Below are 57,671 nucleotides of genomic sequence, written 5' to 3' on the forward strand. Positions count from 1 at the left end.
CCCAGGTCACCTACGACGGCGCGACCTACCGCGTCATCCAGCCGCACACGTCCGTCCCCGGATGGGAGCCGCCGAACACCCCTGCCCTCTGGCAACGGCTCTGACGGCGACACCCTCCCCCCGACGGCTGCCCCCGTCGGGGGGAGGGCTTCCGACGCCGGGGATTCAAGGCCGATTCATGCAGTCCACCCAGGACTCGGTGCTGACGATGATGTCGGTGGGGAGTTTTTCGGTCACGCTTCCGTCCGACACCCAGATGTGTGCCTGGTAGGTCGCGATCGGAACGGACGTGGGTCCTTGCACGCCAACGAATCCGTTGACGGTGATCGAGCCGTCGGGCCTGTGGAAGTTGGAGCCCGGCGGGAGGTAGGACTCGGTGGCGGTCCAGCCGGGAGGCAGGTCGCGCATCCCGTACTTGAGGTCGGTGGTCCACTTCCCGCTCACCACGAAGATGAAGTAGGAGCCGTGGGTCCTGTCAGGGCCGTGGTAGACGCACATCCGACTGGTCCGGTCGAACTGCTCCAGGTGCCACGTCTGGGTCTGCGACGCCGTCTGCGCCGACGCGACGACGGTTGTGCCGACCACGGACAGCAGGAGCACCGAAGCCAGGACGAGCACCGATCTGGCGATCCGGAACATCACTTTCACCGAACCCCTCCTGAAACTGGCGTGAACACGTTTCGGGTCAAAGCTAGCGACCGGATCTCAGAGCGCTCTGAGAATCGTCGGAGCCAGATCAGACGTCGCGGCCCCGCAACGTGACGGCCGCGGCGAGGAGAGGCACCACCACCCACGCGGCGAACACGGCCGCACCAGTCCCGGCGCTGAGCAGTTCCGGACCTGGAGTGACCCTGGTGAACGCGTCGCTCGCGGTGGAGGGCAGGTACTTCAGGACGTTGTCGCGCCAGGACGCCGGCAGCACCAGGCCGCCGAGGCCCGGCACCAGGAACAGCAGGGCGACGAGAGTGGTGATCGCACCCGCCGTGTTGCGCAGCAGCGTGCCCAGCGCGACGCCCATGACGGCGACGCCGGCCATCGTGGCGGCCGTGCCGAGCAGCGCGGTGGTCACGCCGGGAGCGCCGATCGTCGTGGTCGGGAAACCGTTGGCGCCCATGATGATCTGGCCGCCGAAGAACACCGCGAGCACGGCGGCGATCATCACGGGGAAGACCACCGCGGTGACGACGCCGGCTTTCGCGGCGAGCACGGGCAACCGGGACGGCACGGCGGTCAGGGTCGATCTGATCATGCCGGTCGCGTACTCGCCGGTGATCACGAGCACGCCCAGCACCCCGATGACCAGTTGCGCGAACATCGCGCCGGTCAGGGTGATGCCGGCCGGTTCCGTGACGCCGTTGGCCCCGTCGCTGTCGGTGCCGGCGGTCGCCGCGAAGATCAGGCCCACACCGAGCAGGACGGCGGCCGCCGCCAGCACGGTGAACACGCTGGAGCGCAACGAACGGAGTTTGACCCATTCGCCGCGCACCACGCCTCGGAAGGTGATGCCGCCGGTCGTGGCACTCATCAGGCCGCCCCTTTGCCCTGGTACTCGACGGCGTCACGGGTCAGTGCCGTGTACGCCTCTTCCAACGACGCGCGCTGTGGTGTGAGTTCGTACAACGGGATCCCTGCCTTCAGCGCTCGCACGGCGATGTCCTCAGTGGACACACCGGTCACTTCGAGGACGTCTCGCTCGACGGTGGTGATCCGCGTGCCGTTGCCGCTGAGCAGGTGAACGAGATCGTCGGCTCTCGGCGTGCGCACGTGCACGCCGCTGCCGGTGGACTCGATCAGTTCGGCGACCGACGTGTCGGCGATGAGCCTGCCGCGGCCGACCACGACGAGGTGGTCCGCGGTCAGAGCCATCTCGCTCATCAGGTGCGAGGAGACGAAGACGGTCCGGCCTTCGTCGGCGAGGTCCTTGAGGAGATGGCGAATCCACTTGATGCCGTCGGGGTCGAGCCCGTTGACCGGCTCGTCCAGCATCACCGTGTGCGGATCGCCGAGCAACGCCGCCGCTATGCCGAGCCGCTGACCCATGCCGAGCGAGAACCTGCCCGCCCGGCGGCGCGCCACGCTGGTGAGACCGACCGCCTCGATCACCTCGTCGACTCGGCTCGCACCGATGCCGTGCGTGTGGCCGAGGGCCTGGAGGTGATGGCGGGCCGAGCGCCCGGGGTGCAACGCCCTGGCCTCCAGGAGCGCGCCGACCTCCCGCAGGGGAGCCCGGTGGCTGAGGTACGGCTTTCCGTTGATCCTCGTGGTTCCCGACGTCGGCTTGTCGAGGCCCAGCAGCACGCGCATGGTGGTGGACTTGCCGGCACCGTTCGGGCCGAGGAATCCGGTCACGACTCCGGGGTGGACGGTGAAGCTCAGTTCGTCGACCGCTGTCGTCGTGCCGTACCGCTTCGTGAGGTTCGCGACCTCGATCATCTTGTCTCCCAATGGCTGCGGCGAGTCATTTGCGGATCCGGCCCCACGGTTTGAACACGGAGAGCACCATCGCGAAGCTCAGCAACGCCATGGCCGTGGAGGCGAGGAAGGCGACGAACCAGATGTCCTGCAACGGTTGTTCGCCCGTGGAGAGTTCGGTGATCGGGCCGAGGAAGGCGAGCATCATCGCGCAGGCGAGAACGTTGAGGACCAGCTTGACCGCGACCCACCAGTACCGGACGAGGCCCCACTTGGTCGCGAGTCCCAGCAGAACGCCGGTGAGCAGGCAGACGACTCCGGCCGCGAGGGCCGCGTAGAGCATCGGGACCACGAACAGGTCCGCGAGCGCCTGGTACGTGGTGGTGCGGCCGTCGCCGGAGCGCGTCCAGCCGATCAGCACGAGCAGGGCCGAGACGACGTCGATCCCGATCCACGCCCCCGCCGACCCGACGTGGACCACCAGGACGGTTTTTCGCAGCCGGACCGGAAGTCGCCAGCGCACGTGGTTGTCCCGTGCCGCGGGCACGGGTCGAGACGCGGTGGAAGTGCTCATCTTTCTTCCTTCTTCCCGATAATGGCGTCGCCGAGGAATCGGCGGGATCTGCTAAAAACGAACGAGACCTGTTTGATAGGCCACCACGACGAGCTGAGCGCGGTCTCTCGCCTGGAGTTTCATCATCGCCCGGTTGACATGGGTCTTCACGGTGAGAGGTGAGACGACCAGCTTTTCGGCGATTTCGTGGTTGGACATTCCGCGGGCCGCCAAAGCGACCACTTCGCGTTCGCGCTGGGTCAGCACGGCCAACCGGCCGGGGTCGATCGGATCGCTGCCGCGCTGGGTGAGGAACCGGCCGATCAGGGCCCTGGTCGCCTTCGGGGACAGCAGCGCGTCCCCCTCGGCGACCGTGCGGATCGCGGCCTGCAGCTCGGAGGGCTCGACCCCCTTGCCGAGAAAGCCGCTGGCGCCTGCCTGGAGGGCCTGCGCCACGTACTCGTCGATCTCGAAGGTCGTCACCACGAGGACCTTCACCCCCGCGAAGTCCTCGTCGGAGGTGATCCGGCGGGTCGTCTCCAGCCCGTCCATCCGGGGCATCCGGATGTCCATGAGCACGACGTCGGCGCGGGTCGCGCGCAGCAGGTCGAGCGCCTCCACCCCGTCCGCGGCCTCGCCCACGACCTCCAGGTCGGGTGCGGAGTCGATGAGGACGTGGAAGCCGGCTCTGATGAGCGGCTGGTCGTCGGCCAGCAGGACGCGGATGGTCATGAGCTCTTCCCGGCGGGAAGGCTTACGTGGACGTGGAACAGGCGGTCGGCTTCGAGGCCTGTGCGCACCGACCCGCCGACCGCGTTCGCCCGTTCCCTCATGCCGACGAGGCCGAGTCCCGAACCGCCTGCGGACCCGCGGCCGGGGGAGTTCGCGACCTCGATCACGAGTTCGGTCTCCGTGTAGGTCACCGACAGGTCCGTGACGCCGGTCCCGTGCCGGTGGGCGTTGGTCAGCGCCTCCTGGACCACGCGATAGGCCACCAGGTCGACGGTCGCGGACAACGGCCGTTCCTCACCGGACGAGGTCCACCGGAGGTCGAGATCGGCCGTCCGGAACGACTCCACCAGCGGTCCCAGCCGCGCCATGCCGGGAGCGGGCTCGGTGGGCTCACCCGTCTCGCCGGACCCGCGCAGCACGCCGAGCAGGCCGTGCAACTCCTCCAGCACCGCGCGGCTGGACAGCCGGACGTGCCGCAACGCCTCCGCGGCGGCCTCGGGCCGGGTGGTGAGCAGGTGCCCGGCGACGCCGGCCTGAACGTTGATCACCGAGATGTGGTGGGCCACCACGTCGTGCAGTTCGCGGGCGATGTGCAGCCGCTCCTCGACGACCCGGCGCCGCGCCTCCTCCTCACGAGACAGCTCGAGGCGCGCCGCCCGTTCCTCGATCGCGGCGATGAAGGCCCGCCTGCTCCGCGTCGCCTCCCCGACCGCCGCGGCCATGCCGATCAGGGTGAACCGGCCGAGGTTCTCGCCGGTGAGACCGGACGACCCGATCAGCAGCGCGACAGCGGGAACAGCGCAGAGGACACCGGTCACCACCGCACGGCGCGATGTCCACCTCTCGGTGTGTGCGGCAACCGTGTAGATCGCCACGGCCAGCGGAACCAGGAACGGCTCCAGATCGGCCCCCGACGCCGTCGCCGGCGCTGTCCCCACGGCGGTGACGGCCAGCGCCCACAGCGGCCACGCGCGGCGGACCGCGAGACTCGCGCTGACCACCGCCAGCAGACCGACGACCGGGGGAGACCAGACGTCCAGCGCGGTGTCCGGGCCGTTCGCGACGATCACGGCGAAGTACCCCGCGGCACCGGTCGCGTCGAGCACGAACGGATGCTCCCGCGTCACCGCGCGGATTCTTCTCATCACCAGCACATCGCTCACCCGTCCGGCGCGGAACAACGAATTCTGTCCTCGCAAGAATTGCTGTCCGGGCGGGAGAGTGCGTCCTGCCGGCGCAGGTGTTTCGAATACCGCGACCGCAGTATATCCGCGAACGTCCCCTAAGGGGCGGCAAGCAGTTGCGTTCCGGTAAACCGCCGATTTACCGGAACGCAACTGGGTGTGCGAATTCATCCGAGACGAATTCAGAGCCGGCCTGGTCAGGCCTGACGCGGTCTGGTCGCCGGTGGGTGTCCAACGTGGACGGTAGGGTGCGCTTCCGTGCGAGTGCTTCTCGTCGAAGACGACCATGAGCTGGGCGACCAGGTGTCGCGGCGCTTGCGGACACGTGGGTTCGCGGTCGACCGCGCGTCCGACCTCGGCGAGGCGGACCTGAAGCAGTCCGTGCACCGCTACGACTGCGTGGTCCTGGACCGCGGTCTGCCCGACGGTGACGGACTCGACCTGCTCGCGGCGTGGCGCCGGGCCGGCGTGCGCGTGCCGGTGCTCGTGCTGACCGCGCTCGGTGCGGTGAACGAGAGGGTGGCGGGCTTCACCGTCGGCGCCGACGACTACCTCGGCAAGCCGTTCGCCGTGGAGGAGCTGGAGGTCCGGGTGGTCGCGTTGTGCCGCAGGGGAGAGGCGCCGCGGCACACCCTGCTGGGCGCGGGCGGTGTCGAGATGGACCTGCCGCGCAGGCGCGTCACCCGCGACGGCGTCGTGCTCACGCTGACCGGCAAGGAGTTCGCGGTGCTGGAGCTGTTGCTCGCGCGGGCAGGCCGGGTGGTGACGCGGACCGAGCTCATCGAGCACTGCTGGGACGAGATGGCCGAGCCCATGTCGAACGTGGTCGACGCGGTGGTCGCGCAGCTGCGCCGCAAGCTCGGCGATCCTCCCGTGGTCGTCACGGTGCGCGGTGCGGGCTTCGTGGTGGAGCCGTGACCCGGCTGCGCCGGTTGCGGTGGTGGCTCACCGTTCTGTTCACCATCACCACCTCCGCCTGCCTGGCGGTGCTCGCGCTGCTGGTGGCCACGATCGACCTGCGGTCGCGGGAGGCCGCGGTGGACGCCGAGGCGAACCGGCAGGCGACCGGTTTGTCGAGGGCCGTCTACTTCCTCGACGGCGTGCTGCACCTGGAGCCGCTCGCCGAGGACTACCTCTCGAGCGAGGCCCACGGGATCAGGGTGCTGGAGCGCGCGGACTCCGGCTGGCGGACGCGGTTCGAGCGCGGGAACGCCCCGTCGCCCGGCACCGGACTCGAGCCGGTGCTGCGGGATGAGGACACGGCGCTGCTCGCACCGCACCTCGTCGGCGCGCCGGTCTGGAACGGCGACGCCATCGGCGCGGTGGTGCTGGTCGTGGCGAGCGAGCGCCAGTCGCTGGCCGAGCACGACCTGCTCGTGCGCTGGCTGTGGATCGGCTGCGCGGCACTCGTGGCGGTGGCCGCGGTGGGTGGTCACCTGCTCGCCCACCTGAGCATGCGTCCCGCCGTGCGGGGACTCGCCGAACAGGAGCAGTTCCTGGCCGAGGCGGCACACGAGCTGCGCACCCCGCTGGCGACGTTGCGGCTGGTGTCGCGGGAGGAGGACGTCACCCGGCACGTCGACCGGCTCGGCCGGCTGGTCGACGGGTTGCTGACGCGAGCCCGCGTCCGCGGCGGAGCTCAGGAGGTCGAACAAGTCGAGCTGTTCCTCGACCAACTCGTCGAGCAGGTGGCCGCCGAGATCGACGACACCATTCCGGTGCGGGGCGAGCGGACGATCGTGCGCGGTGACCCGGACCTGCTGGGCCAGGCAGTGCGCAACCTCGTGGAGAACGCGGTGCGGCACGGCGGTGGCGCGCGCGTCGAGGTGACCGCGCACGCCGTGGTGGTCGACGACGACGGGCCGGGACTCGGACACAGCGGCAACGGCGGCAACGGCATCGGCCTCGCGATCGTGCGCTGGGTCGCCGGGCTGCACGGCGGCGAAGTGGAGATCGGCGAGCGCGAGACGGGCGGCGTTCGAGCCGTGCTGCGGCTGCCGCCGCCGTCCTCATGATTTCCTCACGATCGGCCACGCAGCCTGAGGCATGCGCAAAATCCTGATCGTGACGGCGGCGGTCGCCGTCCTGGCGGCGGTCGTGCCCATCGTGGTCAACGCGAGCAGCGAACCGTTCGCCGTCCTGCGGGTCGACCAGGTGGGTTTCGCCCCCGACGAGGCCAAACCGGTCTACCTGATGGCGTCCCGCGACGTCGCCGACGAGCGGTTCTCGGTGCTCGACGAGTCGGGCCGCACCGTGCTGAGCGGGATCCTGTCGGCCTCGTCCCGTCCGTGGAACGACAGGTACCGCGTGGTGCGGGTCGCCGACCTCTCCGCGCTCACCTCACCCGGCCGCTACCTCGTCGAGGCGGGTGGTGCGCGGTCGAACTGGTTTCGCGTCGCCCCGCGGCAGGAGCTGTTGCGGCCGTTGGTGTCGAGCACCACGTCGTTCTTTCGCTCCCAGCGCGACGGCACCGAGGTCGACCCGAACCTGTTGCGCCGCAAGCCGTCACACCTCGCGGACCGCGAGGCCGTGGTGTACGCGCCACCGCGCATCGACATGCAGCGCTACGAGCTGCTCGACAAGGCGCTGACCGAGATCGGCGGCCCGATCGACGTGGAAGGCGGCTGGTTCGACGCCGGTGACTTCCTGAAGTTCACCCACACGACCTCCTACGCCACCGCCCAGCTGCTGCTGGCCCAACGCGACGGCGCGACGGACGAACGACTCGCCGCCGAGGCCATGCACGGCATCAGGTGGCTCGGCAAGATGTGGACGGGCGACGTCCTGCACGCCCAGGTCGGCATCGGCGTCGGCAACGACGGCCTGCGCACCGACCACGACGTGTGGCGACTGCCGGAGGACGACGACGCGCTCGACGTGCGGCCCGGCGACCGCGACTTCCACATCAAGCACCGACCGGTGTTCCCGGCGAACAACCCCGGCGAACCCGTGAGCCCCAACCTCGCCGGCCGGGTCGCCGCCGCCTTCGCGCTGGCCGCCCAGGTGACCGGTGAACGCCACTACCTCGACCTCGCAGCGGCTGTGTACGCCCGCGCCGACCACAGTCCCCGTGCGCTCGTCACCGCCTATCCGCCCGAGTACTACCCGGAGACCGGATGGCGCGACGACATGGAGTTCGGCGCCACCGAGCTCGCGCTGGCGGCACAGCGGTTCGGAGACGACCGGGCGGCAGGCTGGTTCGCCGAGGCCGCCGACTGGGCCACGTCGTACCTCGACGGCGACGGGCGGGGCTCGCTCGGCATCGCCGACGTGAGCGCGATGGCGCACGCGGACCTCGCTCCGCACGTCGGCGGGGAGATCCGCGACCGCCTGGTGGAGGACGTGCGTGGTCATCTGCGCGATGCCGTCACCCTCGCCGGGAAGGACCCGTTCGGTTCCGGCGTCGCCTACTGGGAGTGGGACTCGGTGCCGAAGACGTTCGGCCTCGTGCTCACCGAGGCGTACTACCGCAGGCTCACCGGCGACCAGGAGTTCGCGGCCTTCGCCGGGCGCCAGCGGGGCTGGGCGCTGGGTGCCAACCCGTGGGGCAGGTCGTTCGTCATCGGGGCCGGCACCCGCTCACTGGACTGCCCGTCCCACGCGATCGCGAACCTCACCGGACAGTCGCCGGTCGGAGCCGTGGTCAACGGCCCCAACGCGGCCGAGCAGTTCAAGGAGCTCAACACCTTCCCGACGATGCGCGCCTGTCCTTCGGACGGGACCAACGCACTGGCGGAGTTCGACGGCGCCGGTGCGCGGTTCCTGGACCACGCGGGTGCGTGGGCGAGTGCCGAGGTGGCGATCGACTTCACCTCCACGGCCTTGCTGGCGTTCGCGCTGTCCGCACGCTAGGCGAGGCACTTCCAGCTGTACGGGTCGGAGATGGTGGTGGACCGGGAGAAGACGGCCTGCTCGTGCGGGTTCTGGCGCTGGCAGGCGTCGTCCAGGTTCATGGCCACCTGTGCGCCGGTGCCCGTGACGCAGCGCCAGTCGTGGGCGGTCGTCCCGGCGAGGACGACTCCGTTGACGGCGCCGATGGACGTGCAGTAGCCCTGCAGGTCGAGGCCGCCCTTCTCGGTGAAGACCGGCGGCTGCGCGAGCGTCACGGTGACCGAGTTGGTACCGGCCGGCAGCCGGACGGTCCCCTTGGCGCTGTCGACGGTGCCCGCGCTCGCCCTGGTGATGTTTCCGAGGAACGAGGGCACCTCGAAGCTCACGCCGCCCGCGGGGGTGGCGCCGGACAGGGTGAGGCTGATGTTCGCCCCGGCGGCGGTGATCGCCGCGCCCATGCGCCTGCCGCCCGCGATGGGGAAGTTGCCGACGCTGGTGGTGGCGCCGTCGCGAAGCCACTGCTTCGGCAGGCCGCGGCCGACGATCACCGTGCCGTCGAGCTTCTCGGCGAGCAGCGAGTCCAGCAGCACCTTGGAGGCGTTGGCCTGTCCCCACATGTGCGGACTCGAGCCGCTGCCCGCGGTGCTGTGGGTACCGGGGGACCAGTTGCTGGTTCCCACGGCCTGAATTCCCTCCCACCACGAGAAAGGAGCGCTCTGCGCGTTCTGGACGAGGTACTGGTAGCCGTAGATGCCCTCTGAGCGGTAACGGGAGGAGGCCAGTCCTGCCGACCCGTAGCCCGCGTTGTAGGAGCTGCTCACGCCGGGGTAGCCGCCGAAGGTGTGCTTGGGCAGGCCGGACAGGCGGCTGAAACCGTTGTCGTAGGTGGAGTCGATCAGGTCGATCATCGGGCCGGCCGGGCTGCTGCCCCAGAGCTGGCCGTCCCACGCCCAGCGTCCGAACAGGAACATCGAGGCCCAGTTGCCGTTGTTGGTCTGGCCGCAGACGTTCGCGCTGCTGTTGGGCACGTCCATGGCGCAGGGCAGATAGGACAGGCCGTTGGCCGAGATCGTGGTGTTCAGCCGCGCGTTGACCGCGCGCAGGAGGGTGTCGTACGTCCGGCCGGCCCACGAAGCCTCGGCTGTCTCGCCGAGGGTGGTGGCGATGTACCGGTAGGTGAGGAGGGCGAGCAACGCCGACTGGTTGTCGACGGTCCAGTACCCGGTGTGGTCCACCGCGATCGTGGCCTTCATGATGCCGCCGGGGCCGGTGGCGTCGGACTCGATCCTGTGGGCGGTCTGCCTGATCGTGGCGAAGTTCGCGCGGACGAAGGCGGTGTCGCCGGTCTTGCGCAGGTACACCGCCCAGGGCCAGTTGTACTTCCACGTCCCGTCCGGGTACATCCGGGTGATGTCGTTCGGGTCGTCCTGGGCGATCAGCGTCGGCAGGTAGTCCTTGGCCCGGTTCAGGTCACCCGCCTCCAGCAACTGCACCAGCATGCCGACGAGGTCGTGGTTGAAGATGGCGTCGTAGCCGTTCTCGCCGACGTTGAGGCGGTTGCCGTCCTTGACGAGGTTCGTGGTGATGTAGCCGGCCCGGTAGGCGTTGGCCAGTTGCGGGTCGGGCACCTGGATCTGGGCGATCTGCGCGAGTTTGTTGTCCCAGTAGGACGTCATGTGCGCGTAGTGGGCGTCGTAACCGCCGGCCGCCGTCAGTTCGGCGGCCGTGGGCCAGGCGTAGCCCTGGCCGAACCGGTCGGCCGCGATCACGTAGTCGAAGTCGGTGGTCTGTCCTGGTTGGACGGTCGTCGAGGGGCGGTTGAGCGGCAGGGTCCCGCCGGTCGGCGCCGGGTCCAGCACGTGCGCGACCGTGTCGTGGTTGACGACGCGGACCCGCGAGTAGATCGCGACGAAGTCCCGGTTGCCGAGCGTCACCTGGTCACCGAAGTTGGTTATGGTGACGGTGCTGTTGTCCCGCTCGAACTGCGTCGTCAGAGCGGGGTAGTAGCCTCCGGCGTTGAACCACTGGACGCGTCCCGGGTTGTTGTAGATCCCGAACCGGACGGTGGTGTTCGGTCCGGAGTGGACGTCGAAGCTCCCGTCCTTGTGCGTGAGCACGCCGTAGTAGTCGCCCTCCCACCCGATCGAGGCGCTGTCGTGCTGCGTCACCGCGGCTCGCGCGTCGCCGGAGTGCCACACCGGGGAGCTGCCGGCCAGGACCAGGGCAGCGGTGACGATCACGGGCGGCCACCCGCGCCGCCGTCGGCTGTGCGTCTTCATTGACGGGCCTTCCCCTCCGGGCGCACCGAATTTGATCGTTAAAATTGGCGTGGACCAAACCCAACCACAGGCTCGCTCAGACTGTCAACGCTGGGAGAACTCCCCGCAACGCCTTGGCTTTCGGCTCGGCGGGGTGCGGTGGATCAAGCCCGGCGACGGGACGAACCACGCACGACCAGTTCCGGCGCCAGCAGTGCCGCCACGGGGAGCACCGTCCCGCCGGGCGGGCACAGGGCCTCCACGATCCGCCGCCCGATCTCGGCGATCGGCTGGCGGACGCTGGACAGGTCGAGGACCTCCGCCGAAGGCGTGTCGTCGTACCCCACCAGGGCCACGTCCTCCCCGGGAGTCCGCCCGAGGTCACGAACGGCGTGCAGGGCACCCGCCGCCAGGGTGTCGGAGGCCGCGACGAGCGCGGTCGGCGCGTCGGCGCGGTCCAGGAGACCGCGAGCCATCCTCGCGCCGCTGATCCAGGTGTCCTCGCCCCGCACGTCGAGGCGGTGGCTGCCGGCCAGCAGGCCGTGCCGGTCCATGGCCGTCACCCAGCCCCCGGCCCGATCGTCACCGACCCGGTGGCCTTCCGGAAAACCGAGGAACCCGATCCTCTGATGACCGCACGCGGCCAGATGCTCGACCACGGCGGCGATGCCCGCCGCGTTGTCGACGTCCACCCAGCCGGTCGCGTCGGTGGAGTCGGAGAACCGCCCGAAGGACACGAACGGCACCCCGGCGTCCAGCAGCATCGACGGCCGCGGATCGTCCGGCACCACGTTGTACAGCACGACGCCCTCGACCGCCCCGCTGCGAACCAGCCGCACGCAGGTGGCCACCTCGTTCTCCGCGTCGTCCACCGCGAACAACATCAGGTGCCTGCCCGCCGCCTGACCGGCCTCGGCGAGCGCGTGCAGGAACCCGTCGTGCAGGTGGGCGAGCGAGTGGGAGGAGACGGGCTCGATGCGGCAGGCGATCATGCCGGCCGAGCTGGAACGCAACGCCCGAGCCGCTCGGTTGGGCTGGAACCCGAGGTCCGCCACGGCGGACAACACGCGGTCCCGAGTCCCCGGCCGCACCTTCTCGGGGTAGTTCATCACGTTCGAGACCGTCTGCTTGGACACCCCGGCGGCCACGGCGACGTCGGCGATCGTGACCGGACCCGACCGCGGCGCGGCAGGCCTGGCAGGCGACTTCGCCACGACGGACACCCCTGACCGAGTTGAACGTTAAAAAATCCGGCTGACCAGTGACATCCTAAGGTAAGCCCTGGTTGTCGCAGGTGTCGTGAGGTGAGAGTCGTCGGTTCGACGATCTCGCCCTCTGACAGGAACGGACAGGATCCTCGCTCGTGAGAGCGATTCCATGGTGCACTGCCCACTCGGCTCCGGTCGGGTCCGGGTGCCGGGAAAGGTGCCACGAATGATTCCCCGGCGGCGGATCGGTCGTGTCCTTCTGGCTCTGCTGACGATGTTCGGCGTGGTCACCGGTGCCTCACCGGCGACAGCGGCCACCACGCCGACGCTCAGATTCGCGAACCCGTTGAGCCAGGCGCTGTACGGCAACGCCTACGCGGCCGCGCTCGACAACCTGTTGCGCATCAACACGATGGGCTACGACGCGGGCTACAACAGGAGCGGTCTGCTGGATCCGGCCGTCGGCTTCGTCCGCGCGGGCGGCGGTTACCACCAGCCGTGGACGCGCGACGCGTCGGTCAACAGCTGGAACGCGACCAGCCTGCTGTCGCCGGCTCTGGCGAAGAACACGCTGTGGGCCGTCGTGGACAAGGACTCCGCCGGCGCGTTGCGGGTGCAGCAGGACGACCAGCAGTGGGACCAGGTCATCTGGCTCACCGCCGCGTGGCACCACTACCTCGTGACGGGCGACCGGGACTTCCTCGGCAACGCCTACCGCACCGCCAAGAACACCCTGGCGATCCGGGAACGCGCCGGCACGGCAGGGTTCAACGCCACGTACGGGCTGTTCACCGGAGCGTCGTTCTTCAACGACGGCATCGCCGGCTACCCGGCGCCGCCCGCCGACGCGACCGAGTCGGTCAGCACCGGCAGCATGCCGTGGCCGGGCGTCGCGAGCGGGATGTATCTGAGCACCAACGAGGTCTACTACGCCGCGTACGTCAACGCGGCGAACATGGCGGACCGGCTGGGACAACCGCAGGACGCCGCCGGCTACCGCACGAAGGCCGCCGCGCTCAAGACCGCGATCAACCGGTACTTCTGGAACGCGCAGACGGGCCTGTACGACTACCAGCTGCTCGCCAACGGGGCTCGTGGCGCCTACCAGGAAGGCACCGGGCTGGCGTTCGCGATCCTCTTCGACATCGCGAGCCCCGCGCAGGCGCAGTCGATCATCGCGCGCACCCGCACGATGACCTGGGGCCTGCCCGACACCTACCCGCACTGGGACCGCTACTCCGACGCGCAGCCCGGCCGCCACAACGCGATCGTCTGGCCACTCGTCCAGGGCCTGTGGGCCAAAGCGCTGGCAAGGCAGGGAAACCAGAACCTCTTCGCCGCCGAGACGACGAGGCTGGCGAAGCTCGCGAACAACAACAGCGGCTTCTGGGAGATCTACAACGGCAACACCGGCGTCGTCGACGGCGGCTACCAGCGACTCGGCGACACGGTGAAGTTCCACTGGGGTTCCGAACCCGACCAGACCTGGTCCGCCACGGCGTTCCTCGACATGGTCCACACAGGACTGTTCGGGCTGCGGCACACCGACCAGGCCCTGACGTTCGCGCCGGACCTGCCGGAGGGCTGGGGCGACGTGACCCTGCAGAACCTGCGCTACCGCGACGCCGACCTCACGATCACGCTGCGCGGGGCCGGCACGACGATCAGTTCCGTCAAGGTCGACGGCCAGTCGTCCCGCGCCGAGGTCCCCGCCACGCTCAAGGGCGCGCACACCGTCGAGATCACGCTGACGGGAGCCACCGGCGGCGACCGGGACGGCGACGGCGTGGCCGACGGACAGGACCGCTGCCCCGACATCGGGGGAACGGTCTCCGGCTGCCCCGCGCCCGCCCGCCTGGACGCGGAGGACGCTCGCAACACCGGCGGGGTCAAGACGAACGTCAACCACACCGGCTACTCCGGCAGGGCCTTCGTCGACGGACTGTGGGCCCAGGGCGCCGCCTCGTCGTTCACGGTGCACCGCGCGTCGGCGGGACAAGGATCCGGCGCGATCACCTTGCGGTACGCGAACGCCAACAGCGACGCGCGCACGATGACGCTGTCGGTGGACGGACGCGCCGTGCGGCAGGTGAGCTTCCCGAAGGTCTCCGACAGCTGGGACGCCTGGGGCACGGTGACCTTCGACGGCGTTCCGGTCAGCGGCCGCGACCCGGTGGTGACGATCTCCTACGGCCAGGGCGACAACGGCTCGATCAACCTGGACTGGTTCAGCTACAGCGGACCGTGACCTCGTACTCGTGGTTCTGGACGTCGGTGACACCGAGGTCCTCGTCGGGTTGAGGCGATGCCGTTTCGTCCTGGCCGCGGCAGGTCGCCCTGGTGCGGTGACGGTCAGGCCTCGGGGATCTCCCGTCCGAAGGTCTCCAGGGTGATGTCGGCGGGTTCGGGACCGCGGCGCATGCCCTGGTCGAGCCCGTCGACAGAGGCGAGTTCAACATCGGTGAGGTCGAAGCCGAACACGTCGAAGTTCTCGGCGATGCGCTGCGGCTTGGTGGACTTCGGGATCGCCGAGCGGCCGCGCTGCAGGTGCCAGCGGAGCATCACCTGCGCCGGGGTCCCGCCGTGCGCTGCCGCGATCTTGGTGATGGTCTCGTCGTCGAGCGTGCTGCCGCCGCCGTTGTCGCGGTAGAAGGTGATCCCGCCGATCGGCGACCATGCCTGCGTGAGGATGCCGCGTGCGGCGTTCGCCGCCAGGACGTCGAGCTGCTGGAAGTACGGATGCATCTCGATCTGGTTCACCGCCGGAACCACGGTCGCGGTCTTCATCAGGTCGTCGAGGTGGCCCGGCATGAAGTTGCTGACCCCGATCGCCCGCACCACCCCGTCCGCGAGGAGCCGCTCCAGCGCGCGGTAGGCGTCGATGGTGAGGTCGAACCGCGACGGCAGCGCCTGGTGCAGGATCAACAGGTCGATCCGGGCCACACCGAGCTTGCCCGCGCTCTTGTCGAAGGCGTGCAGGGTGGCGTCATAGCCGTAGTCGTTGATCCAGACCTTGGTCTCGACGAACACCTCGTCCCGCTCCACCCCCGGAGCGTCGGATGCCTTCTCCCACATCGCGTTCGTTGCCGTAGGCGGCCGCGGTGTCGATGTGCCGGTAGCCCGCGCGCAACGCGGTCTCCACCGCCTCGACGGTGTCCGCGGGCGGGGTCTGGAAGACGCCGAACCCCAGCGAGGGCATTTCGACGCCGTTGTTCAGAGTGAAAGTCATACCCATGCCTTCACCGTAGGAGCGGTCTTCCGCGGGAGGGAGGGACTGCTGTTACCCCTCGCTCCGGCACGGCGAGGGTTCCTCGTGGTCAGACGTCGTGTGCGAGCGAGGAGGACAGGTCGCGGTGGGCGCCGGCCTGTTCGAGCAGGGTCTTCGCCTTCTGTTCCAGGACGTCGACCGCGTCGGCGCCCGCGGCCCAGCGCGGCGGCGGCTCGGCGGAGCCGGCGAGCTGGATCAGCGCGGCGGCGAGTTTGGCGGGGTCGCCGCCCTGCAGGCCGTTCATGCCCGACCAGGCGGCGACGGTCTGCTTGGTGCGCTCGGCGTAGTCGTCGATCACCGGCTCGGCGTAGCTGGTGGATTCCGGTGTGAGCAGGTCGGTGCGGAAGAAGCCGGGGTCCACGATCATCGTGCGGATGCCGAACTCGGCGACTTCCGCGGTCAGGGACTCCATCCAGCCTTCGAGGCCGAACTTCGCCGCCGCGTAGGCCGAGGTGAACTCGCCGCCGACGATGCCGGCGGTGGACGAGATCGTCACGACGAGTCCGGAGCGCTGTCCGCGCAGGACGGGCAGCACCGCGCGGGTGACGTTGAGCGGGCCGAACAGGTTGGTCTCGACCTGGGCGCGGAAGTCCTCGGGGGTGATCTCCTCGAAGAACCCGGCGTAGAAGTTGCCCGCGTTGTTGACCAGAACGTCGATGCGCCCGAACCGGTCGACGGCGGCCCGCACCGCGGCTCGGCCTTCGGCGGGGTCGGTCACGTCGAGCCGCACCGTCAGCAGGTCGTCGGTGGCACCGATCGCTCGTGCGACCTTCTCCGGATCGCGGCCGGTGGCGACGACCGCGTACCCGGCGCCCAGGGCCGCCTGGGCGATGTCCACGCCCATGCCGCGCCCGGCGCCGGTGATGAGCAGAACCTTCTTTTCCGTCACGTGCTCGTCCTCTCTCGAATCGATCACCCTGCGGAAGCGGCGCGATCTCCAGAGAACCTCGCTCGGCTGATACGAAGAAGTTGCTGCTGGAAGGTGTACTGGCAGCCCACTGCTCACCGGGTCGATCCGGCCTAGCCTGGACGCCGTGGACAACCGTGACGAGGTCAAGGCCTTCCTGAGCTCCCGCCGGGCGAAGATCACGCCTGAACAGGCGGGCCTGACCAGCTACGCCCGCAACCGCCGGGTGCCGGGGCTTCGTCGCAGCGAGGTCGCCGACCTGGCCGGGGTCAGCGTCGAGTACTACGCCCAGCTCGAACGCGGCAACCTCGCCGGCGTCTCCGACAGCGTCCTCGACGCTCTTGCCCGCGCGCTGCGGCTCGACGAGGCCGAGCAGGCCCACCTGACCGACCTGGCCCGCGCCGCCGGCCCGGCCACCCGGCCACGCAGAAGGACCCCCGCCCCGCACATCCGGCCCAGCGTCGCACGCGTGCTGGAGCTGATGACCGAGGTGCCGGCGTTCGTCGGCAACGGCCGCGGCGACGTCCTCGCGGCCAATCCTCTCGCCGAAGCCCTCTACGCGCCCATGTTCGACGACCCGCACCGCCCCGCGAACCACGCCCGCTTCGCCTTCCTCAACCCTCGCGCCCGCGACTTCTGGCGAGACTGGAACCGCATCGCCGGCGACACCGTCGCCATGATGCGCACCGAAGCAGGCCGCGATCCCCACGACAGGGCGCTGACCGACCTCGTCGGGGAACTGAGCACCCGCAGCGAGGATTTCCGCACCCGTTGGGCGTCCCACGACGTGCGTCTGCATCGCACCGGCGTCAAACAGTTCCACCACCCCGTCATCGGCGACCTGGACCTCGACTTCGAGACCATGCAGCTCACGGCGGACCCCGGCCTGACCATGACCCTGCTCAGCGCCCCTGCGGGCTCCGCAGCCGCCGACTCTCTGCGCGTGCTCGCGAGCTGGGCTGCCACGCGCCACACCGACGCGCGGACGACGCCCCCTCGGCCGCGGTAGGCGATCAAGGGGCCGGTCGTGAGTGGCGTCGGGTCATTCGCGGGACAGCGCAGCTTCCTCGAGGTCCAGTTCGCGCAGCACGCGGAAGAGGACCTCGTCGTCGATCTCCTTCTGGTCTCGTGCCTTGATGAACTCCTCGCGCTCGGCCATCAGCATGGCTCTGCGCAGCCTTCGGTACGCAGCAGCCGGGCTCTCCGCCTCGTCCTGTCTCCCGAGCCGCTCCCACGCGGCGTTGCCCCGGTGTTCGGCGAGCGCCCGCAGTTGGTCGCGCACGTGGTCCGGGACCTCGTCGAGCTCCTGGTCCAGCCGTCGACCGCGGCCCGCGCCGCTCGATGCTGAACCGCCGGTGTCCTGCTTCCGCGCACACGCCAATGGCGCGCCCGGCAACCGCCGGGCGCGCCTTAGGAGGGAATCGCGTCACATGATGATGTTGAACATGTTCCAGCCGAAGCCGAGCTCCTCGCCCTGGCTGTAGGGCCGGCCGTTGTCGCGGACGATGTTGTTGGAGTACATCCACAGCGAGCCGTCGGGCTTGCGGGCGACGAGGTCGGAGTAGGCGTCACCGGTCACGTTCGCGCCGACGATGGTGTCGAACATGTTCCAGCCGCTGCCGATCTCCACGCCCTGGCTGTAGGGGCGGCCGTTGTCGCGGATGATGTTGTTGGCGTACATCCACAACGTGCCGTCGGGCTTGCGTCCCAGCATCTCCGAGAAGCCGTCACCGGTCACGTCGGCCGCGAGCAGCCTGTCGAACATGTTCCAGCCGAAGCCGAGTTCCTGGCCCTGGCTGTAGGGCTTGCCGTTGTCGCGGATGATGTTGTTGGCGTACAGCCACAGCGAGCCGTCGGGCTTGCGGGCGAGGACCTCGGCGAAGCCGTCACCGGTCACGTCGGCCGCGACGATGGTGTCGAACATGTTCCAGCCGAGGCCGATCTCGCGGCCGGAGCCGTAGGGCGTGCCGTCTTCCTTGCCGTCGTTGGCGTACAGCCACATCGAGCCGTCGGAGGGCTTGCGCGCCAACACGTCCGTGTAGCCGTCGCCGGTCACGTCCGCGGTCAGGACGATGTCGAAGCCGTTCCAGCCGTGGCCGATCTCCTGGCCGTCGTGGTAGGGGCGGCCGTCGTCGCGGATGATGTTGTTGGCGTACATCCAGATGGTGCCGTCCGGCTTGCGTCCCACCAGGTCCGTGAACGAGTCGCCGGTGATGCTGTGGTCGACGACCGGCTTCGGCGGAGTGGTGCCGCCACCGCCGTCGCCGATGCCGACGGGGGAGACGTAGCCGATGATGTCGCCGTTCGAGCGCTGGTAGCTCGACCGCCGGACCCGGCTCGGGCTGCCCTGGTTGCCGCCGATGGTGTTGACCCTGGAGCTGGAGGCGCTCGTCACGATGGCCACGTGGTCGATCGGGTGGTCGTCGCCAGAGCTGTGGTCCCAGTCGAACACGATGGCGTCACCTGGTTGTGGCGTGTACCCGCTGGACCGTGAGTGGTACGTCCCGTTGTCCTGGCCGTAGCTCTTGAACGACTGCGCCCAGCCGTCGAGGCCCTTGAGGTCCGTGACGCCGCCCTTCTTCCACACCCAGCGGGCGAACTCCGCGCACCACGCCATGCCGCAACTGTTGTTGTAGCCGGGCGAACAGGCGGAGCCGCCGAGTTCGGCCGTGGCGGCGTCGACGATGCGGTCTCTCGACGGAGCCGCGTTGGCCGGCGTCGCCAACATGACGGTGCCGGTCATCAAGGCCAGCGCGGCGGTCACAACGGTGCGGGTGGCCTTGCGCAGGCCGGTGCTCGTGGACTTGGACTCGCTGCGGCGGATTCCTGATCGGAACACGTGGTTCTCCCTCTTGCTCTGGTGCCGGGACCCGGTCGGTGTGTCCGGCCGGTGATGGACCCAACATTCGCCAGAGGGGGTTTCAAGACGGTCCACGAAACCTTTAACCGCAGACCAGCACGCGCGCACACGGCTTCGTGTCGCCCGGTGCGCGCCACCGGACGCGCCACCCGCGTCCGGACGGACGTACGTGGCGTTAAAGAAAAATTCCAGTACGCCCGTGCACCGTCGTGCGATCGCGTGTGCAGAACGGTGAACCAGGAGGAGAGGCGTTGGAGATGGTGTGGCTGTCGGATCCCGCAGTGGCGGCGATCCCGGTGCGCGAGCGCGGCGAGCCCCTTGTCGACCTGCGCACTGTTGCCGCTCTTCGGCTCGACAGCCGGCTTGCCGACGAGGAGGGGCTGTACGCGCAGTTGCGGATCGGTGTGGTGGATCGGCTGGTCACCGCGCAGACGTTGCTGCCGCCGGAGCTGAAGTTGCTGATCGTCGAGGGGTACCGGCCGCAGGCGTTGCAGATCGCGTCGTTCGAGTCGGCCGTCGCGGAGTCCCGTGCGCGCTCACCGCGGGCCGGCGAGTCGGTGCTGCGGCAGATGGCGAGCATGCGCAGTTCCCCTCCGGAGGTGGCACCGCACGTCGCCGGGGCCGCGGTGGACCTGAGCCTGTGCACGGTGGACGAGATCGAGCTCGACCTGGGCACCGCGGTCAACGACACCACGACGGAGCGGTCCCACACCGGGGATCCGACGGTGGACGCCACGGCGCGCCGCCACCGCGCCGTTCTCGCGCGGGCGTTGCGCGGCGCCGGACTGGTCAACTATCCGAGCGCGTGGTGGCACTGGTCCTACGGCGATCGGTACTGGGCATACCTGACCGGATCCCCCCAAGCCCCCTACGGGCCCATTCTTCCCTGATATATCCGCATTTCCGGAACCACGACCCCCCTGCGGGTGTGATCTACTTGCACCGGTGACGCTGGGGAGGTCACGATTTGCTGGAGTTCCGATTACTCGGTCCGGTCGAAGCCCTGGTGGGTGGCAGAGCCGTACCGCTCGGCGGTCTGAAGCCGCAGGTGCTGCTGGCCGCGCTGGTGCTGGAACGCGGCCGGGTGGTGCCGGCGAGTCGTCTGGTCGAGCTGCTGTGGGGCGAGGAACCGCCCGTCAGCGCCCGGTCGCTCATCCAGACGTACGTTTCCAAGCTGCGCAAGGCTTTCGCCGACCTCGGCGCCCCCGACGTGATCGTGTCCAGGTCTCAGGGCTACCTGGTCCGCCTCGACGACGCCCGCGTGGACGCCGCCGAACTCGCCGTCCTGCTCGGCAAAGCCCGGCAGCAGAGCCAGGGCCACGGGCACGATCCGGCGGCGCGGCTGCTGGCGGAGGCGGTCGCGTTGTCGCGTGGTCCCGCGTTGTCCGGCCTGCGGGACACGCTCCTGAGCGGGGAGGCGCGGCGGCTCGACGAACTGCTGGTGTCCGTCCAGGAGGAACGTTTCGCGGCCGAACTGGGCCTCGGCCGGTTCGACCACCTCGCCGAGCTGACCGCCGCGGTGGCCAGGCAACCGGTGAACGAACGGTTGCGCGGGCAGCTGATGGTGACGCTGTACCGCCTGGGACGGCAGGCCGACGCGCTCGCCTGCTACCGGGAGGGCCGGGACGCGCTCGTCGACGAGCTCGGCGTGGAACCCGGCTCCGAGCTAGGCGCGATCCACTCCGCGATCCTGCGCGGCACCCTGGAGCTCGTTCCGGTGGACGCGGCACCGGCCGCCCGGACCGCGACGGCGCCCGCGCAGTTGCCGGCGACGCTCGCCGACTTCACCGGCCGGGTGCGGGAACTGGCCGAGCTCGCCGCCGCACTGCGCGGGGAGGCGCCGGCTGTGCAGATCGTGGCAGGGCCGGGAGGGTGCGGGAAGTCCGCACTGACCGTCCGCGCCGCGCACGAGGCGGCCGCGTCGTTCCCCGACGGCCAGCTCTACGCCGAACTCCGCGGCACGAGCGACCTGCCCGCGACCGCGGGCGAGGTCCTGGGACGGTTCCTGACCGCGCTCGGGATGGACCCGGCTCAGCTGCCCGAGTCGACGCAGGAACGCCAGGAGCGCTACCGGACGTTGGTCGCCGGCCGCCGGGTGCTCGTCGTGCTCGACGACGCCGCGTCCGAGGAACAGGTGCGGCCCCTGCTGCCGGGCGCCGCCTGCTGTGCCGTGCTCATCTCGTCGCGCGACCGGCTCGCGGGACTGGCCGGAGCGCTGTTCACCGAACTGGACCTCGTGACGCCCGGCGAGGCGTACGGCATGCTCGCGCGGATCGTCGGCGAGGCGCGGCTGGCGGAGGACGTGGACTCCGCGCACCGGATCGTCGACGCGTGCGGACGCCTGCCGCTCGCGTTGCGGATCGCCGGTGCCCGCCTCGCCTCGCGGCGGCAGCTGCCGTTGCGCGTCCTCGCCGACCGGCTCACCGACGAACGCCGCCGTCTCAACGAACTCTCCGCGGGCGACCTGGCCGTGCGCAGCAGCATCGCGTTGAGCTGCCGGGCACTCGACGACCGGGCTCGCACGGCACTGGGCCGGATGGGACACCTCGGCCTGCCCGACTTCTCCACCTGGGTGGTGAGCTGGCTGCTCGAGACGTCCGAGGCGGAGGCGGAGAAGGTCCTGGAGGTGCTCGTCGACGCGCAGCTGGCCACGTTGTCCGGTGCCGACGCGGCGGGAGTGCTGCGCTACCGGCTGCACGACCTGGTCCGGCTCTACGCCCGCGAACGAGCAGAGGCGGACGAGCCCGCCGAGCTGACCGCGTCGATCGCCCGCGTCCTGGACGGCTGGATCGCCTTGCTGAGCCGCACGGCCGTGAACAGCCCTCCGGCCGAGTCCACCTGGCGTCCTGGCGCCGGGCACCAGGAACCCGACGGCGTCACCGTCATGGCCGAACGCCTGTCCGACGACCTCGACGCCTGGCTGCGGGGCGAGGAATCGGCGTTCGCGGTGGCGGTCGAACGTGCCGCCGCCACCGGCCTGCACCGGCACGTGTGCGACTTCGTCTCGGCCCACACCGCGATCGAGCAGGCGGCCAGCTCCTACGACCTCCGCGACCGGATCATCGGCGTCGCGATGACGTCGGCCCAGCACGTCGGCGATCCCGGCCTCGCAGCGGACGTGCTGGCCAAACTCGCGCGCCTGCGGTTCTTCCAGGACCGCTTCGCCGAGGCCCGCCAGCTCTTCGGCGATGCGTTGAGCCGCTACCGCGACCTGCACGACGTGCGCGGCCAGGCCGCCGCACTCGCCGGAATGGGACTCGCGTGCCGCGAACCCGGACACCTGACCGAGGCGGTGCACTTCCTGAGCCAGGCGGCCACCCTGTCGCACGCGCTCGACGACCGGGTGGGTATCGGGCACGTGCTGCGGATCAGGGGTTCGGTCCGCCTGGAACTGGGCGAGTACGACGAGGCGCGGGAGGACCTGGAGCAGTCACTGGCCGCGTACCGGCGGGCCGGCAGCAGACGCGGGGTCGCACTGTCGTTGCGCAGCATGGGTCTCTACCACCGGGCACGCGGTGACTATGAGACGTCCATGGGCGTGTGCGCCGACGCCGCCACGATCTTCGCCGAACTCGGCGACGACCTCATGCACTCCTACGCCGTGCGGGCACACGCCAAGGCGCAGATGCGGGCGGGCCACAGCGCGGAGGCGTTGCCCCGCCTCGAAGCGGCGCTCGCCACCGTCCGCGCCAAGGACGACCGCTGGGGCCAGGCCATCACCCTGCGCGTCCTCGGACAACTGCACCTGGCGGAGGGACGGCTGGACCTCGCGCAGGACTACCTCGACGCGGCGATGTCGATCTGGGACGCCATGGAGACACCACTGTGGCGTGCGCGCACCGAGTACGACCTCGCACTGCTGCACCGGAGCCGGGGTGACGTGGAGGCTGCGGACGCGGCGTTCGCGCACGCCCGGTCGGTGTTCCGTGCGCGAGGGGCACGGGAGTACGCGGAGTACGCCGAGCTGCCGGTGTAGCTGTCGGTGCGTTGCGGCACGGCCACCAAGGTCCTCCCGGACGTTGGTGGCCGCCAACGCAGGGATACTGTTCACTATTGCTTCAGTGTTGACTAAATTAAACCCCGGTGCCAGCGGGGACATGAGCTGCACCGGTCAGGAAGACTTCCCAACGCAGAGGATGACCACACTCCGGTCAGCGGTCTGCGGTTAGGATGACGCCCGGCGAGTTCCGCGCCCAACCTCCTGACCGAGTGCCCACGCCACTCGGCTGTCGCGGAGGCAAAGGGGACCTGTGTGCCTCGGGACGCCGACCTCGTCACGCCTTGACCAAGGCTGTCGCGGCATCGGGGTGCGTGGGGTCCGGGTGCCAACGGCGACGGCCGGGGAGTTCGGTGATGACGTCACGCAAGCAGCTCAAGGCTCAGGTCCGCGCACGCATGGCCAAGACCGGTGAGCGCTACACCACCGCGCTGGCACACCTGAGCGGTGCGGCGCCGGACGGCGGATGGGTGTTGCGCGGAGGCACGGATCCCGACGCGGCAGGCCTGAACGCCATGCTCGCCGCGAAGGGCATCTCCGGGCTGACGGAGGCGCTGGTGTTCGGCATCGGCGGCGGTATCGGCGCGGGCTACATCCTGTGGGAGTTCAAGCACGACAACAGCTGCCACGTGACGCTCGGCTTCAGCAACTCGTGGCAGTACGTCACCCGCCGGACCGAGAAGGTCCTCGCGCGCCTGGGGATCGAAGCCGAGTGGCACCGGTCCGCGCCCAAGGCCGCGCAGGTGTGGCTGACCGGCAGGCTCGACGCCGGAGACGCCGTCATGGTGTGGCCCGACCGCTACCAGATCGGCTACTGGGACCTGCCGGAGACGCTCGACGGCCACGGCGGGCACCCGGTCGTGGTGTACGGCGGTTCCGGCGACCGGGTCTACCTCGACGACCGGAACCTGGCGCCGCTGACCGTCGCGCGTGCGGATCTGGACCGTGCTGTCGCCCGCGTGGGCAGTTGGAAGAACCAGGCGGTCGTGATCACCGGCTCCGATCGCGCACCCGACGTCGAGGCCGCTGTCCGGGAGGGCTTGCGGGACGTCGTCGAGCACCTGTCACGGAAATCGGACTCGTTCTCGTTGCCGGCGTGGCGCAAGTGGTCGCGGATGATGACCGACACGAAGGCCGCCAAGGCGTGGCCCAAGGTGTTCGCCGACGGGCAGGGGCTCGGCCCCGCGTTGCAGAGCGTCCGGGAGGGAGTGGACGGCCGGTTCGGGATCACGGGCGGGAACCTGCGGCCGTTGTTCGCGGACTTCCTCGACCAGGCGGGACATTCCGGGCTGGCGCCGCGGTGGCGGGAGATCGCCGAGATGTGGCACGCGGTGGGGGAGTCGACCGAGTTCGCGGAGATCGGCAGGCAACTCGCTGAGCTGTACGAGGCGGAAACCGATGCGATCGCCCGGTTGAGGGCCGTCGTGAACTGATCGTCGAAAGGCGCGCTGTGGTGGCGGGACGAGCGCGCACTCGTCCCGCGCCGCTGATCGTCGCGGTTGTGCCCCGCCCCGCGGGGACATAGCGTGACGCCGGGTTCGGGAAACACGCCAAGTCATCATGTGAGGTCGTCTCGCGGTTGGCCGATGGGAGCGGGACAGATGAGTCAGCAGTCCGGAGGATCGGCCGACGTGCTGACCGCCCACACCGAGGTCCACGACGGGATCGAGGTCGTGGTCGTCGCCGGTGAGATCGACCGGATGACCGACGCGCCCCTCGGCGTGGCGCTCGACGTGCTGGGACGTGGTCCCGCGGGTCTCGTCATCGATCTGGCAGCGGTGACCTTCTTCGGTTCGGCCGGGGTCAACATGCTGGTGACCGTCCTGCGCGCGGCGAAGGCCGGCAGGGTCCCGTTCGCCGTGATCGCCCGGAAGCCGACGGTGCTGCGTCCGCTGGCCATCACGGGCGTGGACGCCGTGCTGCCCCTGCACCCGGACCTGGCCGGCGCTCTGGCCGCGCTTCGTTCGGTGCCGTCGCAACGGCGGCGCTGACACTCGCCGGTGTCGGCCTTCTCACTGTTCGGTTCCCGCGTGTGCGGGTAACCGGAAGGGTCGCCGCCGCCTGATGCGGCCATCCACGTGTGGACGGCTACTGTCTGCACGATCATCGTCCGCCTGAGGAGGCTTTGAGTGACCGCAGACGCAGGGCACACCCACCGCTTGACCGAGTTGTTGCGGGCCAACGCGGAACCGCTGATCGACAACTGGGTGGGAGCTGTCTCGGCCCTGCTGCGCGGACGGTCGACGAGGTCGGAACTGGAATCCGACTTCAGAGAGCTCTTCGCGGCGCTGCTGCCTCTCGTCGGCAACGACGGCAAGGACGTCAGCGGGGCGGAGTTCGGCGACATCCGGTCGTTCCTGGAGGAGTACTCGCGCTCCAGGGTGCGGGCGGGCTTCACACCGACGGAGACCGCGTCGAGCGTGTTCTCCCTCAAGCGCGAGGTGTTCGACCTCACCGAGAACGACAACGACCCTGAGCTGTTCCGGCAGATCCTGGGATTCTCCGGGTTGCTGGACGCGCTCGGCCTGCTGACGTTCGACTTCTACGCGCGGGCACGCGAGGAGATCATCCGGGAGCAGTCGGAGCAGCTGCTCGAGCTCACCACCCCGGTCGTGAAGATCTGGGAGGGCGTGCTGGCGGTGCCGCTGGTGGGCACGCTCGACTCCGCGCGCACCCAGGTCGTCATGGAGAAGCTGCTCGAAGCACTGGTGGAGACCGGTTCCGAGCACGCGATCATCGACATCACCGGTGTCTTCGCCGTGGACACCCAGGTCGCCCAGCACCTGCTCAAGACGGTGGTCGCGGCACGGCTGATGGGTGCCGAGTGCATCGTCTCCGGCATCCGTCCGCAGATCGCGCAGACGATCGTGGCGTTGGGCATCGAGTTCGGCGACATCGTCACCAAGGCCTCCCTCGCCGACGCCCTGCGGCACACGTTGCGCCGCGAAGGCGTCAACGTGGTGCGCAACGAGGTCCGCTGATGGAACGCGTCCCGATCCTGAAGATCGGCGGCGTGCTTCTGGTCTCCATCCAGATCGACCTGCAGGACCAGAGCGTGCTGGCGCTGCAGGAGGACCTGGCGGAGAGGATCAGCGCGACCGGCGCCCACGGCGTGGTCATCGACATCTCGGCGGTCGAGATCGTCGACTCGTTCATCGGGCGGATGTTCGCCACGATCGCGTCGATCTCCCGGTTGTTCGACGCCGACACCGTCGTGGTGGGGATGCGTCCGGCCGTGGCCATCACGTTGGTGGAGCTGGGGCTCACGCTCGGTGGCGTGCGCACGGCCCTCGACCTCGAACGTGGGATGAAGATCCTGGGACAACTCGGTCGCGGACGGGACGCCTGATGCCGCCCCGGTCTGACGGACCGGAAGAGGTTCCCATCAGCGGTGACGATGATGTGGTCCGCGTGCGTCAGCTCGTGCGCACGTATGCCCAGCAGACCAAGCTCTCGCTGGTCGACCAGACGAAACTGGTCACGGCGGCCAGCGAACTCGCCCGCAACACGCTGATCTACGGGGGCGGAGGCTTCGCCCGCGTCGAGGAGGTCAGCGACGGCCGGCGGGCAGGAGTGCGCGCGTCGTTCCACGACGAGGGCCCCGGGATTCCGGACCTCACGCTCGCGCTCGCCGACGGCTGGAGCAGCGGGAGCGGCCTCGGCCTCGGCCTGAGCGGTGCCCGTCGCCTGGTGGACCAGTTCGACCTCGACACCGAGGTCGGCCGCGGCACGGTCGTGACGGTGGTCAAGTGGAAGAGGTGACCGCGACGACCTGCCTGCCCCTGGTGCGCGACGAGGCCTGGCTGCCGGTCGAGGAGACCGCGCAGGTGGGCAGGGTCCGGCGCGCGGCCACGGCACTCGCCGAGCGCCTGGGCTTCAGCCCGACGCGCACGGCGGAGATCGGGCTCGCGGCCACCGAGATCAGCACCAACCTGCACAAGCACGCCCGGCAGGGTGTCGTCGTGGTCCGTTCGCTGCGAGGCCTGCGGGACGCGGCGGTGGAGATCGTCGCCGTGGACCGCGGTCCCGGCATCGGTGACCTGGCACTGGCGTGGGAGGACGGGCAGTCCACGACCGGCACCCTCGGCGTTGGCCTCGGCGCGGTGGCGAGGCTCGCGACCTCGTGTTCCATGACCTCGCGCCCGGGCGTGGGGACCGCGCTCGTGGCCCGGTTCGAGCTCCTGCGGGACCGCGAACCCGAATGGGGCAGGGAGAGCGCGGCCGGGATCACCAGGCCGATCAACGGTGAGGACGTGTGCGGGGACGCCTACGCCGTCCGCCGGAGCGCGGACCGCCTCACCCTGATGATGTGCGACGGGTCCGGGCACGGACCTCTGGCGGCGGCCGCGTCCGACGCCGCCGTGCGACTGTTCCGCGACCTGCCGCCGCTGCCACCGGACCAGGTCGTCGCGCGCCTGCACGCGGAGTTGCGCGGCACCCGTGGCGGAGCGGTGGCCGTCGCCGACATCGATCTCGTCGCCAGGACCGTGCGGTACTGCGGTCTGGGCAACATCGCCGCCGCCGTACTCGCGGACGGCCGCAAGCAGGGCATGATCTCGGTACCCGGCGTGGCAGGACATCAGGCACGCACGATCCGTGCGTACGACTACCAGCTGCCGGACAAGGCGGTGGTCGTGATGCACTCCGACGGCCTGACCGAACGCTGGGGCGTCGACCAGGTCAGCGACCTGATCCTCGACCCGCCGGTGCTGATCGCGACGACGTTGCTCAGGGACGCCGGGGTGCGCAACGACGACGCCTGCGTGCTCGTGGCCAGACCGGCATGACCGCCGTCGAGCTGCTGCGCCTGGTGGTCAGCGACGAGCGGGACGTGTTCCTGCTTCGTCAGCGCGGGCGCCAGGTCGCGGTCGCGGCCGGGCTCGACGGGCAGAACCAGATCCGGGTGGCGACGGCGCTCAGCGACGTCGGCCGGGAGCTGGTGCGGCAGGACGTCAGCACGAGCGCCGTCTTCCTGCTCCGGCGCGGACCGGTTCCGGCGCTGCTCGTCGAACTGACCTGGCAGGCCCAGGCGGTGACCGGTGCCGGTCCCGGCTGGGACACCGCGCGCAGGCTGATGGACGAGCTGCTCATCACCGAGACCGGCGTGACGCTGACGAAGAACGTGCAGAGCGTCGTCACGCTCGACGAGGGGCTGCTCCGCGAACTGCGCGAGAGCACGGGCGCCAACGCGCTGGACGAGCTGCGTGCGCAGAACCAGGAGCTCCTGGAGACGCTCGAGAACCTGGAGGCGAAGAGCGCGGAGCTGGAGCGCGTCAACGCCGAGCTGGAGGAGACCAACCGCGGCGTCGTCGCCCTCTACCAGGAGCTGTCCGACGAGCTGGAACAGACGAACCAGGGTGTGGTCGCCCTGTACGCGGAGCTGGAGGCGAAGTCCGCGGAGCTGCGCGACGCGGCCGCCGCGCGCATCCGGTTCTGGTCCAACATCAGCCACGAGCTGCGCGCGCCGATCAACTCCGTCGTCGGCCTGACCCGGCTGCTCGGCGCACCGGGCGGCGACCCGATGACCGACGACCAGCGTCACCACGTGGACCTGATCAACGAGTCGGCGGCGACGTTGCTCGCGCTGGTCAACGAGCTGCTCGACACCGCCAAGGCCGAGTCGGGCAGTCTGCAGCCGCGGATGGCTCCCGTAGCGCTCGACTACGTGATCACGCAGCTGAGGTCCGCGGTGCGGCCGACGTTGCGCTCCGGTGACGTGCGGCTGGTGGTCGATCCGCTCCGGGAACTGCCGTCGCTGGTCACCGACGAGACGATGCTCGTGCGCATCCTGCGCAACGTCCTGTCGAACGCGGTGAAGTTCACCAGGCAGGGCGAGATCCACTTCACCGCCGAACAGGGGCCGGCACCGGACGAGATCCGGTTCGTCGTCACCGACACCGGGATCGGCATCCCGCCCGCCGAGCAGGACCGGGTGTTCGAGGAGTTCTACCAGGTGCCGAACGCGCTGCAGGTCGGCGTGAGCGGTACGGGCCTGGGCCTGTCCTACGCGCGCAAGCTCGCCGAGATCCTCGGCGGCACGCTGACGCTGACCAGCACGCCGGGCACGGGCACGGAGGTCGCGCTGACCCTGCCCAGCGCCACGGACGAGTTCGCGCGACCCGCACCGGTCGCGTGCGCGCTGATCGCTGACGGCGACGAGAAGGGCCGCAAGCAGCTGCGTGACGCGCTGGAGGGCATCGCGGGCGAGATCATCGAGACCGAGGACGGCCGCAGCGCCATCAACGTCGCGAAGCAACGGCAGCCCGACCTCGTCCTGGTGAGCGCGAGCGCGCCCCTGATGAGCGGTAGCGCGGTCCTGTCCGTGCTGAGGCTTGATCCGGACCTGAAACGGGTACCGGTGGTCATCGTGTGCGGTGACGACCCCGGCGGTCTCGCGCGCAGCGTGCACAGCCTCGGTGCCGCGATGCTGCACGAGGCGAGGATCTCCCCGGAGACGGTGAACCGTGCGATCAGGGACGCCCAGCTCACCGTGCGCAGAACGGACGGCCGATGAACCCGACAGCCATGGGCGGAGGACCGGCCAGGGTCCTCGTGGTGGACGACCTGGACGCGAGCCGGTTCATCGCGTGCAGCTGGCTGCGCCGCAGCGGCCACACGGTCGTCGAGGCGACGACGGCCGCGGAGGCGCTCGTCGCCCTGGAGACCGAGCTGTTCGACCTCGTGCTGCTCGACGTGCATTTGCCCGACATGAGCGGGTACGACGTCACCGAGCGGATCAAGGCAGATCCGCGCACCAGCTCCATCCCCGTCGTGATGCTGTCCGCGACCTACATCGAGCCCGAGGACAAGGTCGTCGGGCTCACCAGGGGAGCGGACGCCTACCTCACCGAACCCGTCGACCCCGGTGAGCTGCTGGCCAACGTCGAGGCGGCGCTGCGCTACCACCGGGCCCGCGCCCTCGCCGAACACCTCGCCGCCAAGCTCACGCGGCTGACCACCTCGACGTTCGCCATCAACGCGGCGATGACGTTCGACGCGCTGGCCGAGGCCGCCGCGATCGGGGCCGCCGACGTGCTCGACGGGGAGGCGACCGCCGTCGTCACCAGTCCGTCCGGCGTCGTCTGCGTCGCGACGGCGGGCGCCAGGCGGCCGGAGGCCCGGTTCCGCCTGGACAACGCCGACGTCGGGAACTGGATGGCGGCGCTCAACCCCGGTGTGGGCGTCACGATGATCGAGGCCGATGCCGCCCCGTGGCACCCGGAATCTCCGGTGACGGCCGCGCTCGCACGCACGAAACCGCGCAGGGCGCCCATCGGCATCGCGGTCCTGCCCTCGGCGGTGACCGGCGACGACGACCGCAACCTGCTGCGCCAGCTCGCCCAGGCGACGGCGCTGGCGGCGGAAGGCCTGCACACCTTCGCCGAGGAGCACTCGCTCGCGCTCACCCTGCAGCGCAGCCTGCTGCCCCGCACGTTGCCGCACCACCCCGAGCTGCCGATGACGGCCAGGTACGTGCCCGCGTCGAGCAACGCCGAGATCGGTGGCGACTTCTACGACGTGATCGAGCTGGACGGCCGCATGCTGATCGCCATCGGTGACGTGTGCGGCCACTCGATCGAGGCCGCGACGGTGATGGCCGAGGTGCGCCACACCCTGCGCGCCTACGCCGTCGAGGGGCACCGGCCGGCGGAGATCCTGCGCCGGACCGACCTGCTGCTGGAGCGGTTCCACCCGACCGGCGGTCTCACGACCATGTGCCTGGTGCTGGTGGATCTGCGGGCGGGCACGATGGAGGTCGCGAACGCGGGCCACGTGCCACCGCTGATCGCCGACGACCAGGGTGCCCGGTACCTCCCGGTCAAGGGACCGCTGCTCGGCATCGGGCTGGACCGGCCCGAGGCCACCGAGCTGCCGTTGCCGCGCGGCACCACCGTGCTGCTGACGACCGACGGCCTCATCGAACGACCCGGCATGGACCTGGACGAGGGCATGGAGAAGCTGCGCGCCGCCGTGTCGCACCACGACGACATGGACGAACTGGCCGACCGCCTGCTGACCGAGCTCGGCCAGGGCAAGCAGGACGACATCGCCCTGTTCCTGTTGCGGCGGCTGGCATGACGGCCCTCGCGATGGACGTGCTGGTCCGGCCCGGCACGACGATGTCCTCGTTGCGCCGGGAGCTCACGACCGCGTTGCGGGACCTCGACGAGGACCACCTCTACGACGTGCAGCTCGTGGTGACCGAGCTGGTGTCGAACGTCCTGGACCACACCCCGGCCGGTGCCGGCCGGCTGCGGATCCTGCGCAGCCAGGAGCCGTGCCTGGTGACGGTCGAGGTGGACGACGAGTCGGCGGTCGAACCGGTGTACGGACGCTCCCGCCTGGGCGAGTACCGGGGCAGGGGAATCGTGGTGGTGGACAACATCTCGCGCGAGTGGGGCTTCCGTCCGCGCGAGGAAGGCGGCAAGACCGTGTACGCCCTGGTGGACTGCACCGGCTGAACCCGGCTCACCGCCGGGTGGTGTGGGCCAGCCCGGACAGGTCGAGGATCCGTGCGGGCGCGCTGGCGGTCGCCGCCACCAGCGACAGCGTCCGTCCGCGTTGCTCCGCTCGCGCGAAGGCCTCGAGCAGCAACGCGATGCCGGAGCTGCTGAGGTAGTCGAGCCCGGTGAGGTCGACCTCCACCGGCCGTTCGTCCGCGACGTCGATCCGGGTCAGCAACGGCGTGCGCAGGCCCTCGACCGTGGCGATGTCGAGGTCGCCGGTGAGCAGGAGGCGCTGCACCTGGTCGTCCGCCGCGTCGGTCAGGCCGGTCACCGCGGCCGGGGACGTCGCGTGCGCGGCGACCGGTCCGGGTCGCGTGTCCGACGACGCGGGAACGTGGAAGCGGATGGTCGTGCCGTTCTCACCCGGGATGAGGTCGGTTCTGTCGCTGAGCGCGCGGATCATGGCGAGCCCCCGGCCCCGGTGGCCCTTGTCGGCCGGTTCCGGACGCCAGTGACCGTGGTCGGCCACCGACACCCACACGCCTGAGCCGCTCCACTCCAGAGACGTGTCGAACGTGCCGCCCCCGGCCGGATAGGCGTGGTCCACGACGTTCGTGGCTGCCTCGCCCAGCGCCAGTTCCAGGTCGTAGACGGCGTCGTCGGACAGACCGGCGGCCTCGGCCCAGGCCGTGGCGGTGCGCCGGAGCGCGGACAGCTCTCCCGCCGACGCGGGCAGGTGCCGGTGCAGCGGGGCGGGCAGGTGCCGTGCCACCACGAGCGCGACGTCGTCGGACTGGCCGTTGACCAGCATCTCGTCGAGTACGTGCCGGACCAGTGCCGCCGGAGCGAGCCTGGCCGCGTCGTTCAGGGCGGAGGTGAGTCTCCGCACGCCCTGGTCGACCACTTCGCCGTGGCGTTCCACCAGACCGTCGGTGTAGAGCACGACCGAGGCGCCGGGCGGCAGAAGGGCGGTGTGCTGCGGGGGAGCGGCTCCGCCTGCGCCGAGCACGGCGCCGATCTTCTCGGTCAGCGACCGGGCTCCCGAGTCGTCGGCGACCACGGGCGGCGGGTGGCCCGCGGACGCCCAGCAGAGCTCGGCGGAGTCGGGGTCGAAGACGACGCAGACGCACGTGCTGCCGGCCGCGCCGTTGACGCGCGTCGCGAAGGCGTCCAAGCGCCGCAACGACTCCGCGGGGGAGTGGCCGTCGAGGAGGTGGCCCGCCAGCACACTGCGCAGCTGACCCATGACCGCGGCGGCGGACGGACCCTTGCCCACCACGTCGCCCACCGTCAGGCCGACGCGGTGCTTCGTGAGGGGCACGACCTCGTACCAGTCGCCGCCGATCTGGGAGTGCCGCGCGGCCGGCAGGTACCGCGCCGCGGTCGCGAGCCTGGCCAGGTCGGGAAGTTCGCGCGGCAGCAGGCTTTCCTGCAACGCCGCCGCGATGTCGTGCTCGCGCTGCAGGAGCAGTTCGCGTTCGGCCTCGGCGCGCCGGCGCTCGGTGACGTCCCTGCCGATCGCCTGCAGCCCGGTCGGCGTGGACTGGACGCTGAGCTCCAACGCGATCGTCGTCGCGTCGGCGTGGCGCATCAGCACCACCTGGGAGGCGGACAGATCGGCGGGCAGTCCGTCCACGAGCAGGTCGGCGATGGCGGTGCCGACCAGGTCGTCCGCCTGGTAACCGAGCAGGTGGCCGGTGGCGGGGTTGACGGAGACGAACCTCATCTCGTGGTCCAGCAGCCAGATCGCGTCCGTCGCGCGCTCCACGAGCTGCCGGTGGCGCTGCTCGCTGTCGCGCAACGCCCGATCGGCGTGCGTGCGCTGCATCGACTCCCAGCACCGGTTCACCACCACGGACACCAGGTCGATCTCGTCGCGGGTCCAGCGCCGTGCGGTCGCCTGGTGCACCGCCATCGCGGCCACGAACCGGCCGCCGCGCAGCAGCGGCAGGCAGATCACCGCTCGAATGCCCGTCACGCGGTAGGCGGCGAAGTCCTCGGCCTCGAGCCTCTCGTCGTTCAACGCGTCGTGCACTACCCACGGCTCACCCGCGCGCATGGCCGTCAGCGCTCCGTTGCCGAACTCCCGCATCGCGAACCTGCCGGGTAACGGAGGAAGTCCGGTGGCGTGGTCGCCGCTCATGACGAAGTGGTTCTCGTCAGCCTCCGTGCGCGCGTACGCGCACCGGTCCACGTTCAGGTGCTCCCCGAGCAGCCGGGTCGCGAGCGCCATCAGCGCCTCGGCGTCGTCGAGCAGCTGCGACTCCCGGTCGAGCACGTCCAGGAACCGCTGCCGCTGGTCGGCCGCGTGCTGTGCCGTCACGTCGATCAGCACGCCGCTGCGGAGCGCGCCGTGCACACGCGCCTTCTCCAGCAACCAGACGAGGTCGCCCGCGGCCGTCCGCACCCGGTACACGGTCTCGTAGTCGGTGTCCGCGCTCCAGCGCCGCCGCAGGCTCTCCTCGCGGTCGTCGGGATGGGTGATCTCCGCCCAGAAGCCGGGATCGCCGAGCCAGTGCCGCGCGGGGTGGCCGAGCAGGCGTTCGACGGTGCCGGAGAGGAACGTGACCGCACGACCGCGCGCCTCGCCCTGCCAGACGATCACCGGCAGGTCGTCCACCAGTGACGCGAGTTCGGGTTCACTCATCTGGCGCAGTCTCCACGGGGCTCCTTCATCGGCAGGCGGAGTCCACGGCGCCGGCTGCTTGACGCTCGTCCACCGCATCGTACGTCGGCCGGGCGGTCCGGGCCGTTCGCGCTCGACCGTCCACAGTGGACCCCGTGGTAGTGGTCGAGCTCAGCCTGCGCCCGGTAGCGTCCGCGTAGCCGTGTTCGATCGTCCAGTCGGCGAAGCCGGCCTGGTTCTTCGCGCCACCGGCGGGGACCGGCTCCGTGCTGGTGAGCGGGGTGGCGTAGGCGGGACGGGCCACCATCGCCACCGCCATCCGGGCGGCGAGGAACGCCCCGAACGCGAACAGCGCGTACGCCACCGGAACAAGTCCCTGCAGGTCGAAGGCATCGTAGGGCGCAGTCGCGCGGCGCCCAGCCCTTCCGGTACCGCTTGCCCACACCGTCGGTGCGCGGTGCGAACTCGGTCGCCGTCACGCCACGCCCTCGTTCCTCGTCCGCTGGTGGACGGACGTGAAGAGCGCGTTGACCGCCTGCTCGTCGAGACCGGCCGCGTAGGCGCGGCGCAACCAGGCCGCGGTGCAACGACGTGCAGGTCGACGCCGGCATCGCGGCCGGCCCGTCAGGACGCCGACAGCAGGCGGAGCTCACGACCGCGTTGCACGGCCGCGCCGCGATCGGTGGCGCCGAGCTTGGCGTAGATCCGCCGGATGTGGGTGTTGACCGTGTTCACCGACACCATCAGCCTCCTGGCGATCTCCGGCCGGGTCAGGTTGGTGGGCAGGTAGCGGAGCACCCGCAGTTCGCTGGGACTCAGCTCCTCCGCGAGCATCGCGGTGGACGGTGTTCCACTGTGGACGACGTCGAGAACGGACGTGATGAGCGCGGCGTGCGCGGTTTCCCACGCTGGTAGCGACTCCAGCAGCCTCCATGCTCCCGTGAGGACGAACGGGAGGATGAGCCGGTCCTGTTCGGCGAGGTCGAGCGCCTGTTCGACGGCGGTGACGGCGCCACGATGATCACCGAGGTCGCAACGGGCGAGAGCGGTCAGCAGGTGGATTTCGATGCGAGTCAGGACGTCTTTCCCGCCGACGCGCCGGAGTTCGCGAAGGGCGGCGGGGTCGTGCTCCGCCTGGGCTCGGATGGCGATCGTCCAGGCAGCGACCTGGGTGCTGAGCGTGTGCTCGTCGGCCATCGTCTCCTGGACCTCGCGGGCGGCGGCGAACTCCGCCAAGGCGTCGCGATCGTGACCGCGGGCTCCCGCGAGAAGTGCGGACACGACGTGCACGACCAATCGGACGCCCGGCTCGGCGTCCGAACCGCTGGCCTGCTTCGCGCGGTCGAGCCACCGCGCGGCGTGGTCGATCTCGCCGGTCCACGCGAGCGTCCAGGCGAGCGTGGCCAGCGCGGGAGCGATGACCGGTTCGGCGCCCCAGCCGTGCTGTTCCGCCAGCGCGATCGCCTCCTCGCACCGTTGACGCGTCAAGGCGAACGAGCCGCTCGCGAAACCGAGGTGCGCGAGGCAGGCCACCTCCAGGTACGGGCGGTCGAGGTCCCGCGCCAGCGCGGCTCCCGCCAGCAGGTGGCGTTCGGCGTCGGCGGTCCGTTCCGACCACGCTTCGGTGACGCCGGCGTTCAGCAGGACGATCGCCCGCAGTTCGGCGCTGGCGGGGAGAGTGTCGACCTGTGCGGCCACGCAGTGGAAATGGCCACGCAGCCGGGCCAGCAGGAGGTCCAGGGCCAGCAGGACCGCGCGGTGTTCGCCGGTCGATCGGGCGACCTCGAGGTGTGCCGCCGCTTCGTCGAGGCGCAGGTCGTTCAGCTCGTCGACGGCGCGGACGAACGGGAGCGAGTCGGCAGAGGACGGGAAGGCGCGCAACAGGGTGCGCACGGTCGCCGCCTGGCCGTCGAAGGTCAGGCCGAGCGCGTGCTCGGTCAGCAGGTGGGCGGCGTCCGTCCAGTCCCGGGCGGACTGCAGGTGCCGGACGGCCTCGGCCGGTCGCGCGTGCTCCGCGAACCAGTGCGCGGCGATCCGGTGCAGCCCTGGGATCTCCTCGGCCTGGGTCCGGCGCAGCTCCAGCCGCAGCAATCCCGCGAAGAGGCGGTGGTAGCGGAACCAGGTGCGCTCGGGGTCCAGTGCGACGACGAAGCTGTTCGCCGCCTCCAGCTCCAGCAGAATCCGCTCCGATCCCGGTGTTCCGGTGAGCAGGTCGGCCAGCTCTCCGGTCACCTGGTCCACAACGGACGTTCGCAGCAGCAGCCGTCGAACCCCGGCGGGCTGCCGGTCCAGCATCTCCGCCATCAGGTACTCGGCGACGGTCCGGTCGCTGCCGGAGAACTCGGCCACGAACCGCTCCGGATCGGGATGGCCCGCGAGCGAGAGGACCGCGAGCCGCAGTCCGGCGGCCCAGCCCTCGGTCCGCTGGTGCAGGAGGTCGAGCACCGGACCGGCGAGGCGTGTGCCCGCGGCGGCCACCAGCTCGCGGGTCTCCTCGGCCGTGAAGCGCATCCGGTCGGCGCGGATCTCCGCCAGCTGCCCGGCCAGCCGCAGTCCGTGCAGGCCCAGCCGCAGGTCGTGGCGGGTGGCCACGATCGCGTGCACGTGCGGTGGGAGGTCCGCCAGCAGCGCGGCCAGCGGGGCCGCGGAGTCCAGTTCGTGTGCGTCGTCGACGACCAGGACGAGCGGCTCGTGGATCGTGCCGAGTTCGGCGAGCACTTTCGCGTGGCCGTCACAACCCGGCGCCGCGAACGGCGGTGTCCGCGAGAGCGCGGCCCGGAGCGCGCTGAGCACGGCGAACCAGAACCGCAGGCCGGGCCGCGCCGGCACGACGGCGACCCGGCCGCCGTGCTGATCCGCCCACAGGCGCAGCAGCGACGACTTCCCGCTGCCCGCGGGCGCGGTGACGACGGTGACCTTCCTGCCGATCGCCTGGTTCAGCGCGGTGACCAGGTCGTGGCGGGGGATCAGCTCGGACACGGGCCGAATCCGTTCTCGAGGATCACCGGATTCCGGTGATGACGACTCACCTGCCCGGTGACGAACCTGGGCCCATGACCACTGAACTGCCGGACTACGCGCCGGTTCCCCCGTCCGCACTCGGCCCCGCCGTCAACGAGCACGGTTACCACGTCGGACGGGTGGAGAAGAACCTCTACTGGGTCACCGACGGCGGCTACCAGGCGGCCTTCCTGACCACGCCCGACGGGGTCGTCCTGTTCGACGCGCCCCCGACCATCGGGCACAACCTGCAGCGGGCCGTCGACGAGATCGCCGCGGCCACCGGTGCGTCCAGCGAGGTCACCCACCTCGTGTACTCCCACCACCACGCCGACCACATCGGCGCGTCCTCGCTGTTCGGACCCGACGTGGTGCGAATCGGGCACGCCGAGAACAGAAGGCTGCTGCTGCGGGCCGGCGACCCGGTGCGGCCCGCACCTGATGTCGTGTTCGACCACGACCACACGCTGATGGTCGGCGGGGAACGCATCGACCTGGCCTGGCGGGGCGCCAACCACACGCCGGACAACATCTACGTCCACCTGCCGAGCCACGACACGTTGATGCTCATCGACGTCGTCGTGCCGGGCTGGGGATCGTTCGCCGCGTTCAACGTCAACAGCGACGTGCCCGGCGCGATGGCGGCACCGGCCGAGGCACTGTCGTTCCCGTGGCGGCACTTCATCGGTGGGCACCTCGGCCGTCTGGGCACCCGCGACGACGTCGCGCTGCACCAGAGGTACATCGCCGACATCGCCGAGAGCGCCCGGACCGCCTTGTCCACAGTGGACCCGAGCCCGTTCTACGCGAAGTACGGTCACAACGCGTGGGCCGCTGTCAAGGCGTACCTCGACACGGCGTCCGAGCAGGCCGCCGCGCCCGTCGCCGAGAAGTACGCCGGGGTCCTCGCCGCGGCTGACGTCTTCACCGTCAGCACCACCTTCGTCATCCTCGAGTCGCTCCGGCTCGATTCGGGTGTCGGGCTGCAGATCCACCCCTGACCAGGTCAGGTCCGCAGGCTGGGCGGCACGTACTCGAACGTCGGGCCCGCTGTCGCCGTCCCGTCCTCCAGCGGCGTCGTCATCAGCGCCTGGGCCTGGGTCTTCACCTGGTACATGGTGCCGACGGTGGAGCCGAGGCGCGTGGGATCTCCGTTGAACGCCTCTTCGAGCTGCTGCAGCAGCAGGCAGTAGGTGGTGTTGAACCGCTCCTGGGCCACGCGGATGTCGCTGCCCTCCGGGTGTTCGGTGGTGCGCGGGTTCGGCCGCATGGGCATGACCGCGTCGAAGTCGACCGCGATCGGCTCACCGGTCGGACCGGACTGCGGCGTGTCGCCGGTCTGGTAGCGGCGACCGTGCTTGAGCTCCTGGAACCGGTAGTAGTGCGCCACCTCGTCTCGTTCGGGGTGGAAGACGTCGCGATCGCCGTCCCAGACGTCGGTCCGTGCGGCTCCCTCGCCCTGCTCGGTGATCTCGGTGAGCGCCGCCAGCGCGGACTTCAGGTCGTGCACCGGGATGACCGCGCCACCACCACCGCGCAGGTGGAACTCGCCGACCTGCCGGGCCGGGTCACCGGTGAAGACGGCGTCCTCGCCCAGTTCGTCGCACAGCCCGCGGATCCCCGCCTCGACGGCGGCGTAGAACTGCCCGATCGTTTCGTACCCGTCCGCTTCGGCCGGGGCGTCGACCGAAGCCGGCTTCTCGATCCGCAGGAACAGCTCCAGGGCCTCCTGGCCGAACGAGAGGAGCTGGATCTGGAGGGACCGGTCGCCGTGCGGCAACGGGTGCGGGTACGGCCGCAGCAACTCGGGGGTGTCGAGCCTGGGCTCGCCGCCGACCGCGTTGAGCAGGTTCGCCGCCAGTGCCAGGTGCAGCATCTCCTCCGCGAGCACGCTGCCGACGACCTGCGCGGCCTCGGCGTTGCGGTTCGGGTCCATTGAGTACAGGGCGCAGAGGTACGGAGGGATGGTCGCGTGCTCCAGCTCGATGGCCCGTTGCAGGTGCCGGCGGAGGTCCTCGACGGTCTCGATCGCCCTGCCCGAGGGTCGTAGCTCGACCACTACCCGGTAGGAGGCGGGTTCCGAGGTGATGTTCAGACCGGGGTCGTCGAACATGCGCTGCAGCGACGCACGCCACTCGGGGTTGACGACGGCCTTGTCCAGATCGGTTCCCGAGCTCCACTCCGCGACGTGGACGAACCGCGTGTCCGGTCCGCCGGCGAGTGGCCTGTGCAGGCGGGAGCGCACGAAGCCGGGCTGGGCCGACATGATCCGCGCGTTCTCCCGGTACACCTCGACGAAGTGCTCGGCCTCGTCGGCCGGCACGGTGTAGTTCTTGATCACGACGACCGGCTCGCTGATGCCGGTGCTCGATTCCAGGGATTGGCTCACGTTCAGGAAGACCGGACAGGCCCCGAATCTGTGACCGCTGACTTTCGGCGCCGGTGTCGTGTCCGCGATCACCGGCGCCGCACGGAAATACTTCGGTAAACGCTAGGGGGTCAGATAGCAGGACTTCGGCACACCGCTGAGCGGGTCGGCACCGAACGCCGTGGCGGTGCAGGGCGTCCCACCGGTGAAGGACCGGTAGACGAACGCTCCACGGGCACCGAACGCCACGGTGCGTTGTCCGCCGAACCCGCAGGTGCTTCCCTCTGCCGCGCACGACGTGCCGTAGCCGGGTGGGGCGCCTTCCCTTGTGTAGCAGGCCTTCGACTCACCGGGGATCGGGTCGCCGCCGAACGCCGCGTTCGAACAGGTCGTTGCACCGGAAGCGATGACCTGGCGGAACGCGCCGTAGGCACCGTAGGCGACCGGCTGGCCGCTGACCGTCGCGCAGGTCGCTCCTTCGCCCGCGCACCGGCTCCAGCCACCTGCGGGCGGACCATCCGGCGCGAGGTAACAGGCCTTGCCGACGTTCGCGATCGGATCGCCGAACACCCCGTTCGTGCACTGCGTGCTCGAGGTGAACACTCGTTGCACAAAGGCTCCGTTGGCGCCGTAGGCCACTGTCCTGCCGTATCCGGTGAAGGCGCAGGTGCCGTTCTCGCTCGCGCATTGGGTGTATCCGGCCGGGCCGCCGAGCGGGGCGACGTAACAGGCCTTGACCAGGTTCTGGGCAGGATCGCCGCCGAACGCGTCATTCGTGCAGTCGGTCGCCGAGGTCGCGGTCCTGAAGCTGTAGCCACCGGCTCCGTAGGCCACGCTGCGCGTGCCGCTGAAGGCGCATCGGCCCGATTCGTTCGCACAGTGCGTGAATCCGGCCGGAAGTTCAGCCGCGGCAGGAGGTTGTGGAGGGAGCGGGTTGCCGAGCCCGGAGGCGGTCACGTCGTAGGTGCCCGCGGCCACGCCGGTCAGGTACACGTGGTCGGCGTCCTGGTAACCGCCGCCGATGCCGGGGCGCGGGGTGAAGGTCCCGTTGCGCCACACCTCCGCGCCGTTGACGGACACGGACACGTTCACACCACTGAGCTTGGGCACCCCGATCCGGCCGGTCGTGCCGCTGGGACTCGTGAGCCGGGCGGTGTAGGTGCCCGCCGCGGAATTGCGCACCCAGGAAGCGTCGAGCTGTCCCTGAGGCAGGGTGATGCGTCCCTCCGCACTGGTCAGGTCGCCGGGATGCGGGACGAACCGGTACTGGCCGACCTGGGGTTCCGGTGCGGTGCCGAGCACGTGGAACGTCAGCGCGGAGGTCGGGCCGCTCGACCAGCCGTGCGCCAGGCTCATGAACGAACCGCCGTAGGCAAAGCTGCCGTCGGCGTTCATGCCCTCCCAGAAGGTGCTCTTGGTACCGATCGGACTGTCCAGCATGTAGCCCCAGGTGCGGCGGATCTGGTCGAGGGCGGTGAAGTCGTCGTTGGCGGTGAAGCGCGCGTGCACCTCCATGCCGCCGGTGAACGGGTGCACGCCGCCGCCCCACTCGGGCGTCGTCGCGCCGAGGGCGTTCCACCGGCTGCGGAGCCTGCTGACGATGGTGGTCGCCTTGGCTGAGGAGTCGGTCAGGCCGAACCAGACGGCCAGCGAGTTGCCGTCCTGCGGGTACAGGGTGCTGGAGGGGTTGTCCCGGTACAGGCCCGCGTTCGCGTCCCAGAGCCGGGCGTTCGCGGCGGCTTTGAGCGAGGCGGCCCGGCCGGCGTAGCTGTCCGCGAGCGCGTTGTCCCCTTTGACCCGCGCGAGGGTGACGCCGCCGATGAGTGCGGCGTAGAGCAGCGCGTTCGCCTGGATGTTCTCGCCGCCCTGGCCGCTGCGTGCCCAGTCCTGGGTCTGCGTCACGTTCAGCAGGTTGTTGCCGCCGATCTTGGCGATGATGAACCGCATGCCGCGGGTGTAGTTCTCCCACACCGAGTCGAGCCAGGCCCGGTCGGCGGAGTAGTTGTAGTACAACGAGGTCCCGTACAGGGTCCAGGTGTGGTAGGTGTCGGAGCCCTTGAGGTTGAACGGCGGGCCGGACCACGGGATCTCACCGTTTCCGGCCTGCACGTTGTACATCGTGGACAGTGCGTTGCGCGTGGACTCCAGTTCGTGCATCGACGCGTAGGCGGTCGGGACCGCCAGGCCGAGGTCGCCCGGCCACACCGTCCGATCCCGCTTCGCGCCGTCGACCAGCACGCTGTTCCCGACGCCGACGGTCGCGCTGTTGTCCCATTCGGACGGTGGTGGCGGCCAGGCGCGGCCCTGGTTCGACGCGATGACGTTGGTCTGCACGGTGTACGCACCGGCGTACCAGATCCTGTTGAGCAGGTTGTCGCTGGAGTAGAAGTAGTTCGCGTAGGCGGCGGGGTTGGACTTGCCGGGCGCGGGCGTGAAGTTCAGCGAGACACCGGTGAGGTCCACCCAGCCCGACGTGCGGAGGAAGATCGTCAGGTAGCGGAACCCGCCACGCAGCCTCGGTGCCGGCATGACGTAGGTGCCGTCGGTCGTGGCGTTGCCGAAGATGGCGCGGTCCGGCTGCCCGCCGCTGCTGGCGTCACTGTCCCTGCCGACGTACTGCGAGGACTCGCTGAACGCCAGCCCTACCTGTTGCCCGCCACTGGTGGCACCGAAGGACAACGTCGCGATCCCGCCGACCTCCTTGCCGAAGTCCAGGGTGATCGACGAGTTCGTCCCGGAGATCCGGGTCGGAGCCCCGTTCAGCACGTTCTGCGGGTCGGCCACCGACCCGGAGGTTCCCTGCACCCCGGCAGGCCGCACGGTTCGGGACGTGGGCGACAGGGTGAGCGCCGCGATCGCGCCGGGTGGTGCTGCCACCGCGGCCAGTGCGGCGGGCAGGGCAGGTGGACCCTGGGCAGCGGACGACGGCGCACCGGCCAGGGCCAGCACCAGCAGAACACTGGCGGAAAAGGCTGTTCGACGTGATGGCGCGCGCATACAGCACCTCCTGAATCGGAGCGGGCTTGGCTGCGGCGGCCATGCGGAACTCGGCAGTCGACGTGTACGCCGAGACTGCTTGTAACGTTTCAATCGGGCCGAACACTAGAACTTCACGACGTTGTCGGTCAAGACGCGAACAACCGCGGCGGTGTTCGGCGTTCGGGTGCGTTGTCAACAACGTTGGTCGGCATGCTCTTGCGGCGTTGAAACGTTACATCCGCTGACCTGCGAGGGCCTGGCAGGGCGCTTGGCAGGCCACCGAATACCGCGGGAGGAGCGCAGCCACAGGGCTATCGCCGAGTTCCACGTGCTCGAGTGCGCCCTCTGCCTCGGTCGCGACTCCGCACGGATCGACGGCTCAGAACCCGATCGTGCAGTTCACCACGCTGTACTTGCCCGAGACCACGTCGCGCCACACGCGATTCCACGTGCCACCCGCGTTGGCGCAGATCTGCGGAGCCTTCTTCCGTGCGTCGGCCTCGTCCGAGATCGCGCCGCCGGCGTCGATGTCCAGGGCGCGCTTGGTGGTCGGTTCGAACACGAACGCGCAGGTCACCATGCTGTATTCACCTTCGGTCTGGCCGGGGGTGAACCACGCCACGTTGAACTTGCCGCCCACTTGCTCGCAGATGGCCGGCCCCTTCTCCTGTGCCTCGTCGTTGCCGAACAACGGGCCGCCGGCGGGAATCGTCAGCAGGCGCGTCGTGGTCTGGACGCTGGAGGACGGCGGGCTGGAGGACGGCGGGCTGGAGGACGGCAGGCTGGAGGACGTAGTGGCGACGGGCGTTGAGGAACTGGACGGCGTGGAGGCGGACGACGTCCAGGACCGGAGCTGCGGGTACAGAGTGACGATCAACGCGGCCACGGCGAGCAGGACGAGCGCCGCGATGCCCCCACCGCGCCACCCGCGGAGCGTGCGATGCGGGCCCGCCGGGGGCTGGGCGTGCTCCGGCAGCAACCGGGTGCGTTGCGGTGGCGCCGCTGGGACCGCTGAACTCATCTGCCTCGCCGGTGCGTTCGCGGCGGGGGGCGGGACGAGCTGTCGCGGGGGTGCCAGGGCGGCGCGTGCCGCCGTTGCCAGTGCTCCGGCGCTGGGGTGGCGGTGGCGGGGGTCCTTGGCCAGTGCGCGGGTGACGACGTCGTCGAGTCCGGGGGGAAGACCGGGGCGGATGGCGCTGGGGCGTGGCGGCGCGGTGTTGAGGTGGGCGAACATCATCGCCAGGTTGTTCTCGCACGGGAACGGGAGTTGCCCGGTGAGGAGTTCGTGGAGCACGCAGCCCAGGGCGTAGACGTCGACGGCCCTCTGGAAGGCGTCCGCGGCCAGGACTGGTTGCAGCCGCTCGGGTGCCGTGTAGGCGGGGCTGCCGAGCGCGGCGTCGCCGGTGGCGGTGGTGTCGAGTGAACTGTGGACGATGCCGAAATCGATGAGATAGGCGAACTCGTCCGCGCCGACTCCGGCGACGATCACGTTGGAGGGCTTGACGTCGCGGTGAATCAGGTTCTCGGCGTGCGCGGCGTCGAGGGCCGCGCCGATCTGCCCGACGATGTGCACCGCACGGGCAGGGGCCAGTGGCCCTTCCTGCCGGAGGAGGGAGCCAAGGTCGAGGCCGTCGACCATGCGCATGTCGATGAACAGCTGGCCGTTGATCTCGCCGAAGTCGTGGATCGGGATGATGTGCGGCTCACGCAGGCGGGCAGCCACTTGGGACTCACGCCGGAACCGGGCCTGGTAACCCGTGTCGGACGCCAGACCGACCGGCAGGAGCTTCACGGCGACGGTGCGTTCTTTGACGGTGTCGTAGGCCCGATAGACCTCGCCCATCCCACCGCGGCCCAGCAGCGACTCCAGCCGGTACGGACCGAACATTCCGGTTGCCGAAGCGGAACTGCCGGGATCGATCACTGTGCAGACCCTCCGGGGGAGTCGCCATTCAGGCGGCGGATCCGGCCACACGCTACCAGTCGAGTGAATGACTCTTGCTCGGAGCGTGACAATCAGTGCGAGAGAGGGCAAACAGGTGATGTCGTCGGGGTTGGCCACCGCGAAGGCGGCGGCGGGCGCGACTTTCTGGTCACGGAGCGTTGGTCCGGTGGTCGGCCGATTTCGGTCCTGTTCGGAGGGCGGACTACGGCGCTGTGGCCAGCAATGCCCGCAGCGGCTCCGCTTCGGGCATTGCCAGCTGCGTGTACAGCTCCACCGCCTGCTCGTAGTGCTCCCGTGAGCCGAGCGCGTGGCCGAGGCCCGTGTGGGCTCGTGCCTGCTGCTCGACGGAGCTGAGCTCGGTGGCCAGGGTCAGGGCCTCGGTGAGCAGGGCGACGTCGCCGGTGGCCTCTCCCAGTCCGTTGAGCACGTACAGTTCGCCGGTTCGATCGCCCAGTTCCCGGAACATCGCCAGCGCTCGGGTGTACTCCCGCACTGCCCGATCGCGCTTGCCCCACCGGGAGAAGAGCAGGCCGAAACCCTGCACGCACCACGCCTCGGCATCGACGTCGCCGCGGTGCCGGTGGATGTCCAGGGTCCTGGTGAAGTGCTCGAGCGCCGAGTCGTAGCGGCCCAGTTCGATCTCCACCGAGGCCAGGCCGTCGATCGCCCAGGCCTCACCGTCCACGTCGCCCATGTCCACGTACAGACGCTGGGCCCGTTCCAGGTGTCGCGCGGCCGACGAGTTGAGACCCAGCCGTTCTTCCGCCGCGCCGAGGTTGACCAGGGCGTGGGCCTCCACGGCCAGGTCGCCCGTGGCCTTGTTCAGTTCCAGCGCCCGGTAGTAGTGGCCGGCGGCCTCGCGGAACCGGCCGAGCCTGGTGTCGGTGACCCCGAGGAGGACCAGCGTGCGGACCTCGCCTTCGCGGTCATCGGTGGTGCGCAACAGTTCCGCGGCTTGCTCCAGGACGGGAACGGCGTCTTCCGGCCTGCCCAGTTCGAGCAGGGCAGCGGTCACGTCGTGGAGCGTTCTGGCGATCAGGACGGGGTCACCGAGCGAGCGCGCGGCGGAGAGAGCCCGGGTGCTCATCGTCAGCGCGGTGCTCCAGCGGTCGCGGTTGAGGTGCCGGAACACCGTCAGCGACAGCTGTACCGCGTGCAGCGGTTCACCGACCTCGACGGACGTGATCAGCGCCGGGTGTTCCGCCTCCAGCCACGTCAGGGCGTCGTCCGGATCGGTGAGCTCGGGCGTCGCGGTCTTGGCGGCCTCCACCCGCGGACGGCGGTGGGCGTCCGCGGGGTAGCGGACGTCCATGGCCAGGGAGGCGGTGGCCAGGAGATGACTGGCCAGGCTGGCGCGGGCGGCTTGCCGCACCGAGGGCGGGTCCTCGTCGGACGTCCGCTCGGCCGCGTACTCGCGCACCAGGTCGTGGAAGGCGTACCGCCCTGACGCGCACTGGAGGAGGTGGTCGCCGCGGAGTCCTTCCAGATGGACGCGGGTGTCGTCCAGGTCCTGGCCCGTCAGCGCGGCCGCCCCGTACTCGTCGAACTCGCCGGTCGGATGCAGTGCGACCAGGCGCAGGACTCGCCGCCGGGCCTCCGGCAGCCGCTGGTACGAGGCGTCCAGCGCGAGCTGGACACCGTCGTCGAGCCGCTGCCGCCGATGCCGGTCGTCGAGGCGGTCCGCGTGGTCGGTGAGCGTCCAGCCCTCCACCGCGCGGATGTGCCCGACGATGAGGTTGAGCGCGAGCGGCAGGTAACCGCACCGTTCGGCGATGCGGGACAACGACTTCGGGTCGTTGCCCAGGGACAGGTGCCCGACCGCGTGCTCCAGGAACGCGACCGCCTCGGCAGCGGTGAACACGGCCAGTTCGAGGCGGGTGACAGCGGGCAGGCCGGTCAGGCTGCGCCGGCTCGTGATGATCGCGACGCTGCCCGGCGCGCCGGGCAGCAGATGCCGCACCTGCTCCTCGTCGGCGGCGTTGTCCAGCACCACGAGCACGCCCGTGGCCCGTTCGCGGTAGGCGCCGACCAGCGAGGGCAGGTCGTGGGGAACCTCGGTGCCAGGCACGCCGAGCAGCCTCAGAAACCCGTCCAGCACCGCGCTCGGATCCGCCGGCGGCTGTTTCGGGTCGAATCCCCGCAGGTCCACGAACAGCACGCGCGGATGCACGGCGGCGAGCTGCTTCGCCGCCCGGAGCGCCAGCTGGGTCTTGCCCACCCCGGCCATGCCTTCGAGGGCGGAGATCACGACCGACCCGCCTGCCAGCGCCTCGTTCAGCCGTGCCAGCTCGGTCTCCCTGCCGACGAAATCCGGTTCCCCGCCGGGCAGTTCGTCGTGGACCCGCACCTGAGCGGCCATGACGATCTCGCCGGCCACCGCGCGCAACGCCTGCCGCCACTGGGCGACGTAGCCCTGGTCGGGGTGCAGTGTCCGCACGATCGCGATCACCAGGTCGGTGTTGAGGCGCTTGCGCCCGGACCGGAAGCAGTCGACCACCGTCGTCTTGCGCGCCATCTCGGCTTCCGGACGGCCTTCGCGCGCCCATTCGGCGTTGATCCTCGCGGTGATCCGCTCGTAGGAGGGCGCTCCCGCCCACACCTTCAACAACCGCAACCGTTCCACCAGGTCGTCGAGCGTCACGGCCTGCCCGGGATCTGGCAGCGGAGCGGGTGCGGGGCACATGAACCCTCACCCTAGTGGCGGAGTGGTGCGCGGCGTTCGGATTCGGTCGGATTCTGCCGTCCGGTGCCGCCGGCTTGGCATCGTCGATCTCGCCGGAGGGGCGGTCGCCGCCTCTCCACACGAAGAGGGGAACGGCAACACAATGAAGAAGATCGCATCCGTGCTCGCTGCCGTTGGGGTGGCGGCGGTCTCGCTCGTCACGGCCGAAGGTGTCGCGAACGCGGCCTGCACGTACGACCACGCCTGCATGTACTCCGAGAAGGACTTCAAGGGTCTCATGCGCGACGACGGGTTCAGCAGGCCGAACTGGGGCCAGGTCACCTACAAGAACTCCAGCATCGCGCTGTACCGCGGCGACGGCTCGCAGCAGAACGTCAGTTCCATGGAGAACAGGGACGAGAACTCGTACATCGCCGTCTACTACAACTCGAACTACACGGGTCCGTGCTTCCGGATCAAGCCGAACGGCAGGGTGTGGAACTTCCAGGACGTCAAGTTGTCCAACGGCGACGCCAACGACCGGATGAACTCGCACAAGTTCAACCCGAGCAACTGCCAGACGGGCACCATCCACGGCTGATCAGCGGCGGTGCCCCGTCACCGGCGGGGCACCGCATCGCCCAGGGGGAACTGTGAAACGAGCACACGCGATCTGGCTGATCGCCGCCGCCGCCGTGGTCGCGGCGGCGGGCACGATCACGCTGGTCGACCGGAACGAGGTCGCCGCCGCGCCGCCGGCGGTCGGCGAGGTGCGGCCGGTGCACTCCGGCAAGGACATCGTCCTGCCGCTCGACCGCTACCAGCACTCGCCTGCCGACCTGACCACGATCGACCGCGCCACCGCCGTGCTGGCGCGGAAGTGCCTGAGCGGCTTCGGCCAGACCTGGGCGCCGCCCGACCCGCCGGCGGTGCCCGAGAGCACCGGTTCCTCCCGGTACGGCCTCGTCGACCCGGACCAGGCGTCCCAGTCGGGCTACCACCCGGTGGACAGCGCACCTCGGCAGCCGGAGGACCGGCCGGAGCCCGCGCCGGAGGCGATGATGATCTACACGGGCAAGGGTACGGCGTCCGTCGGCGGCAAACGCGTCCCCGAGGGCGGCTGCCTGGGGCAGGCGCGCCGCGAGCTGGAACGAGGGGTGCCCGCGGCGATTCCGGCCGCCGAACTCATCCGCCTCGACCAGGAGATGTTCGAGCAGGCGCAACGAGACGACCGAGTGCAAGAAGCGATGGCGAACTGGCGGAAGTGCATGGCCGCCGCTGGTTACGACTACACCGACGTGTGGGCGGCCAACAACGACATCCGCTGGGAGTCGGAAACGCCGCTGCCGGCGGAGATCGACACCGCCAAGACCGACGTGACCTGCCGCCATGGCGCCAAGCTCGTCGACACCTGGCTCGCCGTCGAGACCGCGTACCAGCGCCAGGCCATCACGGAGCGAGCGGCGGGGTTCGACGCGCTCGACCGCGGGATGAAGGTCCGCCTCGACAACGCGACCACAGTGCTCGCGACCGGCTGAGCGAGAAGGCACGAAAGCACAGGCCCGACCAAGAAACAGGAGATCTCTTGAGGGTGTTCCAGAGAATCACCGTCGCGGCGTTGATGGGTGCGCTGATCAGCGTGTCCTTCGGCGCGGCCACAGCGTCCGCGGCGACGGCCCGCAACGGGGTGTGCGAGGCAGGCGAGTTCTGCCTGTACTACAACAGCGACCACCAGGGCTCGCTGTCCGACTTCACCACGTCGGTTCCCGACTACGGCGACGACCAGCCGAGCTGCTACGACTTCAAGAGCGCGGGCGCCGGCCAGGGCCTGTGCGTGAAGAACCAGGCCGCCGCTGCCTGGAACCGCACCAGCGGTCCGGTCACGGTGTACTACAACAGCGAGTACGGCGGTTCCAAGCAGACCGTCGCGGCAAGCGGCAAGGTCAACCTGGACGCGAGCCTCAAGAACGAGAACGCCTCCCACCGGCTCAACGACAACGGGAGCGGCGGCGGGGGCGGCGCCACCTACGCGGCACCGCCGAACAACCCGCACCCGTCGGCGACCAGCCGGGCGCCCAGCGCGACGGCCCGCACCCAGTTCGTCGACGACCAGATCGCGCGACTGACCGGTGAGAAGCACTGCTGGGTGGGCGCCTACCGCAGCGGCCAGCCCTCGACGAGCAACCACAACACCGGCAACGCGCTCGACTGCACGATCTCGAACGCGATCGGCTCCTACCCGTCCGAGGCGCAGAAGGCTCAGGGCTGGAAGCTGGCGTACTGGCTGCAGAAGTACGCCGCCGCGCTCGACGTCCGGTACGTGATCTGGCAGGGCAAGATCTGGAGTGTGGCCCGCGCGTCCGAGGGCTGGCGCACGTACACCGGCGGGTCCGGTGTGACCGGCGGTCACTACGACCACGTGCACGTGTCCGTTCAGAACCCCCACGGCGACTGATCGGCACGGCGCGCTGACCGTACAGGCGGCGAAGCTGCGATAGCTTCGCCGCCTATACGGTTCGGGTATGAGCCACCCGATTCCGTTCGCCGACGCCAACTTCAAGCTCGCCGTCGTCCAGGAACTGATGTACAGCCAGGACTTTCTGCCGAGGTTCGACCTGCGCGAGTACGCCGCCGAGCAGGGTTTCACCTACGACGACGGGAGTGTCGCGGCGGTGCCGGAGGCTCTGGCCTACTTCGAGGCGCTCGAGGTCCCCGTCGAGCTCGCGGAGAAGATCACCGAGATCGAGATGGACGGCGGCAACGAGATCTACCTCCAGATCGCGCCGAACTGGGACGGCGAGGACGGGCTGTTCGACGTCGACGAGTTCGCCGACCTGCGGCACTTTCCCAACCTGAAGTCGATGACGTTGTTCTACACGGGCAACGAGGAGGCGCTGGAGACGCTGCGTGCCCGCGGAATCGAGGCGGACTGGCTCTGAACCCGCGCCTCGGAGACGGCGGTTGCTGGTCGACGAGTACGTGCGCGACGCTAGATCGACCTGAGGACGCGAACGCGATCGGCGATGGCGCGCCGGGCCACGTCGGAGTCGAAGGCGATCGAGTCGAACTCGTGCGGTGCGCCGGGGTGCAGGTGGAACTCGACCGGTACGCCGGCGCGGCTGAGCGTCGTCGCGTAGGCCAGGTCCTCGTCGCGGAACACGTCGAGCTGGCCGACCTCGACGTAGGCCGGTGGCAGGCCGGTCGCGTCCTTCAGCCTGGCGGGTGCCGCGGTGGCCGGGACGTCGGGGCCGCCGGCGGCGTCGCCGAGCAGGGCGGGCCATGCCGTGAGGTTGTCGTCGTAGGACCACAACGCGTAGGGCGCGACGTGCGGGTCGACCTCGGTGGTGCGGTCGTCGAGCATCGGCATGACCAGGATCTGCCTCGCGATGGCCGGGCCGCCGCGGTCGCGGGCGAGGATCGACAGCGCCGCCGCCATCCCGCCCCCGGCGCTGTCGCCCATGACGCCGATTCGTGCGGGGTCGACGCCCAGTTCGGCGGCGTGGTCGTGCAGCCAGCGCAGCGCTGCGTAGGCGTCTTCGAGCGGGGTGGGGAAGGGATGTTCGGGCGCTCGGCGGTACTCGACGGACAGCATCGGCACGCCGCTCGCGGACACGTACCGGGAGACCGGGCCGTCGAACAGGTCGATGTGGCCGAAGATGTACCCGCCGCCGTGGAAGAACAGCACGGCGGGGCCTGGGGTCGCGCCTTCCTTGGTGTACCAGCGCAACGTGATCTGCGCGCCGTCGTCGGTCGTGGCGTGGTGGTCGGTGGTGGTCACGTCGGCCGGGATCGGCTGGGCCGTCCCGGCGGCGCCGATGATCGGCTCCCACATCGCCCTGCGCGCCTCGACGTCGCCGACGGCCGGAGGGGTGGCTGCCGCCATCGCGCCGGCCATCGGGGCCAGCGCGGTGGCGATCTCGGGATCCAGCCCGAGTGACATGGTCTTTCTCCTGTCAGGTGAAGGGTTGTCAGACGACGAAGACGACCTTGCCGCGGACCTCGCCCGAGGCGGCCTGGACGTGGATCGCCGTCAGCTCGGTCAGCGGCACCCGCTGCTCGACGTCGACCCGCAGGTCGCCGGAGTCGGCCAGTGCCACGAGCTTCGCGAGCTGCTCGGCGTCGCTGCGGACGTAGAGGTTGACGCCGCGCACGCCGCGTTCCTCGTCGGTCGGCGCGGGCATCCAGATCGTCGTGTTGACGACGGCTCCGCCGTCGCGGACCAGCGAGGGCAGCGCAGCCAGTACCGCCGGGTCGACCGGCGCGAGGTTGAGCACGAGGTCGACCTGCTCGGTCACCGCTGACAGCACGTCGGTGGTGGTGTGGTCGACGACCTCGTCGGCGCCGGCGGTCCTCACGGCCTCGGCGCTGCGCGGGCTGGCCGTGGCGATCACGTGCGCACCGGCCTGCTTCGCCAGCTGGACGGCGTAGCCGCCGACCGGTCCGCCCGCGCCGTTGACCAGCACGCGCTGCCCGGCCTTCAGCTGACCGTGGTCGAAGAGCGCCTGGTAGGCGGTGAGGCCGACCAACGGCAACGCGGCGGCGTCGGCAAGCGGGATGCCCTTGGGCGCCGCGGTGAGGGCGGCGGCCGGTGCGATGACGTACTCGGCCGCCGCGCCGGGCCTGGTCATCGGGAGGAAGCCGACGACCTCGTCGCCGGCCGCGAGACCCTCGACGCCCTCGCCCAGCGCGTCGACCGTGCCGGCCACGTCGAGGCCGGGGGTGTGCGGGAGCTCGACCGGGATCGGGCCCTGCATGACGCCCAGGCGGATGTTGCCCTCGACGGGGTTGAACGTCGTCGCCGTGACGCGGACCAGGACCTCACCGGCCGCGGGAACCGGCTGCTCGACGTCCTCGTACCGCAGGACCTCCGGGCCGCCGAACTCGTGGAAACGCACTGCCTTCATGATCGCTCTCCCTCAGTTTTGCTTCGAACTTGAAGCAACTGGGACTGACAGTAGACCTGCTTCGAATTCGAAGCAAAGTGACCTGCGGCACGCCGGGGCCCCGGGTCAGCGAGGCGGGCCGAGCAGGACGTTGCCGGAGATCTCGGCGGCTTCCGCGAGCAGCGACTGCGGGATCGCAAACCCGTCGGGGCGCGGTTCGCGCAGGTCGCGACCCGCGTGGCGGAACATCTTCTCCAGCCCGCCCGGCGTCGAGATGAGCAGCAGGTCGGCCCTCTCGGAGGTGATCCGGTAGCTGTGCGGGATGCGGCGGGGCAGGAAGACGATTCCGCCCTCGCGCAGTTCGTGCTCCTCGTCGCCCGCCCACACCAGCGCGGAGCCGGAGAGCAGGAGGAAGACCTCGTCCTCGTTGTTGTGCAGGTGCCACGGCGGCGCTTCGCCGAAGCCGGCGTCGAACCGCCCGACGGTCAGCTGACCCCCGGTCGCCTCGGCGTCGAGCAGGACGCTGAACACGCTCCCGCCAATCCATTCGAGCTGTTGCTGGTCCTCTCGCTGGGCGAGGTGGGGGATGCTCAAGGTCGTCCTCGGTCCGGTGGGACGGCGGCGCCGTCCTCTTGCCTGGAGACCCTGGTGTGCACCGCTGCCCGGCCACCAGGTCCTGCGGTGCTCACCTGTGTCCAGCGCTGCTCAACTCACGCGGTTCCCCGAGTGCTCCTTCGAATTCGAAGCAGTAGGCTGCGACCATGCACCACTCACCGCCGTCGCTCGACCCGGTCCAGCTCGGCGCCTACTTCGCCCTCGTCGAGGTGACCAGCCTGCTGCGCCACGCGGTCGAGCAGCAGCTGAAGGAAGCCGGCGACCTGAGCTACGTGCAGTTCCAGCTGCTGGCGCGGCTCGGCGACTCGCCGACCGGCAGCCACCGCATGACCGACCTGGCCGACGGCGTCGTCTACAGCCGCAGCGGCCTGACCTACCAGGTGGGACTGCTGGAGAAGGCCGGCCTGGCCGAACGCACGCCCTCCGCCGAGGACGAGCGGAGCGTCACCGTCACCATCACCGACGCCGGGCGCACGCTGCTCGCGGCGGTGCTGCCCGGGCACGTCGAGATCGTCAGCGGACTGCTCTTCGAACCGCTCTCGCGCGAGGACGTCCAGACCCTCGCCGGACTGCTGGCGCCGGTGCGCGACCACATGCGGTCGACGCCGCCGCGTTCGGCAGCGCCTCGCCGCCGCAAGAGCTGACGTCACCTGGTCAGGAGATGCTCGACGAGCCGTTCCTTGGCCAGGGCGAGGTGGCGCCGGTAGGTGCCGTACGGCACGCCCAGCCGTCGCGCGGTCGCCTTGTGAGTGCCCGACGCCGCGATGTACGTGGCGGTGAGGGCGTCGTGGGCCTTGACGCCGGCGGGATCGACCCGCAGGGCGTCGAGGGCCGCCGTGATGGCATCGCGCAGGTCCGCGACGGGATCGGCCGATTCCGGTGACACCAGGTGCGACCGCAGCAGCACGCTGGTCGCGAACTCGCGTGGAGCACGCCAGGTGCGCAGCGCCTCGAGCACACCCTCCTCGAACTCCTCGCGCGGCAGGGGATCGGCTGGCGCCGGGCCCCACGAGGCGACGGGTGTGGAGGCACGGGCCCTGTCCTCGATCCACCGCTCCACGGGCTGCCGTCGCCAGTCCCTGCCGAAGACGTGCTGGCGGAGCCCGTCGACCTCCACCGCCACCACCTCGTGCAACCCGGCGGCGGTGAGGTGCTGCCGCCACCGTTCGGCGTCCTGGAACACCGTGAAGGTCATCGCCCGTCCCGGGGTCCGCATCTCGGTGGCGACGGTGCGCCGGCCGACGAGGTCCATCAGCGGCGAGGGCCGTTGGTGCCCGCCGGACTGCACCGCGAACCGGCGGATGCCCCAGTGTTCGCCCTGGCGCAGGGGAGCGGCCGCCTCGACGTGCTCCCACAGCGCCGCGATCACCGGGTCGGCGGAGAGGTCGTCCGGCGAAGGCACTCTCAACCGGAGAACGGCCATGTACCCCAGCAGCCTGCCCGCGGAGCGGTAGACGCGAAAGCCCTCCGGCTGGCGCCGGATCCAGTGCGCGACAGCGGACTCCCCGGCCATGCCGAGGACCTCTGGCACGTCGGCGGGAGCAAGAGGCGCGTCCTCGATGTGGGGATGGGCCTGCCAGTCGTACAGGTCGTGCGAGCCGGCCTGGTCGCGGAAGAGGAACATCCACTCCGCGACGCGCAGCAGTGCGTCGTCCTCTGCGGCCCGGCGCACCGCGCTCAGGCAGGCGGCCGAGATGCGCGTGCGGACCTCTTGACAGCGCTCGGGGTCCCGCCACCGCAGATCGGCCGCGAGCGCGGATCGCACCGCGTCGTGAGGGTGCAGTCCCTGGGGAGTGGTTTCGACGTAGGGCTGTCGGCGCAGCCAGGAGAAGGCCGTCGCGGCGTCGTCGGCACCGAGCACCGCGCGCAGAAGTTCTTCACGCGTGACGTGTGCCTGCGCGAGCACGTCGAGCGCGCGTCGGTGCAGACCGCCCGGGACATCGCCCACCAGCCGCTCCACCAAGGTGGTCAGGACGTCACCGGTGGGGTTCGCGACCGCGGCCGGTGACGAGGCGGCGAGGGAGAGGACGAGCGGGTTGCCGCCCGCGAACGCGACGATGGCGGCGCGGTCGTCCGGTGCGACGTTCCGTGCCGCGAGGAGGGACTCGGACTGGGCGGCGTCGAGCGGTCGCACGGCCAGTCCGGTGAACATCCGCGCCCAGCCGGGATCGGTCATCCACCCGGAGTCGGGGGCGATCCTGCTCGCGAGCACGACGATCGCCCCGGCCGCGATCCTGGGCAGGAAGGTGTCGCGCAGCCACGGCTCGAGCCGCTGGGCCTGCTCGAAGGTGTCGATGAGGAGCACCGCGCCGGGTTCGACGCACGCCGCCGCGGCGGCCACCTCCAGCCGGCCCGGATCCGCGCCGAGAAACCGCGCGTCGACCTGGACGACCTCTCGACCCGTGAGTTCCGCCCGCGCGGCGGCGTAGCGCAACAGCGAGGACTTGCCGATGCCGCCGGGGCCGTGGACGTACGCCACGAGTGGAGCGCCGGCCGGCCCGGACAGCATCCGGTCGAGCACGGACCGCTCGAAGTCCCTGCCCACCAACGCTCCTGCTCGCGCCGCGGTCAGCCGATCCGCCAAGCCCGGGCCCACCTTGATCGACATGGCCCCAGGATCGCTGCCCGCCGACCGGTCAGCCTGGGCCAGCTTGTCCCACCCTGACGACGGCAGGCCCGGAGGAGGCGCGGACGACCTCGTCCAGCCGTCCCGCGTCGGCCGAACCCGGTGCGGTGGTGAGCACCATCGCCTGGAGGTCGTCGCCGGGCACCTGCAGCAGAGTGCCGTCGAGCGCGATGTCACCCACGCCCGCATGGCGGAAAACGGCCCGATTCCCATAGTCGGCAACGGTTCTCGGCGCACGCCACAGGGTGTCGAACGAGCGGCTCGTGGTCCGCAGCTCGTCGACGAGCTCCGCGAGCGGCTCGTCACCGGGGTAGCGCAGGGACGTGCTGTGCAACCGGGCGGCGAGCATCGTCCGGAACGCGGCCGCGTGGTCGTCATCGCGGCTGATCTCGCGGTGGGCGTGGGAGAACGTGCGCCACGCGACGTTCCAGTCCCTGGCCTTCCGGTTCGACGCTCCCGCTCCGAGCGCCATCCAGGCACGGTTGACGGCGACGACGTTCCACGCCGCGTCCGTCAGGAAAGCGGGGGTGCCGGCGAACCGCTCGAGCAACCGCATCGCGGAGGACCCGGCCGCACGCGGCACCAGCCCGTCCACCGCGGCGTACCCGGCGAGCGCGCAAAGCCGCTCGTACTCGGCCGGCCTCACGCGCAACGCACGGGCGATCGCGTTCACCACTGCGGCCGACGGGTGACGGCGGCCCTGTTCCAGCCGCCGCACGTAGTCCGCCGACACCCCGGCCAGCTCGGCGAGCTCTTCCCGCCGCACGCCACGAACTCGCCGGCTGCCGGGCGGCATCCCGATCGCGGCGGGTTCCGTGTTCTCGCGCAACCGGCGCACCTCCGCGCCGAGATCCCGCAACGTCATGGCGCAAGTGTCCCTTCTGGAGCAAATGCGTCACGCACGGGCCATTCGGTGACGCGGTCCTGGTCCGCGGCGTTCGCGCGCAGCGACGCGAACCCGGACGCCCGGTTCTGGAGGACCGCCACCCAGGTGCCGTTCACGCGTAACACCGGCACCCGCTGTCAGGTCTGCCCATCCCGGCCACCACGGCGAAGACCGCCGCGTGGATGAAACCGCGTTTGCGCACAGATCGCCCCTTGTGACGTCGTCCGGTACTTCCCCTCGCCTCTACGACTCGTGGAGTGGATCGACCTGTTTGTTCGGGAAGCCGGTAAACGGTTCGCCGTCGGCGTGAGTCTTCAAGAGTGATGGCTGACTACGACGACTTCGCCCGAGCGCAACTGCCGCGGTTGCTGCGGTACGCGACGATGCTCACCGGCGAGCGGGAGCAGGCCGCTGATCTGGTGCAGGACGTGCTGGTCAAGATGTACCGGCACTGGTCCCGGATCAGCGGCACGGATCACCCCGAGCGGTACGTGCTGCGGATGGTGACCAACGGCTACCTGTCCTGGCGACATAGCTGGTCCGCACGTGTGATCACGCCGGGTGACCTCCCCGACGAGGCACGGGCGGACGATTTCGCGTCGGACCACGCCGCGCGCGAGGACATGTGGCAGCGCTTGGCGCGGCTGCCCAAGCGCCAGCGGGCCGTGGTGGTGCTGCGGTACTACGAGCAGCTGCCCGATTCCGAGATCGCCGGGCTGCTCGGCTGCGCCCAGGCCACCGTCCGGGCACACGCCCACAAGGCATTGGCGGCACTGCGAAACGGCTTGGCCATCGAGCAGATGGCAGAGGCCAGGGAGACGTGATGAACATCGAGAACCTGATCAAGGACACCTTCACGGCGCGCGAACGCGACGCGCCCGACAGCGATGCGGTTCTTGCCGCGGCGCGCCGGCGCATCGACAGCAGGCGCTCCGGGCTGAGCCGGCCGCTGGCGGTCGCCGCCGGGGCGACCGTGCTGACCCTCGGCGCGGTCACCGCCGTGGCGCTGAACCGGCCGGAACCCGTGGAGCAGTCCCAGACGAGCGCCACCGCCAACGGATCTCAGGGCAGCCAGGCCCAGGCTCCTGCCGGCCAGGCCGCCGCGGGTCTGCAGATGCCCTACTCCCTCGGCTGGCTCCCACCGGGCTCGGTCGCGTACCGGGCGCAACGGATCAACATCGGGTCCAGCGCGGCCGACCCGGGCACGCCCCTGTACGGCGGCGAGTACATGCTGACCGTCACGGCAGACGGTCAGGTCCTGCAGGTCGGCGTCCAGCAGTTCCGGATGGTGTCGGTGGACGAGGCGATGTTCAAGTCGGGTCCAGGCGCGCCCGTGACGATCAAAGGCCAGCGCGGGGTCGAGAGTTCGGTGTCCACCGGGCCAGGTGGGTACGAGCTGTACGTCGCGCACCCCGACGGCGGTT

48 protein-coding genes and 1 pseudogene (2 of these 49 running past the window's edge) are annotated in these 57,671 nt (G+C 70.3%); 25 read left to right on the top strand and 24 right to left on the bottom strand.

The features are described 5' to 3' along the window. Positions 1 to 104: the end of an alpha-lytic protease prodomain-containing protein gene (locus ACIQF0_RS44430; protein WP_401040541.1), read on the top strand. 1,210 nt of this gene lie to the left of the window's left edge; only the last 104 of its 1,314 coding nucleotides appear in the window; its start codon lies beyond the left edge, outside the window; it ends in the stop codon at positions 102 to 104. Positions 105 to 165: 61 nt separating this feature from the next. Here the strand turns inward: ACIQF0_RS44430 and ACIQF0_RS44435 are convergent, their stop codons facing one another. From ACIQF0_RS44435 to ACIQF0_RS44460, 6 genes are all read right to left on the bottom strand, one after another. After that, complete coding sequence (locus tag ACIQF0_RS44435; protein ID WP_401040772.1) at positions 166 to 639, bottom strand: DUF5980 family protein; 474 nt, start codon at positions 637 to 639, stop codon at positions 166 to 168. Positions 640 to 736: 97 nt separating this feature from the next. After that, positions 737 to 1,525, bottom strand: coding sequence for an ABC transporter permease (locus tag ACIQF0_RS44440; protein WP_401040543.1), 789 nt, complete (start codon positions 1,523 to 1,525; stop codon positions 737 to 739). Then, complete coding sequence (locus ACIQF0_RS44445) at positions 1,525 to 2,433, bottom strand: ABC transporter ATP-binding protein (RefSeq protein ID WP_401040546.1); 909 nt, start codon at positions 2,431 to 2,433, stop codon at positions 1,525 to 1,527. Before ACIQF0_RS44445 ends, ACIQF0_RS44440 begins: the two co-directional genes overlap by 1 nt. A gap of 25 nt (positions 2,434 to 2,458) precedes the next feature. After that, positions 2,459 to 2,986: a hypothetical protein gene (locus ACIQF0_RS44450; RefSeq protein WP_401040548.1), complete on the bottom strand. Its 528-nt coding sequence runs from the start codon at positions 2,984 to 2,986 to the stop codon at positions 2,459 to 2,461. Positions 2,987 to 3,037: 51 nt separating this feature from the next. Beyond that, positions 3,038 to 3,697: a response regulator gene (locus ACIQF0_RS44455; protein WP_401040551.1), complete on the bottom strand. Its 660-nt coding sequence runs from the start codon at positions 3,695 to 3,697 to the stop codon at positions 3,038 to 3,040. After that, entirely contained in the window at positions 3,694 to 4,842 is a 1,149-nt protein-coding gene (locus tag ACIQF0_RS44460; protein ID WP_401040554.1) for a histidine kinase, read from the bottom strand. The genes ACIQF0_RS44455 and ACIQF0_RS44460 overlap by 4 nt, the downstream gene beginning before the upstream one ends. 297 nt (positions 4,843 to 5,139) lie before the next feature. Between ACIQF0_RS44460 and ACIQF0_RS44465 the strand changes: the two genes are divergently transcribed. From ACIQF0_RS44465 to ACIQF0_RS44475, 3 genes are read left to right on the top strand one after another with little or no spacing between them, the layout of a single operon-like run. Next, the gene (locus tag ACIQF0_RS44465; protein WP_401040556.1) at positions 5,140 to 5,799 is read left to right on the top strand and encodes a response regulator transcription factor; all 660 of its coding nucleotides are present in this window, start codon (positions 5,140 to 5,142) and stop codon (positions 5,797 to 5,799) included. Next, on the top strand, positions 5,796 to 6,896 hold the full coding sequence (locus ACIQF0_RS44470; protein WP_401040559.1) for a sensor histidine kinase: 1,101 nt from the start codon (positions 5,796 to 5,798) through the stop codon (positions 6,894 to 6,896). Before ACIQF0_RS44465 ends, ACIQF0_RS44470 begins: the two co-directional genes overlap by 4 nt. 31 nt (positions 6,897 to 6,927) lie before the next feature. Continuing rightward, a complete protein-coding gene (locus ACIQF0_RS44475; RefSeq protein WP_401040562.1) occupies positions 6,928 to 8,733 on the top strand; it encodes a glycoside hydrolase family 9 protein in 1,806 nt (601 codons plus the stop codon). Here the strand turns inward: ACIQF0_RS44475 and ACIQF0_RS44480 are convergent. Then, positions 8,730 to 10,952, bottom strand: a complete 2,223-nt coding sequence (locus ACIQF0_RS44480) for a hypothetical protein (RefSeq protein WP_401040565.1) — start codon at positions 10,950 to 10,952, stop codon at positions 8,730 to 8,732. The two genes, ACIQF0_RS44475 and ACIQF0_RS44480, sit on opposite strands and share 4 nt — an antisense overlap. A gap of 182 nt (positions 10,953 to 11,134) precedes the next feature. Next, entirely contained in the window at positions 11,135 to 12,184 is a 1,050-nt protein-coding gene (locus tag ACIQF0_RS44485; RefSeq protein WP_401040568.1) for a LacI family DNA-binding transcriptional regulator, read from the bottom strand. Between the two features lie 220 nt (positions 12,185 to 12,404). On the opposite strand from ACIQF0_RS44485, the gene ACIQF0_RS44490 reads away from it, so the two are divergent. Beyond that, positions 12,405 to 14,426: an MGH1-like glycoside hydrolase domain-containing protein gene (locus ACIQF0_RS44490; protein ID WP_401040570.1), complete on the top strand. Its 2,022-nt coding sequence runs from the start codon at positions 12,405 to 12,407 to the stop codon at positions 14,424 to 14,426. 104 nt (positions 14,427 to 14,530) lie between these two features. Here the strand turns inward: ACIQF0_RS44490 and ACIQF0_RS44495 are convergent. After that, positions 14,531 to 15,413, bottom strand: a pseudogene (locus ACIQF0_RS44495) (aldo/keto reductase). Between the two features lie 82 nt (positions 15,414 to 15,495). Further along, the gene (locus ACIQF0_RS44500; RefSeq protein ID WP_401040572.1) at positions 15,496 to 16,335 is read right to left on the bottom strand and encodes an SDR family oxidoreductase; all 840 of its coding nucleotides are present in this window, start codon (positions 16,333 to 16,335) and stop codon (positions 15,496 to 15,498) included. A gap of 136 nt (positions 16,336 to 16,471) precedes the next feature. Here ACIQF0_RS44500 and ACIQF0_RS44505 point away from each other — a divergent pair, with 136 nt between their 5' ends. Further along, positions 16,472 to 17,362, top strand: coding sequence for a helix-turn-helix domain-containing protein (locus ACIQF0_RS44505; protein ID WP_401040775.1), 891 nt, complete (start codon positions 16,472 to 16,474; stop codon positions 17,360 to 17,362). 33 nt (positions 17,363 to 17,395) lie between these two features. Here the strand turns inward: ACIQF0_RS44505 and ACIQF0_RS44510 are convergent, their stop codons facing one another. Then, a complete protein-coding gene (locus ACIQF0_RS44510; protein ID WP_401040575.1) occupies positions 17,396 to 17,635 on the bottom strand; it encodes a hypothetical protein in 240 nt (79 codons plus the stop codon). A gap of 144 nt (positions 17,636 to 17,779) precedes the next feature. Beyond that, complete coding sequence (locus tag ACIQF0_RS44515) at positions 17,780 to 19,192, bottom strand: FG-GAP-like repeat-containing protein (protein WP_401040578.1); 1,413 nt, start codon at positions 19,190 to 19,192, stop codon at positions 17,780 to 17,782. A gap of 278 nt (positions 19,193 to 19,470) precedes the next feature. Here ACIQF0_RS44515 and ACIQF0_RS44520 point away from each other — a divergent pair, with 278 nt between their 5' ends. The 11 genes from ACIQF0_RS44520 (at position 19,471) to ACIQF0_RS44570 (ending at position 31,672) form a co-directional block, all read left to right on the top strand. Then, on the top strand, positions 19,471 to 20,103 hold the full coding sequence (locus ACIQF0_RS44520) for a M15 family metallopeptidase (RefSeq protein ID WP_401040777.1): 633 nt from the start codon (positions 19,471 to 19,473) through the stop codon (positions 20,101 to 20,103). Between the two features lie 116 nt (positions 20,104 to 20,219). Next, positions 20,220 to 23,189, top strand: a complete 2,970-nt coding sequence (locus ACIQF0_RS44525) for a BTAD domain-containing putative transcriptional regulator (RefSeq protein ID WP_401040579.1) — start codon at positions 20,220 to 20,222, stop codon at positions 23,187 to 23,189. A 377-nt stretch (positions 23,190 to 23,566) separates the two neighbouring features. Further along, entirely contained in the window at positions 23,567 to 24,643 is a 1,077-nt protein-coding gene (locus ACIQF0_RS44530) for a BtrH N-terminal domain-containing protein (protein WP_401040582.1), read from the top strand. Positions 24,644 to 24,811: 168 nt separating this feature from the next. After that, on the top strand, positions 24,812 to 25,201 hold the full coding sequence (locus tag ACIQF0_RS44535) for an STAS domain-containing protein (protein ID WP_401040585.1): 390 nt from the start codon (positions 24,812 to 24,814) through the stop codon (positions 25,199 to 25,201). A 138-nt stretch (positions 25,202 to 25,339) separates the two neighbouring features. Further along, entirely contained in the window at positions 25,340 to 26,191 is an 852-nt protein-coding gene (locus ACIQF0_RS44540; RefSeq protein WP_401040587.1) for an STAS domain-containing protein, read from the top strand. After that, complete coding sequence (locus ACIQF0_RS44545) at positions 26,191 to 26,559, top strand: STAS domain-containing protein (protein ID WP_401040589.1); 369 nt, start codon at positions 26,191 to 26,193, stop codon at positions 26,557 to 26,559. The genes ACIQF0_RS44540 and ACIQF0_RS44545 overlap by 1 nt, the downstream gene beginning before the upstream one ends. Beyond that, the gene (locus ACIQF0_RS44550) at positions 26,559 to 26,972 is read left to right on the top strand and encodes an ATP-binding protein (RefSeq protein WP_401040592.1); all 414 of its coding nucleotides are present in this window, start codon (positions 26,559 to 26,561) and stop codon (positions 26,970 to 26,972) included. The genes ACIQF0_RS44545 and ACIQF0_RS44550 overlap by 1 nt, the downstream gene beginning before the upstream one ends. Continuing rightward, entirely contained in the window at positions 26,960 to 27,997 is a 1,038-nt protein-coding gene (locus ACIQF0_RS44555; RefSeq protein WP_401040595.1) for an ATP-binding protein, read from the top strand. Before ACIQF0_RS44550 ends, ACIQF0_RS44555 begins: the two co-directional genes overlap by 13 nt. After that, a complete protein-coding gene (locus tag ACIQF0_RS44560) occupies positions 27,994 to 29,724 on the top strand; it encodes an ATP-binding protein (RefSeq protein ID WP_401040597.1) in 1,731 nt (576 codons plus the stop codon). Before ACIQF0_RS44555 ends, ACIQF0_RS44560 begins: the two co-directional genes overlap by 4 nt. Further along, a complete protein-coding gene (locus ACIQF0_RS44565; protein ID WP_401040600.1) occupies positions 29,721 to 31,289 on the top strand; it encodes a SpoIIE family protein phosphatase in 1,569 nt (522 codons plus the stop codon). The genes ACIQF0_RS44560 and ACIQF0_RS44565 overlap by 4 nt, the downstream gene beginning before the upstream one ends. After that, positions 31,286 to 31,672 (top strand): ATP-binding protein, encoded by a 387-nt coding sequence (locus tag ACIQF0_RS44570; protein ID WP_401040603.1) that lies wholly within the window; start codon positions 31,286 to 31,288, stop codon positions 31,670 to 31,672. Before ACIQF0_RS44565 ends, ACIQF0_RS44570 begins: the two co-directional genes overlap by 4 nt. Positions 31,673 to 31,679: 7 nt before the next feature. On the opposite strand, the gene ACIQF0_RS44575 is transcribed toward ACIQF0_RS44570, so the two are convergent. From ACIQF0_RS44575 to ACIQF0_RS44585, 3 genes are all read right to left on the bottom strand, one after another. Then, the gene (locus ACIQF0_RS44575; protein WP_401040606.1) at positions 31,680 to 34,304 is read right to left on the bottom strand and encodes a SpoIIE family protein phosphatase; all 2,625 of its coding nucleotides are present in this window, start codon (positions 34,302 to 34,304) and stop codon (positions 31,680 to 31,682) included. Positions 34,305 to 34,329: 25 nt separating this feature from the next. Next, complete coding sequence (locus tag ACIQF0_RS44580) at positions 34,330 to 34,647, bottom strand: hypothetical protein (RefSeq protein ID WP_401040608.1); 318 nt, start codon at positions 34,645 to 34,647, stop codon at positions 34,330 to 34,332. Positions 34,648 to 34,907: 260 nt separating this feature from the next. Continuing rightward, positions 34,908 to 37,262, bottom strand: a complete 2,355-nt coding sequence (locus ACIQF0_RS44585; protein ID WP_401040609.1) for a LuxR C-terminal-related transcriptional regulator — start codon at positions 37,260 to 37,262, stop codon at positions 34,908 to 34,910. A 74-nt stretch (positions 37,263 to 37,336) separates the two neighbouring features. Between ACIQF0_RS44585 and ACIQF0_RS44590 the strand changes: the two genes are divergently transcribed. Then, positions 37,337 to 38,284, top strand: coding sequence for an MBL fold metallo-hydrolase (locus ACIQF0_RS44590; protein ID WP_401040612.1), 948 nt, complete (start codon positions 37,337 to 37,339; stop codon positions 38,282 to 38,284). Positions 38,285 to 38,289: 5 nt separating this feature from the next. Here ACIQF0_RS44590 and ACIQF0_RS44595 read toward each other — a convergent pair whose 3' ends face one another. The 4 genes from ACIQF0_RS44595 to ACIQF0_RS44610 form a co-directional block, all read right to left on the bottom strand. Continuing rightward, a complete protein-coding gene (locus ACIQF0_RS44595) occupies positions 38,290 to 39,672 on the bottom strand; it encodes a ferritin-like domain-containing protein (RefSeq protein WP_401040614.1) in 1,383 nt (460 codons plus the stop codon). A gap of 102 nt (positions 39,673 to 39,774) precedes the next feature. Next, entirely contained in the window at positions 39,775 to 42,600 is a 2,826-nt protein-coding gene (locus ACIQF0_RS44600; protein WP_401040617.1) for an MGH1-like glycoside hydrolase domain-containing protein, read from the bottom strand. A gap of 409 nt (positions 42,601 to 43,009) precedes the next feature. Next, on the bottom strand, positions 43,010 to 44,554 hold the full coding sequence (locus ACIQF0_RS44605; RefSeq protein WP_401040619.1) for a serine/threonine-protein kinase: 1,545 nt from the start codon (positions 44,552 to 44,554) through the stop codon (positions 43,010 to 43,012). 223 nt (positions 44,555 to 44,777) lie between these two features. Further along, the gene (locus ACIQF0_RS44610) at positions 44,778 to 47,258 is read right to left on the bottom strand and encodes a tetratricopeptide repeat protein (RefSeq protein WP_401040621.1); all 2,481 of its coding nucleotides are present in this window, start codon (positions 47,256 to 47,258) and stop codon (positions 44,778 to 44,780) included. A 142-nt stretch (positions 47,259 to 47,400) separates the two neighbouring features. Here ACIQF0_RS44610 and ACIQF0_RS44615 point away from each other — a divergent pair, with 142 nt between their 5' ends. The 4 genes from ACIQF0_RS44615 to ACIQF0_RS44630 all read left to right on the top strand — a co-directional run bounded on the left by ACIQF0_RS44615 (position 47,401) and on the right by ACIQF0_RS44630 (position 50,176). Continuing rightward, positions 47,401 to 47,838, top strand: coding sequence for a peptidase inhibitor family I36 protein (locus tag ACIQF0_RS44615; protein ID WP_401040624.1), 438 nt, complete (start codon positions 47,401 to 47,403; stop codon positions 47,836 to 47,838). Between the two features lie 52 nt (positions 47,839 to 47,890). Then, positions 47,891 to 48,775 carry a hypothetical protein gene (locus tag ACIQF0_RS44620; protein WP_401040626.1) on the top strand — a complete coding sequence of 295 codons (885 nt, stop codon included), beginning with the start codon at positions 47,891 to 47,893 and terminating at the stop codon, positions 48,773 to 48,775. Positions 48,776 to 48,828: 53 nt separating this feature from the next. Next, positions 48,829 to 49,692: a peptidase inhibitor family I36 protein gene (locus ACIQF0_RS44625; RefSeq protein ID WP_401040629.1), complete on the top strand. Its 864-nt coding sequence runs from the start codon at positions 48,829 to 48,831 to the stop codon at positions 49,690 to 49,692. A 67-nt stretch (positions 49,693 to 49,759) separates the two neighbouring features. Further along, entirely contained in the window at positions 49,760 to 50,176 is a 417-nt protein-coding gene (locus tag ACIQF0_RS44630) for a DUF6892 domain-containing protein (protein ID WP_401040631.1), read from the top strand. Positions 50,177 to 50,226: 50 nt separating this feature from the next. Here ACIQF0_RS44630 and ACIQF0_RS44635 read toward each other — a convergent pair whose 3' ends face one another. The 3 genes from ACIQF0_RS44635 to ACIQF0_RS44645 form a co-directional block, all read right to left on the bottom strand. Continuing rightward, the gene (locus tag ACIQF0_RS44635; RefSeq protein WP_401040634.1) at positions 50,227 to 51,177 is read right to left on the bottom strand and encodes an alpha/beta hydrolase; all 951 of its coding nucleotides are present in this window, start codon (positions 51,175 to 51,177) and stop codon (positions 50,227 to 50,229) included. Positions 51,178 to 51,205: 28 nt separating this feature from the next. Beyond that, positions 51,206 to 52,141 (bottom strand): NADP-dependent oxidoreductase, encoded by a 936-nt coding sequence (locus ACIQF0_RS44640; protein ID WP_401040636.1) that lies wholly within the window; start codon positions 52,139 to 52,141, stop codon positions 51,206 to 51,208. A gap of 105 nt (positions 52,142 to 52,246) precedes the next feature. Continuing rightward, positions 52,247 to 52,714 carry a cupin domain-containing protein gene (locus ACIQF0_RS44645; protein WP_401040638.1) on the bottom strand — a complete coding sequence of 156 codons (468 nt, stop codon included), beginning with the start codon at positions 52,712 to 52,714 and terminating at the stop codon, positions 52,247 to 52,249. 167 nt (positions 52,715 to 52,881) lie between these two features. Here ACIQF0_RS44645 and ACIQF0_RS44650 point away from each other — a divergent pair, with 167 nt between their 5' ends. Beyond that, positions 52,882 to 53,379, top strand: coding sequence for a MarR family winged helix-turn-helix transcriptional regulator (locus tag ACIQF0_RS44650; RefSeq protein WP_401040640.1), 498 nt, complete (start codon positions 52,882 to 52,884; stop codon positions 53,377 to 53,379). Between the two features lie 2 nt (positions 53,380 to 53,381). Here ACIQF0_RS44650 and ACIQF0_RS44655 read toward each other — a convergent pair whose 3' ends face one another. After that, positions 53,382 to 55,343: an ATP-binding protein gene (locus ACIQF0_RS44655; RefSeq protein WP_401040643.1), complete on the bottom strand. Its 1,962-nt coding sequence runs from the start codon at positions 55,341 to 55,343 to the stop codon at positions 53,382 to 53,384. 28 nt (positions 55,344 to 55,371) lie between these two features. Beyond that, positions 55,372 to 56,226, bottom strand: a complete 855-nt coding sequence (locus tag ACIQF0_RS44660; protein WP_401040645.1) for a helix-turn-helix domain-containing protein — start codon at positions 56,224 to 56,226, stop codon at positions 55,372 to 55,374. A gap of 344 nt (positions 56,227 to 56,570) precedes the next feature. Between ACIQF0_RS44660 and ACIQF0_RS44665 the strand changes: the two genes are divergently transcribed. Continuing rightward, the gene (locus tag ACIQF0_RS44665; RefSeq protein WP_360045608.1) at positions 56,571 to 57,071 is read left to right on the top strand and encodes a SigE family RNA polymerase sigma factor; all 501 of its coding nucleotides are present in this window, start codon (positions 56,571 to 56,573) and stop codon (positions 57,069 to 57,071) included. Then, on the top strand, positions 57,071 to 57,671 hold the 5' portion of the coding sequence (locus ACIQF0_RS44670) for a hypothetical protein (protein ID WP_401040648.1). It continues 476 nt past the right edge of the window; the window shows 601 of its 1,077 coding nt (coding positions 1-601); the start codon lies at positions 57,071 to 57,073; its stop codon lies off the right edge, out of view. Before ACIQF0_RS44665 ends, ACIQF0_RS44670 begins: the two co-directional genes overlap by 1 nt.

The sequence above is a fragment of the Lentzea sp. NPDC092896 genome (genome assembly GCF_044754905.1).
Classification (GTDB): Bacteria; Actinomycetota; Actinomycetes; order Mycobacteriales; family Pseudonocardiaceae; genus Lentzea.

Excerpts from the sequence above, each read along its gene's own strand:
- ACIQF0_RS44435 (WP_401040772.1), bottom strand. The coding sequence starts at position 639 with ATGTTCCGGATCGCCAGATCGGTGCTCGTCCTGGCTTCGGTGCTCCTG.
- ACIQF0_RS44440 (WP_401040543.1), bottom strand. The coding sequence starts at position 1,525 with ATGAGTGCCACGACCGGCGGCATCACCTTCCGAGGCGTGGTGCGCGGC.
- ACIQF0_RS44445 (WP_401040546.1), bottom strand. The coding sequence starts at position 2,433 with ATGATCGAGGTCGCGAACCTCACGAAGCGGTACGGCACGACGACAGCG.
- ACIQF0_RS44450 (WP_401040548.1), bottom strand. The coding sequence starts at position 2,986 with ATGAGCACTTCCACCGCGTCTCGACCCGTGCCCGCGGCACGGGACAAC.
- ACIQF0_RS44455 (WP_401040551.1), bottom strand. The coding sequence starts at position 3,697 with ATGACCATCCGCGTCCTGCTGGCCGACGACCAGCCGCTCATCAGAGCC.
- ACIQF0_RS44460 (WP_401040554.1), bottom strand. The coding sequence starts at position 4,842 with ATGAGAAGAATCCGCGCGGTGACGCGGGAGCATCCGTTCGTGCTCGAC.
- ACIQF0_RS44475 (WP_401040562.1), top strand. The coding sequence starts at position 6,928 with ATGCGCAAAATCCTGATCGTGACGGCGGCGGTCGCCGTCCTGGCGGCG.
- ACIQF0_RS44490 (WP_401040570.1), top strand. The coding sequence starts at position 12,405 with ATGATTCCCCGGCGGCGGATCGGTCGTGTCCTTCTGGCTCTGCTGACG.
- ACIQF0_RS44520 (WP_401040777.1), top strand. The coding sequence starts at position 19,471 with ATGGTGTGGCTGTCGGATCCCGCAGTGGCGGCGATCCCGGTGCGCGAG.
- ACIQF0_RS44530 (WP_401040582.1), top strand. The coding sequence starts at position 23,567 with ATGACGTCACGCAAGCAGCTCAAGGCTCAGGTCCGCGCACGCATGGCC.
- ACIQF0_RS44535 (WP_401040585.1), top strand. The coding sequence starts at position 24,812 with ATGAGTCAGCAGTCCGGAGGATCGGCCGACGTGCTGACCGCCCACACC.
- ACIQF0_RS44545 (WP_401040589.1), top strand. The coding sequence starts at position 26,191 with ATGGAACGCGTCCCGATCCTGAAGATCGGCGGCGTGCTTCTGGTCTCC.
- ACIQF0_RS44550 (WP_401040592.1), top strand. The coding sequence starts at position 26,559 with ATGCCGCCCCGGTCTGACGGACCGGAAGAGGTTCCCATCAGCGGTGAC.
- ACIQF0_RS44560 (WP_401040597.1), top strand. The coding sequence starts at position 27,994 with ATGACCGCCGTCGAGCTGCTGCGCCTGGTGGTCAGCGACGAGCGGGAC.
- ACIQF0_RS44565 (WP_401040600.1), top strand. The coding sequence starts at position 29,721 with ATGAACCCGACAGCCATGGGCGGAGGACCGGCCAGGGTCCTCGTGGTG.
- ACIQF0_RS44570 (WP_401040603.1), top strand. The coding sequence starts at position 31,286 with ATGACGGCCCTCGCGATGGACGTGCTGGTCCGGCCCGGCACGACGATG.
- ACIQF0_RS44575 (WP_401040606.1), bottom strand. The coding sequence starts at position 34,304 with ATGAGTGAACCCGAACTCGCGTCACTGGTGGACGACCTGCCGGTGATC.
- ACIQF0_RS44590 (WP_401040612.1), top strand. The coding sequence starts at position 37,337 with ATGACCACTGAACTGCCGGACTACGCGCCGGTTCCCCCGTCCGCACTC.
- ACIQF0_RS44610 (WP_401040621.1), bottom strand. The coding sequence starts at position 47,258 with ATGTGCCCCGCACCCGCTCCGCTGCCAGATCCCGGGCAGGCCGTGACG.
- ACIQF0_RS44615 (WP_401040624.1), top strand. The coding sequence starts at position 47,401 with ATGAAGAAGATCGCATCCGTGCTCGCTGCCGTTGGGGTGGCGGCGGTC.
- ACIQF0_RS44630 (WP_401040631.1), top strand. The coding sequence starts at position 49,760 with ATGAGCCACCCGATTCCGTTCGCCGACGCCAACTTCAAGCTCGCCGTC.
- ACIQF0_RS44635 (WP_401040634.1), bottom strand. The coding sequence starts at position 51,177 with ATGTCACTCGGGCTGGATCCCGAGATCGCCACCGCGCTGGCCCCGATG.
- ACIQF0_RS44640 (WP_401040636.1), bottom strand. The coding sequence starts at position 52,141 with ATGAAGGCAGTGCGTTTCCACGAGTTCGGCGGCCCGGAGGTCCTGCGG.
- ACIQF0_RS44650 (WP_401040640.1), top strand. The coding sequence starts at position 52,882 with ATGCACCACTCACCGCCGTCGCTCGACCCGGTCCAGCTCGGCGCCTAC.
- ACIQF0_RS44655 (WP_401040643.1), bottom strand. The coding sequence starts at position 55,343 with ATGTCGATCAAGGTGGGCCCGGGCTTGGCGGATCGGCTGACCGCGGCG.
- ACIQF0_RS44660 (WP_401040645.1), bottom strand. The coding sequence starts at position 56,226 with ATGACGTTGCGGGATCTCGGCGCGGAGGTGCGCCGGTTGCGCGAGAAC.
- ACIQF0_RS44665 (WP_360045608.1), top strand. The coding sequence starts at position 56,571 with ATGGCTGACTACGACGACTTCGCCCGAGCGCAACTGCCGCGGTTGCTG.